Origin of the sequence: Mariniflexile ostreae, from assembly GCF_042427585.1 — a bacterium.
GTDB classification, from domain to species: domain Bacteria; phylum Bacteroidota; class Bacteroidia; order Flavobacteriales; family Flavobacteriaceae; genus Pseudalgibacter; species Pseudalgibacter ostreae.
The window spans coordinates 1-57366 of sequence record NZ_JBHMFC010000042.1; the positions used below are offsets into that span (position 1 = coordinate 1).

The 57366-nt window shown below is 35.5% G+C and carries 61 protein-coding genes (1 of these 61 only partly in view); 42 read left to right on the forward strand and 19 right to left on the reverse strand.

Features of this window, described 5'->3' with window-relative positions; translation table 11 throughout:
• Nucleotides 1–173: 173 nt before the first annotated feature.
• Nucleotides 174–2531 carry a GumC family protein gene (locus ACFFU9_RS09855; RefSeq protein ID WP_379861264.1) on the reverse strand — a complete coding sequence of 786 codons (2358 nt, stop codon included), beginning with the start codon at nt 2529–2531 and terminating at the stop codon, nt 174–176.
• Between the two features lie 2 nt (nt 2532–2533).
• Nucleotides 2534–3298: a polysaccharide biosynthesis/export family protein gene (locus ACFFU9_RS09860; protein WP_379861266.1), complete on the reverse strand. Its 765-nt coding sequence runs from the start codon at nt 3296–3298 to the stop codon at nt 2534–2536.
• A gap of 363 nt (nt 3299–3661) precedes the next feature.
• On the opposite strand from ACFFU9_RS09860, the gene ACFFU9_RS09865 reads away from it, so the two are divergent.
• Nucleotides 3662–4897, forward strand: a complete 1236-nt coding sequence (locus ACFFU9_RS09865) for an OmpA family protein (protein ID WP_379861267.1) — start codon at nt 3662–3664, stop codon at nt 4895–4897.
• A gap of 518 nt (nt 4898–5415) precedes the next feature.
• Here ACFFU9_RS09865 and ACFFU9_RS09870 read toward each other — a convergent pair.
• The 10 genes from ACFFU9_RS09870 to ACFFU9_RS09915 form a co-directional block, all read right to left on the reverse strand.
• Entirely contained in the window at nt 5416–5721 is a 306-nt protein-coding gene (locus ACFFU9_RS09870) for a GIY-YIG nuclease family protein (protein ID WP_379861268.1), read from the reverse strand.
• Nucleotides 5722–6772: 1051 nt separating this feature from the next.
• Nucleotides 6773–7861 (reverse strand): non-hydrolyzing UDP-N-acetylglucosamine 2-epimerase, encoded by a 1089-nt coding sequence (wecB, locus tag ACFFU9_RS09875; RefSeq protein ID WP_379861269.1) that lies wholly within the window; start codon nt 7859–7861, stop codon nt 6773–6775.
• A 659-nt stretch (nt 7862–8520) separates the two neighbouring features.
• A complete protein-coding gene (locus ACFFU9_RS09880; protein ID WP_379861270.1) occupies nt 8521–9729 on the reverse strand; it encodes a glycosyltransferase family 4 protein in 1209 nt (402 codons plus the stop codon).
• The gene (locus tag ACFFU9_RS09885; protein ID WP_379861271.1) at nt 9726–11300 is read right to left on the reverse strand and encodes a heparinase II/III domain-containing protein; all 1575 of its coding nucleotides are present in this window, start codon (nt 11298–11300) and stop codon (nt 9726–9728) included. Before ACFFU9_RS09885 ends, ACFFU9_RS09880 begins: the two co-directional genes overlap by 4 nt.
• Complete coding sequence (locus ACFFU9_RS09890; RefSeq protein WP_379861272.1) at nt 11290–12387, reverse strand: glycosyltransferase family 4 protein; 1098 nt, start codon at nt 12385–12387, stop codon at nt 11290–11292. The genes ACFFU9_RS09885 and ACFFU9_RS09890 overlap by 11 nt, the downstream gene beginning before the upstream one ends.
• A gap of 5 nt (nt 12388–12392) precedes the next feature.
• Nucleotides 12393–13475 (reverse strand): glycosyltransferase, encoded by a 1083-nt coding sequence (locus ACFFU9_RS09895; RefSeq protein WP_379861273.1) that lies wholly within the window; start codon nt 13473–13475, stop codon nt 12393–12395.
• Entirely contained in the window at nt 13472–14830 is a 1359-nt protein-coding gene (locus ACFFU9_RS09900; protein WP_379861274.1) for a hypothetical protein, read from the reverse strand. The genes ACFFU9_RS09895 and ACFFU9_RS09900 overlap by 4 nt, the downstream gene beginning before the upstream one ends.
• 279 nt (nt 14831–15109) lie before the next feature.
• Nucleotides 15110–16423: a phenylacetate--CoA ligase family protein gene (locus tag ACFFU9_RS09905; RefSeq protein WP_379861275.1), complete on the reverse strand. Its 1314-nt coding sequence runs from the start codon at nt 16421–16423 to the stop codon at nt 15110–15112.
• A 177-nt stretch (nt 16424–16600) separates the two neighbouring features.
• Entirely contained in the window at nt 16601–17386 is a 786-nt protein-coding gene (locus ACFFU9_RS09910; RefSeq protein WP_379861276.1) for a glycosyltransferase, read from the reverse strand.
• A gap of 1267 nt (nt 17387–18653) precedes the next feature.
• Nucleotides 18654–20348 (reverse strand): BamA/TamA family outer membrane protein, encoded by a 1695-nt coding sequence (locus ACFFU9_RS09915; protein WP_379861277.1) that lies wholly within the window; start codon nt 20346–20348, stop codon nt 18654–18656.
• 264 nt (nt 20349–20612) lie between these two features.
• Between ACFFU9_RS09915 and rpsL the strand changes: the two genes are divergently transcribed.
• The 37 genes from rpsL (at nt 20613) to ACFFU9_RS10100 (ending at nt 43984) form a co-directional block, all read left to right on the forward strand.
• The gene (gene rpsL / locus ACFFU9_RS09920) at nt 20613–20987 is read left to right on the forward strand and encodes a 30S ribosomal protein S12 (RefSeq protein WP_379861278.1); all 375 of its coding nucleotides are present in this window, start codon (nt 20613–20615) and stop codon (nt 20985–20987) included.
• A 22-nt stretch (nt 20988–21009) separates the two neighbouring features.
• Entirely contained in the window at nt 21010–21486 is a 477-nt protein-coding gene (rpsG, locus tag ACFFU9_RS09925; protein WP_379861279.1) for a 30S ribosomal protein S7, read from the forward strand.
• 6 nt (nt 21487–21492) lie between these two features.
• Entirely contained in the window at nt 21493–23619 is a 2127-nt protein-coding gene (gene fusA, locus ACFFU9_RS09930) for an elongation factor G (RefSeq protein WP_379861280.1), read from the forward strand.
• Nucleotides 23620–23630: 11 nt separating this feature from the next.
• The gene (rpsJ, locus tag ACFFU9_RS09935) at nt 23631–23936 is read left to right on the forward strand and encodes a 30S ribosomal protein S10 (RefSeq protein WP_106461997.1); all 306 of its coding nucleotides are present in this window, start codon (nt 23631–23633) and stop codon (nt 23934–23936) included.
• A gap of 223 nt (nt 23937–24159) precedes the next feature.
• Nucleotides 24160–24777 (forward strand): 50S ribosomal protein L3, encoded by a 618-nt coding sequence (gene rplC, locus ACFFU9_RS09940; RefSeq protein ID WP_379861281.1) that lies wholly within the window; start codon nt 24160–24162, stop codon nt 24775–24777.
• The gene (gene rplD, locus ACFFU9_RS09945; protein WP_379861282.1) at nt 24777–25406 is read left to right on the forward strand and encodes a 50S ribosomal protein L4; all 630 of its coding nucleotides are present in this window, start codon (nt 24777–24779) and stop codon (nt 25404–25406) included. Before rplC ends, rplD begins: the two co-directional genes overlap by 1 nt.
• A gap of 6 nt (nt 25407–25412) precedes the next feature.
• Complete coding sequence (gene rplW / locus ACFFU9_RS09950; protein ID WP_379861283.1) at nt 25413–25703, forward strand: 50S ribosomal protein L23; 291 nt, start codon at nt 25413–25415, stop codon at nt 25701–25703.
• Between the two features lie 10 nt (nt 25704–25713).
• Nucleotides 25714–26541, forward strand: a complete 828-nt coding sequence (rplB, locus tag ACFFU9_RS09955) for a 50S ribosomal protein L2 (RefSeq protein ID WP_379861284.1) — start codon at nt 25714–25716, stop codon at nt 26539–26541.
• A 3-nt stretch (nt 26542–26544) separates the two neighbouring features.
• Nucleotides 26545–26823, forward strand: coding sequence for a 30S ribosomal protein S19 (gene rpsS / locus ACFFU9_RS09960; RefSeq protein ID WP_379861285.1), 279 nt, complete (start codon nt 26545–26547; stop codon nt 26821–26823).
• A 6-nt stretch (nt 26824–26829) separates the two neighbouring features.
• Nucleotides 26830–27237, forward strand: a complete 408-nt coding sequence (gene rplV / locus ACFFU9_RS09965; RefSeq protein ID WP_379861287.1) for a 50S ribosomal protein L22 — start codon at nt 26830–26832, stop codon at nt 27235–27237.
• Nucleotides 27238–27246: 9 nt separating this feature from the next.
• The gene (gene rpsC / locus ACFFU9_RS09970; RefSeq protein ID WP_379861288.1) at nt 27247–27966 is read left to right on the forward strand and encodes a 30S ribosomal protein S3; all 720 of its coding nucleotides are present in this window, start codon (nt 27247–27249) and stop codon (nt 27964–27966) included.
• 22 nt (nt 27967–27988) lie between these two features.
• The gene (gene rplP / locus ACFFU9_RS09975; protein WP_379861289.1) at nt 27989–28408 is read left to right on the forward strand and encodes a 50S ribosomal protein L16; all 420 of its coding nucleotides are present in this window, start codon (nt 27989–27991) and stop codon (nt 28406–28408) included.
• A gap of 13 nt (nt 28409–28421) precedes the next feature.
• On the forward strand, nt 28422–28613 hold the full coding sequence (gene rpmC, locus ACFFU9_RS09980) for a 50S ribosomal protein L29 (RefSeq protein WP_379861290.1): 192 nt from the start codon (nt 28422–28424) through the stop codon (nt 28611–28613).
• 13 nt (nt 28614–28626) lie between these two features.
• Nucleotides 28627–28884, forward strand: coding sequence for a 30S ribosomal protein S17 (gene rpsQ / locus ACFFU9_RS09985; protein ID WP_379861341.1), 258 nt, complete (start codon nt 28627–28629; stop codon nt 28882–28884).
• 2 nt (nt 28885–28886) lie between these two features.
• A complete protein-coding gene (gene rplN, locus ACFFU9_RS09990; RefSeq protein ID WP_027126041.1) occupies nt 28887–29255 on the forward strand; it encodes a 50S ribosomal protein L14 in 369 nt (122 codons plus the stop codon).
• Between the two features lie 14 nt (nt 29256–29269).
• A complete protein-coding gene (gene rplX / locus ACFFU9_RS09995; RefSeq protein WP_379861291.1) occupies nt 29270–29581 on the forward strand; it encodes a 50S ribosomal protein L24 in 312 nt (103 codons plus the stop codon).
• Between the two features lie 2 nt (nt 29582–29583).
• Nucleotides 29584–30135 (forward strand): 50S ribosomal protein L5, encoded by a 552-nt coding sequence (gene rplE, locus ACFFU9_RS10000; protein ID WP_379861292.1) that lies wholly within the window; start codon nt 29584–29586, stop codon nt 30133–30135.
• 3 nt (nt 30136–30138) lie between these two features.
• Nucleotides 30139–30408: a 30S ribosomal protein S14 gene (rpsN, locus tag ACFFU9_RS10005; protein WP_379861294.1), complete on the forward strand. Its 270-nt coding sequence runs from the start codon at nt 30139–30141 to the stop codon at nt 30406–30408.
• Between the two features lie 79 nt (nt 30409–30487).
• Nucleotides 30488–30886, forward strand: coding sequence for a 30S ribosomal protein S8 (gene rpsH / locus ACFFU9_RS10010; RefSeq protein ID WP_379861295.1), 399 nt, complete (start codon nt 30488–30490; stop codon nt 30884–30886).
• 18 nt (nt 30887–30904) lie between these two features.
• Nucleotides 30905–31447: a 50S ribosomal protein L6 gene (rplF, locus tag ACFFU9_RS10015; RefSeq protein ID WP_379861296.1), complete on the forward strand. Its 543-nt coding sequence runs from the start codon at nt 30905–30907 to the stop codon at nt 31445–31447.
• A gap of 92 nt (nt 31448–31539) precedes the next feature.
• Nucleotides 31540–31896, forward strand: a complete 357-nt coding sequence (gene rplR / locus ACFFU9_RS10020; RefSeq protein WP_379861297.1) for a 50S ribosomal protein L18 — start codon at nt 31540–31542, stop codon at nt 31894–31896.
• Between the two features lie 6 nt (nt 31897–31902).
• Complete coding sequence (rpsE, locus tag ACFFU9_RS10025; protein ID WP_379861298.1) at nt 31903–32427, forward strand: 30S ribosomal protein S5; 525 nt, start codon at nt 31903–31905, stop codon at nt 32425–32427.
• A 13-nt stretch (nt 32428–32440) separates the two neighbouring features.
• The gene (gene rpmD, locus ACFFU9_RS10030) at nt 32441–32623 is read left to right on the forward strand and encodes a 50S ribosomal protein L30 (protein ID WP_379861299.1); all 183 of its coding nucleotides are present in this window, start codon (nt 32441–32443) and stop codon (nt 32621–32623) included.
• A 13-nt stretch (nt 32624–32636) separates the two neighbouring features.
• Nucleotides 32637–33089: a 50S ribosomal protein L15 gene (gene rplO / locus ACFFU9_RS10035; protein WP_379861300.1), complete on the forward strand. Its 453-nt coding sequence runs from the start codon at nt 32637–32639 to the stop codon at nt 33087–33089.
• 14 nt (nt 33090–33103) lie between these two features.
• Nucleotides 33104–34450: a preprotein translocase subunit SecY gene (gene secY, locus ACFFU9_RS10040; protein ID WP_379861301.1), complete on the forward strand. Its 1347-nt coding sequence runs from the start codon at nt 33104–33106 to the stop codon at nt 34448–34450.
• A gap of 10 nt (nt 34451–34460) precedes the next feature.
• Nucleotides 34461–34676, forward strand: coding sequence for a translation initiation factor IF-1 (gene infA / locus ACFFU9_RS10045; protein WP_028289261.1), 216 nt, complete (start codon nt 34461–34463; stop codon nt 34674–34676).
• Nucleotides 34677–34682: 6 nt separating this feature from the next.
• Entirely contained in the window at nt 34683–34799 is a 117-nt protein-coding gene (gene ykgO, locus ACFFU9_RS10050) for a type B 50S ribosomal protein L36 (RefSeq protein ID WP_013305171.1), read from the forward strand.
• 2 nt (nt 34800–34801) lie between these two features.
• A complete protein-coding gene (gene rpsM, locus ACFFU9_RS10055; RefSeq protein WP_379861302.1) occupies nt 34802–35176 on the forward strand; it encodes a 30S ribosomal protein S13 in 375 nt (124 codons plus the stop codon).
• A gap of 101 nt (nt 35177–35277) precedes the next feature.
• Nucleotides 35278–35670, forward strand: coding sequence for a 30S ribosomal protein S11 (gene rpsK / locus ACFFU9_RS10060; protein ID WP_379861303.1), 393 nt, complete (start codon nt 35278–35280; stop codon nt 35668–35670).
• 172 nt (nt 35671–35842) lie between these two features.
• Entirely contained in the window at nt 35843–36448 is a 606-nt protein-coding gene (gene rpsD, locus ACFFU9_RS10065; protein WP_379861304.1) for a 30S ribosomal protein S4, read from the forward strand.
• Nucleotides 36449–36469: 21 nt separating this feature from the next.
• On the forward strand, nt 36470–37462 hold the full coding sequence (locus ACFFU9_RS10070) for a DNA-directed RNA polymerase subunit alpha (RefSeq protein ID WP_379861305.1): 993 nt from the start codon (nt 36470–36472) through the stop codon (nt 37460–37462).
• Between the two features lie 110 nt (nt 37463–37572).
• Nucleotides 37573–38049, forward strand: a complete 477-nt coding sequence (rplQ, locus tag ACFFU9_RS10075) for a 50S ribosomal protein L17 (RefSeq protein ID WP_379861306.1) — start codon at nt 37573–37575, stop codon at nt 38047–38049.
• A 129-nt stretch (nt 38050–38178) separates the two neighbouring features.
• Nucleotides 38179–39285 (forward strand): glutamine-hydrolyzing carbamoyl-phosphate synthase small subunit, encoded by a 1107-nt coding sequence (gene carA / locus ACFFU9_RS10080; protein WP_379861307.1) that lies wholly within the window; start codon nt 38179–38181, stop codon nt 39283–39285.
• A gap of 154 nt (nt 39286–39439) precedes the next feature.
• On the forward strand, nt 39440–40732 hold the full coding sequence (gene eno / locus ACFFU9_RS10085) for a phosphopyruvate hydratase (protein WP_379861308.1): 1293 nt from the start codon (nt 39440–39442) through the stop codon (nt 40730–40732).
• A 172-nt stretch (nt 40733–40904) separates the two neighbouring features.
• Complete coding sequence (locus ACFFU9_RS10090) at nt 40905–42197, forward strand: citrate synthase (RefSeq protein WP_379861309.1); 1293 nt, start codon at nt 40905–40907, stop codon at nt 42195–42197.
• A gap of 65 nt (nt 42198–42262) precedes the next feature.
• Nucleotides 42263–43180, forward strand: coding sequence for a dimethylarginine dimethylaminohydrolase family protein (locus ACFFU9_RS10095; protein WP_379861310.1), 918 nt, complete (start codon nt 42263–42265; stop codon nt 43178–43180).
• A 54-nt stretch (nt 43181–43234) separates the two neighbouring features.
• Nucleotides 43235–43984, forward strand: a complete 750-nt coding sequence (locus ACFFU9_RS10100) for a head GIN domain-containing protein (protein WP_379861311.1) — start codon at nt 43235–43237, stop codon at nt 43982–43984.
• Here the strand turns inward: ACFFU9_RS10100 and ACFFU9_RS10105 are convergent.
• The 3 genes from ACFFU9_RS10105 to gldA all read right to left on the reverse strand — a co-directional run bounded on the left by ACFFU9_RS10105 (nt 43970) and on the right by gldA (nt 48315).
• Nucleotides 43970–45157 carry an acetate/propionate family kinase gene (locus ACFFU9_RS10105; RefSeq protein ID WP_379861312.1) on the reverse strand — a complete coding sequence of 396 codons (1188 nt, stop codon included), beginning with the start codon at nt 45155–45157 and terminating at the stop codon, nt 43970–43972. The two genes, ACFFU9_RS10100 and ACFFU9_RS10105, sit on opposite strands and share 15 nt — an antisense overlap.
• Nucleotides 45158–45159: 2 nt before the next feature.
• Nucleotides 45160–47250, reverse strand: a complete 2091-nt coding sequence (gene pta, locus ACFFU9_RS10110) for a phosphate acetyltransferase (RefSeq protein ID WP_379861313.1) — start codon at nt 47248–47250, stop codon at nt 45160–45162.
• 168 nt (nt 47251–47418) lie between these two features.
• A complete protein-coding gene (gene gldA / locus ACFFU9_RS10115) occupies nt 47419–48315 on the reverse strand; it encodes a gliding motility-associated ABC transporter ATP-binding subunit GldA (RefSeq protein ID WP_379861314.1) in 897 nt (298 codons plus the stop codon).
• 395 nt (nt 48316–48710) lie between these two features.
• Here gldA and ACFFU9_RS10120 point away from each other — a divergent pair, with 395 nt between their 5' ends.
• From ACFFU9_RS10120 to ACFFU9_RS10135, 4 genes are all read left to right on the forward strand, one after another.
• Nucleotides 48711–49538, forward strand: coding sequence for a prephenate dehydratase (locus tag ACFFU9_RS10120; RefSeq protein WP_379861342.1), 828 nt, complete (start codon nt 48711–48713; stop codon nt 49536–49538).
• Complete coding sequence (locus ACFFU9_RS10125; RefSeq protein WP_379861315.1) at nt 49535–50680, forward strand: pyridoxal phosphate-dependent aminotransferase; 1146 nt, start codon at nt 49535–49537, stop codon at nt 50678–50680. The genes ACFFU9_RS10120 and ACFFU9_RS10125 overlap by 4 nt, the downstream gene beginning before the upstream one ends.
• 86 nt (nt 50681–50766) lie before the next feature.
• On the forward strand, nt 50767–51618 hold the full coding sequence (locus tag ACFFU9_RS10130; protein WP_379861316.1) for a prephenate dehydrogenase: 852 nt from the start codon (nt 50767–50769) through the stop codon (nt 51616–51618).
• A 78-nt stretch (nt 51619–51696) separates the two neighbouring features.
• The gene (locus ACFFU9_RS10135) at nt 51697–52779 is read left to right on the forward strand and encodes a chorismate mutase (protein WP_379861317.1); all 1083 of its coding nucleotides are present in this window, start codon (nt 51697–51699) and stop codon (nt 52777–52779) included.
• Between the two features lie 177 nt (nt 52780–52956).
• Here the strand turns inward: ACFFU9_RS10135 and ACFFU9_RS10140 are convergent, their stop codons facing one another.
• The 4 genes from ACFFU9_RS10140 to ACFFU9_RS10155 form a co-directional block, all read right to left on the reverse strand.
• Entirely contained in the window at nt 52957–53148 is a 192-nt protein-coding gene (locus ACFFU9_RS10140) for a cold-shock protein (protein WP_379861318.1), read from the reverse strand.
• A gap of 641 nt (nt 53149–53789) precedes the next feature.
• Complete coding sequence (locus ACFFU9_RS10145; protein ID WP_379861319.1) at nt 53790–55889, reverse strand: cellulase family glycosylhydrolase; 2100 nt, start codon at nt 55887–55889, stop codon at nt 53790–53792.
• Between the two features lie 928 nt (nt 55890–56817).
• The gene (locus tag ACFFU9_RS10150) at nt 56818–57009 is read right to left on the reverse strand and encodes a cold-shock protein (RefSeq protein ID WP_379861320.1); all 192 of its coding nucleotides are present in this window, start codon (nt 57007–57009) and stop codon (nt 56818–56820) included.
• 167 nt (nt 57010–57176) lie between these two features.
• Nucleotides 57177–57366, reverse strand: the 3' portion of a protein-coding gene (locus tag ACFFU9_RS10155) for a cold-shock protein (RefSeq protein WP_042242688.1). Its footprint extends 2 nt past the window's final position; the window shows 190 of its 192 coding nt (coding positions 3–192); the start codon is cut by the window's right edge — 1 of its three bases falls inside, at nt 57366; it ends in the stop codon at nt 57177–57179.

Consider the following 57366-nt stretch of genomic DNA (forward strand, 5'->3'; position numbering starts at 1 on the left):
AAACCCCGTTTTTTGAGTGTTCGGCTCGTTATCGGGGTTTTGTTTTATCTAAAATACAACTTATTTGATTGATATGCAAGTGATTATTTACTTCTGAAAGTGCCGATTTAAAAAAAATAGGCTGCAATTACTTGCAACCCATTTTTATAAATAAACACTTAAAAATAGTTTAACTAAGATTTTAAAAATCGCTTATACCAAGGTTTTTTTACTGTGGTGTCCTCGTTATAGCCATAACCATAATTATAATTATAACTATAATGCTTGCTTTGGCCAGCATTATTTATAACGAAAACAATGTTGCGTAATTTTTTTTCGTCATGAAAATTCTTTGGTATTTCCAGTAAGTTCTTATCGGTATAATTCGCTTTAGCGACATATACCGTGGCGTCTGCGTGTTTGGAAATTAAAAGCGTATCTGTTACTAAAACTGTGGGTGCGGTATCAACAACAATAACATCATACTCAGATTCTAATTCCTTTAAAAGGGTTCCAAATCGGCCGTTACTTAATAAACTGGCAGGATTTGGAGGAATTGAACCGCCTAGCATAAGGTGTAAGTTACCTTGAACCGATTCATTTTTTATAATACAATCTTTTGCTGTAATACTAGGGTTAAACAAGTAGGATGTTAAACCTTTTTTGTCTTTTTCTAATTGAAAATACGTGTGAACTTGGGGGTTGCGGATATCTGCTCCTATAAGCAATACGCGTTTATTTAAACTAGAATAGGCTAGAGAAAGGTTTATAGCTGTAAAAGTTTTGCCTTCGCCTTTAATACTAGAGGTAACATATACGACCCTAGCTTTTTGTGTTTCGGTAGGGGGAAGGGTGTAGTTTATGTTGGTCATAAGCATACGAAAGGCTTCCGCAACCGTTGTTCTGGCGTCGGGATTTATAAAGAGTTCTCCGCCTTCAATAAAAGGGATTTCTGCCACTACGGGTATAGGTCTAATAATGGCTTCCACCTCTTGTCTGTTATGGATTTTGGTGTCGAGCATAAAAATCACATATAAGATTCCAAAAGGAATCAATAGACCTAGAATGATAGCGCCCAATAAAATAATTTTAGACTTAGGAGCCACCGGAATCGACGAGGTTAGGGCGTAATCTACTACTTTTATCGATGGGGCCGTTACGGCTAAGCTAATCGCCGCTTCTTCACGTTTTTGCAGTAAGATAAGATATAGGTTTTCTTTAATGCTTTGTTGACGTTCAATAGCGCGCAGTAATTGCTCTTTCTCTGGTAAGCTGGAAAATTGTGCGCCCACACGGCCTTTTTCACGTTGTAACTGCTGCAGTCCCATCTTTAATTGTTGGGCATATACGGTTACTGTCTGTTCTATATTCGCTTTGGCACTTGCAATTTGCACGTTTAATACCTTAACCGTTGGATTATTGGCTCCTGCACTGGAAAGTAGCTTTTCGCGTTCTAATAAGGTTTGATTGTATTCGGAAACCAAATCGTTGATAGCAGAGCTCTCCAAGCCTATATTGGCAGGTAGCAAATTATAGGGTGCATCATTCGTTAAGGTCTTTTTTAATAAATTTGAGAGTTCGATTTGGGTCTCTATACGAAATAGTTCTGCTTCAGAATCTGATTTTTTCTGTAAACTTATGCCTGCATCAGCTTCTATGTAGGAGAGGTTGTTATCTTGTTTAAAGCTCTTTTTGTTGCCTTCGATAGAATCGAGTTCTTCTGATAAGTAAATAAAACGCTCGTCGATAAAGTTTAAGGTACGTTTAGATACTAATTGACGGTCTTGAATCCCGTCGTTATTAAACTTATCGATAATTTCGTTAATAATAGCTTCCGATCGGGCTACACTTGCGCCTTTAAGGGAAATGGCTAAAATTTCGCTATTTTTATTAGTAGACTGTACTTCAATGTTTTTAGCCAAATCCATCACCGTTTGCTTAAAGGGCTTGATGTTTACCTTATACTTTTTAGTGTTGTCGTTGTTTTGGCTGGGATTGGTAATAACATAAAAAGGCAAGCCCGTAGTAGGCGTTGCCGTTACTTTACTTTGATTAAAGGTGTGGCCTTCGGCGTCGGTAATGTAAAACTGCGAGGCATCCCAACGTATGGCGTAGGTTTGGGCTTCGCTAAGCGTGTCTGCCGTTGCAGTATGGATTATTTTAAAAGGCGCTTCCCAAACAGGGGTTGTTTTAATATTGCCCTCCACTAGGTAGTCTACTTGTAAATCCAATGTTTCTACAACCTGACTAAGTAAGCGGTAAGATTTTAGAACTTCTATTTCGTTATCTAAATTTATTTTAGGTTTACCACTCAGCATGGACAAGGCATCTGCTCCAATGTTCAATTCTTTAGAGTCGTCGATGATTTTAATTTTAGCTTCGGTACTGTAAACCGTTGGCGTGTATTTCAAATACAGAAAAGCCATTAATACGGTTACCGTTACGGCCGCAATAAACCAAGGCCAAAACCGAAAATACTTTAATAAGATTTCTTTTATGTTTACATCCTCCTCATTAGGATCAAAAGATGTATTATGGTGTGCGTCTTGCATGTTTATTTCGAAATTAAAACAATAGAGGTTAAAATAACAGAGATTACTGAAATTAAGGTACCGGTATTTCCAACAAAGCCAGAACTCTTGACTTTAGGGCCATTCGGGTTTACCACAATAAAATCATTGGGCTGTATGTAATAATAGGGGCTATCAAACCAATCGCTTTTTGTTAGGTCGATGCGATGGGTATAGCGTTTTCCATCGGTTTCTCTAATAATAAGAATGTCTTGTCGCTTTCCGTTTATGGTTAAATCTCCCGCATAACCCAAAGCTTGGGGCAAACTAATTTGTTGCTCAGTAAAATTATAGGTGCCAGGCCGCTGTACTTCTCCTAAAATGGTGACTTTAGCATTTAATAAGCGCACGCTTACTTTAGGCAAGATAAGGTGTCCTCCATCCTCAAGTTGGCTTTGTAGGGTTTCCTCTAGCTCTGCTGTGGTTTGTTTTCCAACCTGTAAGCGCCCGAGTACGGGAAAGGTTATTGTGCCATCAGCATCTACTAAATAGCCTTGAAGCTTTAATAATTCAATACTGGAAGTAGAATTGGTCGTTACAATCTGGACATTATATGGAAGTGCAGTTTCAGGCACTAATGCAGATACTTTAATATCTAAAACATCATTGGGTTGGATTCTAGGGGCGTGATACTGAACGTCTGTTTGTTTAAGGGCGTCTGCATCTTGAAAATACAAGACGTCTTTTTTATTGGCACACGACTGTAAGAGTACAAGTACTAGTGTTATATATATAATGGATTTTTTCATAATAGGTTATACATCAATAAAAGGATTAGGGTTTTATTTTGTTAAGCCTGCAAATTTAAGTTTTATGTAGGTATACAGCAACTTAACTTTCCATTTATTATAAAAAAAAGAATTTTCAAGGGACTGGTTAGTGTTTTTTCTCTCATAAAGCCTAAAGTTTTCATAAATATACCTGTCTGTATTTGGTTTTTAAGCGTTTTTGTTGTCTAGTAAGTATCTTGCTATGAGTGTATTGTGTATTATTTTGTGTTATAGAGCTAATTATTTGTGTAATAAGGCGCATAGTTGTTTTTTTTTATTTAAATTAAGAGCTTTATCTTTGTGGCATTATAAAAGTTGTTTAACTACATAATATAAAGAAAGATGAAAAAGATTACATTAGCAGCACTAAGTCTATTATTTACAACAGCACTTATTGCTCAAGAAAATTACAACCGTTGGTCTGTAGAAGCAGGTGCCAACATGACAAAGCCTTTTAAAGGCTACTCCAATGGGGCTTATGACGTTGCCATGGACGAATCTATAGGGGGAGAGTTTACAGCCCGTTATATGATAAACAGTAAGTTTGGTTTTCAGTTAGGCGGTTTTTATAGTGAGCTTAAACCTACTAATAGTTCATTGCCTTTCCAAACAGAATATTATGGTGCTCAAATTGAAGCCGTTGCGAACTTAGGAACACTTTTAGGTTTTAGAGAATGGACCCAACGTTTTAACGTTTTGGCTCATGCCGGTGGAGGTGTAAGTATTGTTAACCCCGTAAGTGGCTCTGTAAATGCATCGCCAAGTCCGTTATATGGTAATGGAAAAGCAGATTATACGCCAACTTTGGTGGTTGGTATTACCCCACAATTGCGCTTAAGCGACCGTGTAGCTTTATTTGCAGACGCCAGCTTCCAAGGAAACTGGAAACAAGATTACGCCTGGGATACCAATTCTAAAATTGGAAGCCGTTTTATTGAATCAGGTTTAGTTACTGTTTCTGCTGGTATTCAAGTGTATTTAGGTAAAAGTAAAAAACATGCCGACTGGGTAGATACCAATGTATACCTTCAAGATTTAGTAACTTTAGATAACCGTATCAAAGTAGTAGAAGCACAACAAAACGATTTTAATGACGATCTTGAGGTTACAAAAAGGACTTTAGCCGAAAACCAAGGTAAAGCGTTTGTAGACAACAACAATAATGGTGTTGACGATGCTACCGAGCAGTATATCGATGCACGCTTAGCAGACAATGAAAATGCAGCTGCAACAGCTAGAGGCTTGTTAAATAATGGTTACGTAAATGTGTACTTTAAATTTAACAGTGCAGAACCACAAACCTATTCATTAGGAGCGGTTAACTATTTAGTTAAGTATATGAGAGAAAATCCGTCGGCTAAAGCAGATTTAGTAGGCTATAGTGATGCGATTGGAAACGAGAGCTACAACAAGACATTATCAGAGCGTAGAGCTAAAAAAGTATATGATATTATTGTTGCTGCTGGTATCGCTTCAGACCGTCTATCTTATGAAGGTGGTGGTGTAGATAGTTCAGTAGAAAAGAGTTCAAAAGACGCCCGTCAATTGGTACGTCGTGTAACTTTCAAATTGAAATAATAAAATAATACCTCCATATTCTTTTTTAGAATACGTTGGGTATCATATAAACGGTCTTCTTTTAAAAAGGAGGCCGTTTTTTATTTAATATTTATACTGATTTTATAGCCTCTTTATTGTCATTCAAAAAAAGAATGATAAAGCACAAATAGAATGCGTTTGTCATTCCGACGTTAGGAGGAATCTCATGTTTATTTTGTTATTATTAAGATGCTTCGCTTTGCTCTGAATGGCACCTTGCTTTGCATGACATCGTGTTCTTCATTATAAAAAGAAATGCTTTTGTCATTCCGACGTTAGGAGGAATCTCATGTTTGTTTTGTTATTATTAAGATGCTTCGCTTTGCTCTGAATGACACCTTGCTTTGGATGACATCGTGTTCTTCATTATAAAAAGAAATGAGTTTGTCATTCAGAAGGAGGTACGACTGAAGAATCTAAGCTTGATTTAATGAGTTTTGTTATTATCGAGATTCTTCGCTTTGCTCTGAATGACATCGTTGTTCTGCATGACACCGTTATACTTCTTCATTTAAAAAACGCCATGATGGATTAAAGTCAGAAATCAATGTCTCTTTTTTGAGCCTACTCCATCCTTTTATTTGTTTTTCTCTTAAGATAGCATCATCGATGTTAAAAAAATGCTCATGATAAATGAGGTAAAAGCACCTGTATTTTGCGGTAAACGCTTTCGAAAAGGGAAGAGGATTGGCGTGGTAATAAAGCCTTTCCTTAAGATTATTGGTAACGCCAGTGTAAATAACAGATTTGGTTTTATTCGTTATAATATAAACGTAATAATTATGAGTGCCAATTGTTTTCATATTATAAAACTAGTAAAAAACTTACAATATAAACATTTTTTATTAGCGGAATATTACGAAGTGTTGTTGAAAGTTGAGATGCTTCAACTCCGATTATCATCGGAATGTTCTGCATGGCATCGTGCTTTGGATGACATCGTGTATTGATTGATATCGTTACTTTTATAAAATGCTTTTGTCATTCCGACGCTAGGAGGAATCTTATGTTTGTTCTGTTATTATTGAGATGCTTCGCTTTGCTCTGAATGACATCGTGCTTTGGATGACATCGTGTATTGATTGATATCGTTACTCTTATAGAATGCTTTTGTCATTCCGACGTTAGGAGGAATCTCATGTTTGTTTTGCTATTATTGAGATTCTTCGCTTTGCTCTGAATGACATCGTGCTCTGAATGACATCGTTGCTCTGCATGACACCTTGGTCTTAATGATAAACTGTTAAAGCACAAATAGAATGCTTCTGTCATTCAGAAGGAGGTACGACTGAAGAATCTAAGCTTGATTTAATGAGTTTTGTTATTATCGAGATTCTTCGCTTTGCTCTGAATGACATCGTGCTTTGGATGACATCGTGTATTGATTGATATCGTTACTCTTATAGAATGCTTTTGTCATTCCGACGCTAGGAGGAATCTAAGGTTTGTTTTTGTTATTATTGAGATGCTTCGCTTTGCTCTGAATGACATCGTGTACTGAATGACATCGTGTACTGAATGATATCGTTACTCTTATAGAATGCTTTTGTCATTCCGACGTTAGGAGGAATCTCATGTTTGTTTTGTTATTATTGAGATGCTTCGCTTTGCTCTGAATGACACCGTTGCTCTGAATGACATCGTTACTCTGAATGACATCGTTACTCTGAATGACATCGTTGTTCTGCATGGCATCGTGCTTTGAATGACACCGTTACTCTACACGACATTACGTTTAGCATGATAACGATGCGCTTTATTATATAAAAAATCGACCATTCATAACTATAAAAAAAGCGTCATGAAATTTCCCTAAATTTCATGACGCTTCCAGTATAACATTAAGCGTGTTATTTACCCATAAATGTTGAGTAAACGCTCCACAATACGTTCTGATGTTTTTCCGTCCCACATCGGTATCTGGCCGCCTTTTTTCCATTGGCCAGACAGTAAAATGTCTAGATATTTGCGGATGCTATCAGGATTGGTTCCTACCAATTCATTGGTGCCAAGCGTAATGGTTTCAGGACGTTCGGTGTTTTTACGTAAGGTTAAGCACGGAATTCCCATAACCGTGGTTTCTTCGGTAATGCCACCAGAGTCGGTTACTACCGCTTTAGCATGTTTAACTAAGTAATTAAATTCAAGATAGGAGAGGGGTTCTACATAGTGCAATCTAGCATCCGAAATTCCTAAATCCTGTAATACTTTGGCTGTTCTGGGGTGTACAGGAAATAAAACTGGATAATCGCCAGAACCTTCCATAATGGCTTGCATCATGGCTTTTAATTGTTCCGCTTCATCCACATTAGAGGGACGGTGCAGGGTTAAAACCAAGTATTTCCCAGACTCTAAATTAAAGTCAAATGTAGGAGCGATAAATTTATCTATATTAGAGAGCAACGTATCAATCATGGTGTTGCCCACAAAGTGGATGCGGTTATCAGCAACCCCTGCTTGTCGTAAATTGGTGTTAGCCAATTCAGATGTTGTAAAGAAATGATCGGAAATGGCATCGGTTAACATACGGTTAATTTCTTCGGGCATCGATAAATCGCCCGAACGGATTCCCGCTTCCACATGTACCACTTGGATGTTTAATTTTTTTGCTGTAATACTGCAGGCCATTGTAGAGGTTACGTCGCCTACTACTAATACCACATCACAGGGATGTGCGATTAATTCCTGTTCAAAACGCACCATAATATTGGCTGTTTGTTCGGCTTGGGTACCGCCACCAGCTTCTAAATTCGCATGGGGTTCAGGAATGCCCAATTGCTCAAAGAAAGACCCCGACATTTTTTTGTCGTAATGCTGCCCCGTGTGGACCAAACGGAAATCGATAGCTTTTCCATCCGTTTTAGCAGCGTTAATGGCTTTTATAATAGGAGCTATTTTTACAAAATTGGGACGTGCCCCAGCGATGATTGTGATTTTTAACATAATATCGTATTTAATTTGGGTTATACCTGTCATTTACATGACGTGTTATTTTATATATTCTGAAATGTATACTGATCGTTTTATAATGCTACTTGCTTTTTAATTCTTAGCAATAAAATATACTTAATACTTGTTACTCTTAACGCTAGTTATAATGTTTTTATTTTTGTCCATCAGAAGGAGGGGGTATCATGAAGCCTCTATTGATATTTGGGTCTTGTCATTCGGACCTTAGGAGGAATCTCATGTTTGTCCTGTTATTATCGAGATTCTTCGCTTTGTTCTGAATGACATCGTGCTTTGAATGACACCTTGCTTTGGATGACATCGTGTATTGATTGATATCGTTACTCTTATAGAATGCTTTTGTCATTCCGACGTTAGGAGGAATCTCATGTTTGTTCTGTTATTATTAAGATTCTTCGCTTTGCTCTGGATAACATCGTTGCTCTGAATGACATCGTGTTCTTATGAGTTTGTCATTCCGACGCTAGGAGGAATCTAAGGTTTGTTTTTGTTATTATCGAGATTCTTCGCTTTGCTCTGAATGACACCGTGCTCTGAATGACACTTTGCTCTGAATGACACCGTGCTCTGAATGACACCGTTACTCTGAATGACAACTCGCTTTCAATGACATCTTGCTCTAAATACCAACGCTATACCTTTCTTAAACAAGCTAACATTTTAGAAGCGATATTTTTACGATTAAAATCGATTAAAAGCGCTTTAGTGCCTTCTAGCTTTTCTTGATATACCTCTGGTCTAATGATTTTTAAAACGGCTTTTTGAAAATCTTCGGCATTCTCGGGTTCGTAGCATAAACCTGCATCATATTTTTCTATAATGCCTTTTGTTTCGCCTTCCAAGCCTAATAAAATCGGTTTTTCCATGGCGGCAGCTTCAAATATTTTAGACGGTATCACGGTTTTAAACGTATCACTTTTCTTTAAGTTTACCAAAGCCACATCCATTAAGCTTAAGTATTCTACAACTTCTTTTTTAGAAACCGAATCTACAAATACGGCATTTTGTAATTGCAAGTTTTTAGCCTGTTGCAAAAGATTTTTCTTTTCGGCACCATCCCCTATAAATAGAAAGCGAAGATCGGGATGAGAGGTTTCAAAGCTTTTAATAGCGTTTAACACAAAGTTTAAACCATGTGCCATGCCATGCGTACCAATATAAGCGAATACGAATTTACCTTGTAACCCGAGTCGATGTTCTAGAATGTGATGTCGCTTTTGAGGTACAAAAAGATCTAAATTCGCCCCATTTTTAAAAACCGATATTTTTAAAGGGTCGATACCTCTAGCAGTAATTTTTTCTTTAAAGGTATCTGTAACCACAACAATATGGTCGGCAGATAGATATAGTTTTTTTTCTAACCACTCAAAAACCCTTATGGCTCTATTGCGTTTCATCGCACCTACCGCAATAATCGATTCTGGCCACAAGTCGCGTACCTCAAACACCCATTTTGTTCTTTTAAAAAAGGACAGCATACGTCCAGAAACCGCCGTAAAAAATTGAGGTGAAGTGGCTACAATTAAATCGGTTTTGATAAACAAGCCGGCAAAAAATGCCATAACCGCAAAACTTATATAATCGAGTATGCGTTTTACAAAACCTTCATTGGCCGTAATATAACTCCATACACGAATTACCTTAATACCATCCATCGTTTCTGTCTGGTACAGTTTATTTTTGTAACCCTCATAAACTTTGCCTTTAGGGAAATTGGGTGCGCAGGTAATCACGGTTACGTTTACACCTTCTTTAACCCATTCTTTACAATGTTCATAGGTTCTGTTAGCAGGGGCATTTACTTCTGGTGGGAAGTTATCGGTAAGGAATAATAATTTCATAAAGGGCTTATTGTAAAGGTGTTTTGATGCTTAAATGTATATTTAATTTTTTGTGCGGAAACTAAGTTATTAAAGCCTTGGCTATATAAATAGTCTTGAGTGTCTAATACTGTTTCTTTTGGAAAGCGTATTTCAATGCTGTTGTTTAAAATAATAACCGTGTCTTTTATCTCATATGTTACTTCAGGATGCAAGTGCAAATGGCCTTGAACGACATCTTCTTTTTTGCCTCCCGTAAGGGTGTCGGATACCTGAATTGTCTGGTCTAAAACGCGTACTTCTCTTTTATGTGCAATACCCAAGCTTCTATAACCGTTATGTACGGCTAAAACCCGATCTTTAAAATCCTCTAGGATAGTTGTTTTTGCACGTTTGGCAACCCGAAAGCCACTCCATACTTGCGAGGAGTTTAAGTGGTTAACGGTAATTGTATTATGAGAGCACGTGGAACGTTCCAACTGGCGACGCTCATTTTTCTCATAAGTTGAAATGCCAGTATCTACAATGAGCGGTGTACCTTGGTTATAAACTAAAATCTGTAAGCTATCGGCGTGCGCATGGCCGGGTTGGTAGGCGGGGGCAATTTGCCCCACATCAAACAAGACTTCTAAAGGCGGGGTTTTTAATTTGCGATAACCCGATTCCTTTAAAGGTTGTGGTACGCTGCTTATCGCAAGACGTTTTGCGTAAGCATATATCGCTTCTGGGCTTGGAGTAATGTGTATGGTCGTGTCGTTAACCATGGGCAAAGCGCCGCCTTCAAACTGCATGGTTTGTAGCCAACCCAGCATGAGCGATGCTTTCTTTTTTAAAAGTGGGGCTAAGGCCTTATCTTTCCACGCCGCATTGGAAACCAAGTTGTAGCTATCTAAAACACGATGCAAGATGATGCTGTGGTACATGGGCGATAACTCATAATGCGCTCCATCGGGCAAAATTTGTTCCTCCAGCTGTTGTTTTAATAAGCGTTGGGCTTTCGCATACCACGTATCCTCTTGGAAATAATAGGCACCAAATAATAAACTAAAGGCATTTTCTAGTAAATGATTGGCTAGTAAATGGTATTCTAAAGTCTTGCTTAAACGGTTATAATCATCAAATAGCTGCTGATTAATGCGTGAATCGTTAATGGTATGCAGACTTAAAAATTTCACCCAATTAATCCCTCGTAACGAAATAGGGTAGGGTTCATACCCATCGCAATGGCTGTCTTTTTGGTCGCAAAAATTATTAATAAGCTGTAAACCCCTCTCTTTTGATATGCTTTCTTGATGCAGATAATCAAAATAGTTTAGGTTATAGGTCCATAATTTGCCATAGGTATTAAAATTCCAATCTATCTTATCGAACTGTTTTTCTAGATTTAGAAAATTAAATGTATGGGGTTCGGTAAAACTGTCCTGATACAGCAGGCCTTCTTTTAGTGTTAAAAAATTAGAGACACGGGCAGCTGTCTCTAATTTTGGTTTTAAAAAACGACCAAACAGCCTGTAGTATAATTGGTAGTATAACTGGATGAGTTTTACATGAACTAGGGTGTGATAATATGTGTTAAGTTTCTTAAGGTTCATTATTTTGAATTTTATCTAATTCACTAAATGCCATATCAATATTGTTATTTTTATATTTTTCTTTGAAAGCTCTCTTAGCATTATCAGCAACTTCATGATAATTGTTATATGAAAACTGAATATTATGAGAAAGATGATCTATATTGTCATAATAGAGTATGTTCTCTTTACCTACTGCTACAACAGCAGGAATTCGATATGCAAGAATAGGGATTTTCGAAAATATAAAATCAAGTAAAGAGTTAGGGTAACCTTCCACTCTTGAAGTAAAAAGTGCTAAATGGTATTTGTTTAAAATTTCTTGCATATTATCTTTAGCAAGCCAACCTTTATAAAAAATTAATTCATTAAGTTTTTCTCTGTTAATCAATTCTAAAAATTCATCTTTAAAAGCGCCAGTACCATATACATCTATTTTAAAATTCATTTCCTTAGGCAGTAGTTTGGCTACTTCAATTAAATCCGCTATACCCTTAGACTTTTCTATTCTAGAAACAAAAACTATGCGAAATACTTCACCAGCATTTGGTTTAAAGTAATGAAAAGTAAGTTTTTCGCTTTTTATTATGGTTTCGTTAGGTACCCAATTTTCTATTGTTTTTAATTTTTCAGCAGGAACACCTTTGGAAATAAAGAAATCTTTCCAATACTCACTTTGGCATATAACTTCTGAGGAGAAGCGTAAAGCATTTTTAATAAAGTATTTGTAAAAGGGATTTTCAAAATCATGGATTAAGTGTCCTGAGCGAGCGAATAATAATATCTTTTTTCTAAGGATTTTAGATAGAATAATAGAAGGTAATTTATCCAAATAAGAGTTTCCACCACTTAAAAATATAAATATAGTTTTTGCATTTTGAGATTTTAGTATTTTATATATGAAATAAAAGTTCCTACTTATAATGGTTGGTAATCGCTTGGAAACCTTAGTGACTGCGATATCTTTTAAGGTTGTGTCCAATTCAATAGCTTCAATACCTTCACTTACCATTTTATCTCTGAGACTCGTACTCGCGAAATAAACACCTCCATAATGACCGTTTTTTGGAAGTAAAAAAGAACCGATAAATAAAATTTGTTTTGACATAGCTGCTATTTCAATAAGGTAAGGTAAGCATTCACAATTTTATCCTTATCAAAAAGGGTTTTGGCTTTCTCTAGATTATTAAGTCCCATAATATTTCTTTCCTTTTCCGTTGTTTCTATGGCCTTTTCAAATGCGTTTTTAATGGATAGAGTGTTTGTAGAATCGCATAGAAAGCCATTCTCATTTTCTTTTACGAATATGGGGATATCCGAAACCTTTGTTACAATTACAGGTCTTCCTATCGTCATAGCTTCGGAAATTACATTTGGAAATCCTTCAAAATGACTTAAAAGTGCAATAAAGTCTGAGTTCTTGTATATATTCGCAATATCTGTAGAAGCCTCGTTTAAATGAATGACATCTTCTAGTTTGTATTCTTTTATTTTTTTAGAAACTTTGTTGTAATACGCTTTGCCTCCTTTAGTCTCTATACTGCCATACCAGTTAATAATAAGTTTTTTTTTGTGATTTTCGGTTAATAGGTTTATTCCTTCAACTAAGCCTTCTGTGTTTTTAACATTTCTATAGCTTGCAGGTACCGTTATTACTAATTTTTGGTTTTTAGGGATTGTAAGTGCCACCTCTCCCATAGTAGTGAAATTATAAATAACTGCACATTTTTTATTTCTTAACAGTGGGTTAGCTTTTTTTACCATATCTAAGTTTGCTTGAGAATTAGCAACAACATGATCGGAAAAGACATGAAACCATCTATAAAATCTAAGCTTAAATGAGGTTAGAATTTTGGGATTGGCACTTCTTTCTCCTACTACGAGTTTCCATTTTTTAAAGGGAAAACCCGCTACTGTACTGATAAAGTTGGCGCCCTCTAAAAATGAAATAATACCATTAAAATCACCGTCTCTGATAAAACGTCTCATTTTTATTAAACGTTTAAAGTAATTTGATTCAGGAATAAGTGTTATGCTTATTTGGGATTTAATTAAGTCCTGTTCGAAAAAATTATAATCATGATAAACAAGAAACTGAACTTCATGTCCTTTTTCCTTAAAACCCTTTGCCAGCTCTACCAACTGTCGCTGCGCTCCACCTGACCCTAAACTATCTATTACGCAAAGTATTTTCATAAAAATTTAATAAAAAAATAAACAACCAAAAGTCCCGAATAAATCATTGTATAAGTGCTAATGTTTTTTCGTATTTGTTTTTTAGAAAGTTTAGAAATTACATAGACAAAAAACATATAAATAATGGGATATACTGGTATCAAACGTCGTACAAGCATGTTAGCCGAACTTAAGAAAAGGAATATAATTGCAAAAAGCACCAAAGACTTTGTGAGAAAAGATAAGGTTTTATAATACTTATAATATTTTACCGATGTAAAAAATACAAACCCCCAAAACAATGGCGCTAATCCGGAAATAAACCCGATAACCCCTTGAATAAAAGTTTCAGACTTATTAATATCATTCCATGGTGGGAAAGGGCTTATTTGTGATATGACGACACTAGCTATTTGTTTAGCACCAATGGGGAGTTTGAAAATCATTTTCCCTACGCCTCCAGATTCATCGGCACTTGTGCTAGAGAGCTCATTATACCGTTCAAGAGTATCAGTTGAGTGTAGTATGTTTGCAATAAGTGAGGTAGAATATTTAGCGACACCTGCTAGCAACACTAAGCAAATTAGTGTGATATGGAGGCCTCGATACCTGCTTTTTTTTGCATTGTTATAAGTAAAAAGCAAAGGGAAGAATGAGAAAATCATACCATTTTCAAAACGAAATTCAAAAACTATTAATTGTAATATTAAAAGAATAAAAATTTTTTTAATAGAGAATTCTAGATGGACAATATATATGGCTATTGTAAACAATAGAGCTATATGTATGTCTCTCAGTATCCATGGTGAAAAAGATAAAATATATGCAAATAGTAAAAAATATAGTGTATATTTTAATGCAGTCTTCCTGTTTATATAAAACAATAATATTTTATATAAAAATAAATTAATAAGGATAGCAAAGAAAGATACATGAATACTTTGGAATAAAACTGAATTACCGTCTAAAAAGGAATTTGCAATAAGTGCCAGACTCCCAAAATAAAAATACGATGCTTCTTGTTCGTCATGAATTCTATCTATAAAACAGTCATAAAAGATTTCATATAAATTTGACTTCTTCCCTAGTTCATCTGCGACTTCATAAAAATGGAATTGGTCTGGATGTTTAAAAAACATCATATTACCATTTATGAAATCTAAATATGATAAAATTGCAATTAAAGTATAAATTAGAAATGCAGTATTAAATAGAGAGACTAAATTTTTCTTATCTTTTACGTCATTATTAGATAGCTGGTAAGAAATAGTAGTTCCTATTATATAAAAGAATAATAAAGAAATAACAATACCACTACTTCCTGTAAATAGAGCTGTTATTGCTATCAATAAAAAATTGAGTATTTTAATCATCATTTATTATAAATTCAGTGTCAAAATCGTTTTCTAAATTCGAGTTTGTTGATTAGTTTATTTATAACCAGCGTATTGCATATTAAAAATTCAAATCTAATATTAAGCAATTACTCAATAATATCAAATCTCTAATATATTTATTTAACACAACTTTGTATTAATTATCTAAACCTTAAATTGACCAAAGATTGTTGCTTTAGAGTAGAGATAATTAATAAGCAGTACAAGAAATAGGTGCTTAATTTTCAGCATTAATACTTACTATACTGATCCAGAATATTATGATTCTAGTTCAGAATAAGCGTACATAATCTTACCTGTACTCGTTAAATTTATCTTATCTAAAAAATTGATATTTAAATTTATATCACCTAACTCCGATTTAATTCTTTGAATAACAGCATCAAGTTCCAATTGATTGAAATTGTCTGATTTCACAATATTTAGTTGTAAATTTGATATTGTTTGTTGAATTAATTGAAAGTTTTTAATTCCTTTTTTATTAAAAAATAAAGTAGTGAAAAATTGACCATCTATTTTAGTTCCATCTTTTTTATGTATAACTCCTAAAGTTCTACCTGTAACAGAGTCTAATTTTAAAGAGCCAAACTCTAATTCGTCCCCTTTAATGGCTCGATCTCCTATCTTATATCGTAATAAAGGCATATAGAAATTATTAAGTGTTGTAACTACAATTTCTCCCTCTTCTCCTTTTTTTACGGGCTTATTATTTTCATCTAAAACCTCGATAAAAACATTGTCATATAGAACAAACATGCCCTTTTTATCTTTAATCTCACTTGCAATAGCAGAAACTTCTCTTGACCCATAGAAATTATAAACATGGGCATTATTAAAAGCTTTCTTGATTTCTTTTTTCATTTCAGGATAAAGAGGGCCTGTGGTGCAGTGTATGGCTGGTATGAAATTAATTTTAATATTATGTTTATTTATAAATTTTGAAATTTCATAAACTGAATGTACATAAGCTTTAATAAATTTTGGCTTTATCTCATTAAGACGATTTATATAATCTTGTATTATTTCGTCGCTAAGTACAAAAGTATTAAGGGTGGTTTTATTATGAAGGAATGATCTTAAATTAAAGCGAGTAGTTGTTTTGTACATGTCTCTTTCTGCTCCCCATAAATCGACTGACTCATCATAAATATGAACTCCGTTTTGATTTAAGGCAAGAAGATAATTGACAATGCCATGAAGTTTCTGTTCTTTTGTTTGAAAAAATGTGACGGGCTCTCCAGTAGAACCTCCAGAGGTGTTTTTAAGAACATCCCTCAATTTAAAAAAAGCAGGGCTAACTAAATCGGAAGTTTGGTTTCTGATAATTTCTTTGGTTAAAATTGGAATTCCCATAAAATCTGAATATGAAAAATCTTTGGTACTAAATTTAAATTTTTTGTAGTAATCAATGTTTTCAAAAGCAACTTCTAGTACACAAGATAGCTTATCGATTTGATAGTTCAAATTTCTTTTATCATCTACAGCGTTCCTCTTTTTTAAATTATTAAACAATGCTATCCTTTTGCGATATCGTATATTGTTATAAGTAAAAGCAATAATTTTTTTTATCATAAAATATTTTATTAAGTTTAACAAATACAAAAAGAGAGAATGTATCAACTCTATAGTATTTGCTGAAATTAGACACAAAACCATGTTAAATCACAACCTCTTGATTTGTAGTTTTTTATTCTAGAATAATCACTGTTTTTGTGTTTTTCATATAACATTTAGAATGTAACTAATAAGTTATTTATCTTTTAAAATCTCATCAAACATATCTTTCCATTGTTTTGCTATGTTTTCTGGAATAAATTTCTCCACATCCTTAATGGCGTTACAAGAAAGTTCTAATCTTAATTTTTCATCCTCTATTAGTGAAACTAATGCTTCTTCAAGCTTATTTAGATTTTGATTTTCTACCAAAATACCACTTTCACCGTCAGTCATAATTTCTCTTGGACCAGAAATGCAGTCAAAGCTTATGCAAGCACATCCCTGAGACATAGCCTCAATTAGAGCCATTGGTAGGCCTTCAAATTTAGAAGATAAAACAAATATTGAAGATTCTCTCATAACTGTGTCTATGTTTGGTTGAAATCCGATAAAATGAACACGATTTTCAACATTATTTTTTTTACATAATTCTAAAAGATAATCATAACTACTTGTGCTACCTGTTCCTGCAATTTCTAGAATCCATGAGGGATATTGTGTTGCAATTTTTCCCCAAACAAAAATTAAATTATCAAAACCTTTGCCTTCCCACCTATCTAAACTTCCAACGGCAAGAATATTTTTTCTACGTAGGTTCTGCTCTTTATAAATTGGAAAAGATAGTGGATTTTGAATAACGACTTTATTAGATAGCAACTTTCCAAGAATGTTATAGTCGTGTTGAGTTAGGATAGTTATCTTAGTTGCCAAACGATTAATCCAGAACCTCTGAATATATTTCGCAAACGCATGTTTCTGAATGACATGGTGTTTTTGTTTGTCATTCAGAGCAACGCGAAGAATCTTGTATGTTTTCATGGGTTCTTCATTCCGTTCCACTTCATTCAGAATGACATGGTGCTTTTGATTGTCATTAAGTTATTTTGTCATTCCGACAGCGGAGGAATCTCATGCGTTTAATAGATTCTTCAGTCGTACCTCCTTCTGAATGACATCGTGCTCTTATTTGTCATTCAGAGCAACGCGAAGAATCTTGTATGTTTTCATAGATTCTTCATTCCGTTCCACTTCATTCTGAATGACATGGTGCTTTTGATTGTCATTAGGTTATTTTGTCATTCCAACAGCGGAGGAATCTCATGTTATTCATAGATTCTTCATTCCGTTCCACTTCATTCTGAATGACATCCGTGCTTTTTTATAACACTTTGGATATTGATTATTTTGTCATTCCAACAGCGGAATAATCTCATGTTTTTCATAGATTCTTCAGTCGTACCTCCTTCTGAATGACATGGTGCTTTTGATTGTCATTCAGAGCAAAGCGAAGAATCTTGTGTTTAATAGATTCTTCATTTCGTTTCACTTCATTCTGAATGACATCCGTGCTTTTGATTGTCATTAGGTTATTTTGTCATTCCAACAGCGGAGGAATCTCATGCTTTTCATAGATTCTTCAGTCGTACCTCCTTCTGAATGACATCGTGTTTTTATTTGTCATTCAGAGCAAAGCGAAGAATCTTGTGTGTTTTCATAGATTCTTCAGTCGTGCCTCCTTCTGAATGACATCGTGCTCTTATTTGTCATTCAGAGCAACGCGAAGAATCTTGTATGTTTTCATGGGTTCTTCATTCCGTTTCACTCCATTCTGAATGACATGGTACTTTTGATTGTCATTAGGTTATTTTGTCATTCCGACAACGGAGGAATCTCATGTTTTCATGGATTCTTCAGTCGTACCTCCTTCTGAATGACATCGTGTTTTTATTTGTCATTCAGAGCAAAGCGAAGAATTTTGTGTTTTCATAGATTCTTCATTCCGTTTCACTTCATTCTGAATGACATGGTGCTTTTGATTGTCATTAGGTTATTTTGTCATTCCAACAGCGGAGGAATCTCATGCGTTTAATAGATTCTTCATTCCGTTTCACTTCATTCTGAATGACATCGTATGTTTTCATAGATTCTTCAGTCGTGCCTCCTTCTGAATGACATCGTGCTCTTATTTGTCATTCAGAGCAACGCGAAGAATCTTGTATGTTTTCATGGGTTCTTCATTCCGTTTCACTTCCTTCTGAATGACATCCGTGCTTTTGAGTGACATCGTGCTTTTTAAAAGCTAAAATTAAAAACGCGCTACCAGACTAATGTGTATTTTGGAATTCGATAATTTAAATGGAGTGTGTTCACTTTTACCATTGGCATAATTAAATTTTAAAAGACCAGAACGTGTTAAAATGCCAAACCCTAAGCCGTAGCCATAAAGTTTTTCTTTTGCATCGGTTAAGACGTTTTCAAAAGAGGCTAAGTCTGTAATGGAGTGTATGTATATGGTGTTGCTAAGCTGGAGCCTGTATTCTACATTTAATACACCATAAAGAGAGGCCAATATGCTGTTTTCTTCAAAGCCTCTAATGGAGTTGATGCCTCCAAAACGCAGCAGTTCGTTTTCAAAATAAGTGTCGGATGCCATGCTGGCGGCATTTAGCTTTACAAAAACACTGTTTTTAGCGTTCAGATTAAAAATCTTAAACGTATTTAAAGTCCATTGGAACTGTTTTTCAGGATGTGTTGTTGTTTTTCGTTCTCCAGTACCGGCTTCCGCATAAACGAAATGGTGTACCGGGAATAATAAATGCTGCTGCTGGGGGACTGTATATTGATATGAAAGTTTTAAGAAAACCGACTTATAGTCTGCGATGGCTGCTGTGGAGGTTTCTGTTAATAAGGTATTGGAGCTTACAGAAAATATTCCTGCAGCCACCTTGTGTTTAGGGTTTAATTGGTAGTTTAGGTTTACGGCTTGATGGGTCGTGGTATATGAGCTGTCTTTTTTAAAAATATTCAGCTCCAGATCTACCCCGATAGGGCTTCCAAATAAATATGGTAAGCTTAAATCGACTTTAAAGTTTTTTTGCTGACTTTGATCGCTTTTGTATTGCAATCCAAAACGCTCGCCATAATTCAGGTTATTAACCAAACTTAGGTTTACATAGCCATCAAACTCCAGCGTGTTACTGTCTTCATTAGTGCCAAATCCTAAAAACCCATCAAACCCATTACTGGCCGATTTTTCGATATACATATATAAGGTTGTAGAATCTTTAGAAAATAAGACCTCGGGCGGTTTTATTTCGTGGGCAAAGGCTAAGGAATTTAATTGTTCGGTTTTTTTCTGAATGGCTTTTAAACTGAATGTTTTGTTAGGCTTTATTTTTAGATAATGCTTTAAATAAGATTTTGGAAAGCGCTCGTAACCTTTAATGATGATATGATCCAGGTATCTTTTTTGGGATTCTGCTGTTATGATGATATGTGCTTTTAAATGGCCGCTATCTTGGATTGAAATGTTAGACAAGCGTAGTTTTGAAAACGGGGCGCCCTTATCTACTAATTTTGAATTGATAAAGGCTAAGGCCTCTTCCACATCTTGAAGGTTTAAAACAAAATAATCGTCGTGGACCTCTTGGGAAACAGATGTTAAGGTGGAGGTCTCGATTTTGTTTTTGGGGTAGTATATAGATATGGTGTGGTATTGGGTTTTTAATTGGATCTTGGTCTGGTATAGTGAGTCGTTAATGCGGGAAATGCTGTCGCGTCTGTTTTCGATATAGCCTATGGAATAAAGTTGGTCTTGGAAGGTTTTAATTTCGGAATGCAAGCCTTCATAATCACTATGGTATGTCGTGTAGCCTAAAGCATCGATAATTCGATTTTCAATACTGTTTTCACCTTCAATGATAAGTTGCAACTGTTGCCCCTTTACTTTAGTAGAAAAAAAGACGCTTAAAAAGGCCAGTATAAAAGCTGTTTTTCGCACTTAATTGTATTAAAATTTATAAAATAAACTCCCGAATCCAGAAAAAAACGTAAAGGTATTCTTTAAATAGGGCAGAAGGCTTATGTCCTACGAGCTGCTTCATTTTCCCTGTAAATCTAAAGGAAAAAGAACACTTGTGATATAATGTGTGATTTTTTTTTGAAAACTCTTAAAAATTAATGGATTAGGATTTGAATTATTCATTTTATTTTCTACCTTTGCAGCCCTCTTAAAAGAGGATTTTAAAATTTATATATAATATATATGCCAACAATTTCACAATTAGTAAGAACAGGAAGAACCAAAATAACCAAGAAGAGTAAATCGGTTGCTTTAGATTCTTGTCCGCAAAGACGTGGTGTGTGTACTCGTGTTTACACGACGACTCCTAAAAAACCTAACTCAGCAATGCGTAAGGTAGCAAGGGTTCGTTTAACGAACGGTAACGAGGTGAATGCATACATTGGCGGCGAAGGGCACAATCTACAAGAGCACTCGATAGTATTGGTTAGAGGTGGAAGGGTAAAAGATTTACCAGGAGTTAGATATCACATTGTACGTGGTGCATTAGACACAGCAGGTGTTAACGGCAGAACGCAACGTAGATCTAAGTATGGTGCTAAACGCCCTAAGAAGTAATTTAAAACTTTAAGAAGAAGACATGAGAAAAAAAGCAGCAAAAAAGAGACCGCTTTTGCCGGATCCACGTTTTAACGATCAGTTAGTAACTCGTTTCGTTAATATGATGATGTGGGATGGGAAAAAGTCTGTAGCTTTTAAAGTATTCTATGATGCTATTGACATTGTAGAATCAAAAAAGAGTGATGAAGAGAAAACAGCTTTAGATACATGGAAAGATGCTTTATCTAATGTGATGCCTCACGTAGAAGTACGTAGCCGTCGTGTTGGAGGTGCAACCTTCCAAATTCCAATGCAAATACGTCCAGACCGTAAAGTTTCTACCGCAATGAAATGGCTAATTAGCTATTCACGTAAGAGAAACGAGAAATCTATGGCGCAACGTTTGGCTTCAGAAATTTTAGCAGCAGCTAAAGAAGAAGGAGCAGCGGTTAAGAAAAGAGTGGATACTCATAAAATGGCCGAAGCAAATAAAGCATTCTCTCACTTTAGATTTTAATAATATATGGCAAGAGACTTAAAATTAACAAGAAATATAGGTATTGCTGCACATATTGATGCAGGAAAGACCACAACTACAGAACGTATTCTTTTTTATACCGGTGTAAACCATAAGGTAGGTGAAACTCACGAAGGGTCATCAACAATGGACTGGATGGAGCAAGAAGCAGAAAGAGGTATTACTATTACTTCTGCAGCAACAACTTGTGACTGGGTATTCCCTAAAGAAAACGGAGAACCAACAGAAGACGCAAAAAGTTATCACTTTAATATTATAGACACCCCTGGCCACGTTGATTTTACGGTAGAAGTAAACCGTTCTTTACGTGTGCTTGATGGTTTAGTGTTTTTATTCAGTGCGGTAGATGGTGTGGAACCACAATCGGAAACAAACTGGAGATTAGCCGATAATTATAAAGTGCCTAGAATTGGATTTGTTAACAAAATGGACCGTCAAGGGTCTAACTTTTTAGAAGTTAACAAACAAGTAAAAGAAATGTTAGGTTCTAATGCAGTGCCAATTGTATTGCCTATTGGAGATGAAGCAGACTTTAGAGGTGTTGTGGATCTCGTTAAGAATAGGGCGATTGAGTGGCATGATGAGAACTTTGGTTCTACTTTTGATGTTATTCCTATTCCGGAAGACATGAAAGAAGAAGTGCGCCAATACAGAGCGTTACTAATTGAAGAGGTAGCGAGTTACGACGAAAACTTATTAGAGAAATTCATGGAAGATGAAGACTCTATTACAGAAGACGAAGTACACGCAGCGCTAAGAGCAGCAGTAATGGATATGGCCATTATACCTATGGTATGTGGATCATCTTTCAAAAATAAAGGCGTTCAGTTTTTATTAGATGCTGTTTGTAGATACTTACCTTCTCCAATGGATAGAGAAAGTGTTATCGGTACAAATCCAGATACAGATAAAGAAGAAAGACGTAGACCAGACGTTAAAGAACCTTTTTCTGCTTTAGCATTTAAAATTGCTACCGATCCTTTTGTTGGTCGTTTAGCGTTTTTCCGTGCATACTCAGGACATTTAGATGCAGGATCTTATGTGTTGAACAACCGCTCTGGAAAAAAAGAACGTATTTCACGTATCTACCAAATGCACGCCAACAAACAAATTGCTCTAGATTATCTAGAAGCAGGTGATATTGGAGCAGCAGTAGGATTTAAAGATATTAAAACAGGAGATACTTTATCTGATGAAAAACACCCTATCGTTTTAGAATCTATGGATTTCCCAGACCCAGTAATTGGTATCGCTGTGGAGCCTAAGACTAAAGCAGATGTTGATAAATTAGGGATGGCATTATCTAAACTTGCAGAAGAGGATCCAACCTTTACAGCAAGAACAGATGAGGCTTCAGGACAGACTATTATTTCTGGAATGGGTGAGCTTCACTTAGATATTATTGTAGATCGTTTACGTCGTGAGTTTAAGGTTGAAGTAAACCAAGGACAACCACAAGTAGAGTACAAAGAGGCTGTTACACAAGTTGCAGATCACAGAGAGGTTTATAAAAAGCAATCTGGTGGACGTGGTAAATTTGCCGATATTGTATTTACTTTAGGGCCTGCAGACGAAGGTGTAACAGGATTACAGTTTGAGTCTATTATTAAAGGTGGTAACGTACCTAAAGAATTTATCCCTTCTATTGAAAAAGGATTTAAACTAGCGATGGCGAATGGTCCTCTAGCAGGATATGAGATTGACTCTATGAAAGTAACCTTGAAAGATGGATCTTATCACGATGTGGATTCCGATCAACTATCTTTCGAATTGGCTGCTAAAATAGGATTTAAAGCTGCTGCAAAAGCTGCAAAAGCGGTTATCATGGAGCCTATTATGAAACTTGAGGTGATTACTCCTGAAGAGAATATGGGTGATATTGTAGGCGATTTAAACCGTCGTCGTGGTCAAATGAGCGATATGGGCGATAGAGCTGGAGCAAAAACTGTAAAAGCAACGGTTCCTTTATCTGAAATGTTCGGATATGTTACCACACTAAGAACATTATCATCAGGCCGTGCAACGTCAACAATGGAGTTTTCACACTATGCTGAAACCCCTTCAAACATATCAGAAGAAGTTATTAAGGCTGCTAAAGGCATCGAATCGTAAATCTTAAGAAAATGAGTCAGAAAATCAGAATAAAATTAAAGTCTTACGATCACAGTTTAGTAGATAAATCTGCTGATAAGATTGTAAAAACTGTAAAGAGCACAGGTGCTGTGGTTACAGGTCCAATTCCTTTACCAACGCACAAGAAAATTTTTACTGTATTACGTTCTCCACACGTAAACAAGAAATCAAGAGAACAATTTCAATTAAGCTCTTACAAGCGTTTACTTGATATTTATTCTTCATCATCAAAAACGATTGATGCCTTGATGAAACTGGAATTACCAAGTGGCGTAGAAGTAGAGATTAAAGTATAAGTAAACCTCTGCGAATCCCGATAATTATCGGAAGACCCCTTAAAGTCGTTTTTTACTAACGAAGAAAAGCCGGTTAGATTCGCTAGAATACATGTCCTTAACTACGGTTAAGGAAAAACGGTAAAATGCATTTCAGGGACGAAAGGTATTTTTGTCCCTGATTTTTTTTAAAGCAAGTTGGATTAGGTTCCAACATATTAGTAATAACAAATAAATAATAATTATGTCTGGGTTAATTGGAAGAAAAATCGGTATGACCAGCATCTTTGATGAAAAAGGAAAAAACATTCCTTGTACAGTAATCGAAGCTGGACCATGTATCGTTACCCAAGTCAGAACTGAAGAGGTGGATGGCTATAATGCTATTCAACTTGGTTTCGATGACGCGACAGAAAAAAGTGCTACTAAAGCGGACATAGGTCACGCTAAAAAAGCAGGAACTTCTGTAAAACGCAAAATCGTTGAATTCAAAAGTTTTGATAAGGAGTACAAGTTAGGTGATGCAATCACTGTAGAGCACTTTGTAGAAGGTGAATTTGTTGACATCTCTGGAACCTCGAAAGGAAAAGGTTTCCAAGGTGTTGTAAAACGTCACGGTTTTGGTGGTGTAGGTCAAGCGACCCACGGGCAACACAACCGTTTGAGAGCGCCAGGTTCTATTGGTGCGGCTTCATATCCTGGAAGAGTATTTAAGGGTATGAAAATGGCAGGTAGAATGGGTAATGACTCGGTAAAAATTGAAAATTTAAGAGTTTTAAAAATAGTAGCAGATAAAAACCTACTAGTGGTTAAAGGGTGTGTACCTGGACACAAGAATTCTTATGTAATTATTAGAAAATAATGGAAGTAGCAGTTTTAGATATAAACGGAAAAGATACAGGTAGAAAGGCAGACCTTTCTAAGGATGTATTTGCTATTGAGCCTAATAATCACGCGGTGTATTTGGATGTTAAGCAATATTTAGCAAACCAAAGACAAGGAACTCACAAATCGAAAGAGAGAGCTGAGATTTCTGGAAGTACACGTAAGATTAAGAAGCAAAAAGGAACAGGTACGGCAAGAGCAGGTAGTATTAAGTCTGGTGTTTTTAAAGGGGGTGGCCGTATGTTCGGACCAAGACCAAGAAACTACAGTTTTAAACTTAATAAGAACTTAAAACGCTTAGCACGTAAATCGGCTTTAAGTATTAAAGCAGGAGAACAATCCATCACGATTCTAGAAGATTTTAACTTCGATACGGTAAAGACAAAAAACTTTACAGCAGTATTGAAAGCGTTAAACCTAGAAAACAAAAAAACATTATTTGTGTTGGGTGCCTCAAATAATAATGTATATTTGTCCTCACGTAATTTAAAAGGCTCTGACGTTATAACGGCTTCAGAATTAAGCACTTACAAAATTTTAAATGCGAACCAAGTCGTTCTTTTAGAAGGCGCTTTAGCAGGAATTGAAACAAACTTAAGTAAATAGAAACTCATGAGTATCTTAATTAAACCTATAATCACAGAAAAAGCAACAGCTAATAGCGAGTTGAGAAACTGCTATACTTTCTCAGTGAAACCAAAGGCGAACAAGGTAGAAATCAAAAAAGCGGTGGAAGCTGCTTATGGTGTTTCTGTTGAAAAAGTTCGTACTATAAATGTCCGTCCAGATAGAAAAACTAAGTTTACAAAAACTGGTATTCAACATGGTAAAACCAACGCCGTTAAGAAAGCGATGGTACAACTGGCGGAAGGTGAGATGATTGATTTATACAGTAACATGTAATTAAAGACAGATGTCAGTAAGAAAATTAAAACCAATCACACCAGGACAGCGATTTAGAGTAGTTAATGGATTTGACGCCATTACTACTGATAAGCCGGAGAAAAGTTTAATAGCTCCGATTAAAAAGTCTGGTGGTAGAAACAGTCAAGGAAAAATGACCATGCGCCATATTGGTGGTGGTCATAAAAAGAGGTATCGTGTTATCGACTTCAAAAGAGATAAAGCAGGAATCCCTGCTGAAGTAAAATCTATTGAGTACGATCCAAACAGAACCGCTTTTATAGCTTTATTAAATTATCAAGACGGCGAAAAAAGATACATCATTGCCCAAAATGGTTTACAAGTTGGACAAAATGTAGTATCAAGCAAAGAGAGTATTGCTCCAGAAGTTGGAAATGCTATGCCGCTTAGTCTTATTCCATTAGGAACTATTATATCTTGCGTAGAGTTACGTCCAGGACAAGGGGCTATTATGGCTCGTAGTGCTGGGTCTTTTGCTCAATTAATGGCAAGAGACGGTAAGTTTGCATCTATCAAGTTACCTTCAGGGGAAACACGATTGATACTTGTTACCTGTATGGCCACTATTGGTGTTGTATCTAACTCCGATCATCAGTTGTTAGTTGGAGGTAAAGCTGGTAGAACACGATGGTTAGGTAGACGTTCAAGAACGAGACCAGTTGCAATGAACCCTGTCGATCACCCAATGGGTGGTGGTGAAGGACGCGCTTCAGGTGGTCATCCACGTTCTAGAAACGGAATTCCAGCTAAAGGTTATAGAACCCGTTCTAAAAAGAATCCAACAAATAAATATATCGTAGAACGTAGAAAGAAATAAGACATGGCAAGATCATTAAAAAAGGGACCTTACGTTCATTATAAATTAGAGAAAAAAGTTGCTGTTAATGTTGAAACCAACAAAAAAAGCGTTATCAAAACCTGGTCTAGAGCCAGTATGATTACACCTGATTTTGTAGGACAAACCATAGCAGTGCACAATGGCCGTCAATTTGTGCCAGTATACGTTACTGAGAACATGGTAGGCCATAAACTTGGAGAATTTTCACCAACACGTTCATTCCGTGGGCATGCAGGTGCTAAAAATAAAGGTAAAAAATAGTAAGCAATGGGAAGTCGTAAAAAACAAATGGCAGACGCTATTAAGGAAGCAAAAAAAGAAATTGCTTTTGCAAAACTTAATAACTGTCCTACATCACCAAGAAAAATGCGTTTAGTAGCCGATTTAGTAAGAGGCGAACGCGTAGAGAAAGCGCTTAATATTTTAAAATTCAACCAAAAAGAAGCTTCTGGAAAATTAGAGAAATTGCTTTTATCGGCAATTGCCAACTGGCAATCTAAAAATGAAGAAGCTAGTCTTGAAGACGCTGAATTGATTGTTAAAGAGATTAGAGTGGATGGCGGATCTATGTTAAAAAGATTACGTCCAGCACCTCAAGGTCGCGCACATAGAATAAGAAAACGTTCTAACCACGTTACAATAGTAGTTGGAGCTAACAATAACACACAAAGCTAGGATAGAAGTATGGGACAAAAAACAAATCCAATCGGAAATCGCTTAGGAATTATCAGAGGATGGGAATCTAACTGGTATGGAGGAAATGATTATGGAGACAAGCTTGCCGAAGACGATAAAATTAGAAAATACGTTCACGCACGTTTATCTAAAGCCAGTGTTAGTAGAGTAATAATTGAAAGAACTTTAAAACTTGTAACCGTTACTATCACGACGGCTCGCCCAGGTATCATTATTGGTAAAGGTGGCCAAGAGGTAGACAAGTTAAAAGAAGAGCTTAAAAATATTACTGATAAAGAAGTTCAGATCAATATTTTTGAAATCAAAAGACCTGAACTAGATGCCTTTTTAGTAGGATCGAGTGTTGCTCGTCAAATTGAAAATAGAATTTCATACAGACGTGCCATTAAAATGGCAATTGCAGCTACGATGCGAATGAATGCAGAAGGGATCAAGATCCAGATTAGTGGTCGTTTAAACGGTGCTGAAATGGCACGTAGTGAACACTACAAAGAAGGACGTATTCCTTTATCAACCTTTAGAGCCGATATCGATTATGCACTTGTTGAGGCGCACACTACTTACGGTAGATTAGGTGTGAAAGTGTGGATCATGAAAGGTGAAGTGTATGGTAAAAGAGAACTTTCTCCACTTGTTGGATTGTCCAAGAAGCAAGGAAAAGGTGGACCGTCGAGAGATGGCAATTCCAAACCTCGTCGTAGAAAGTAATTTTTTATAAAGTAAGAAAAAAATGTTACAGCCTAGAAGAACAAAATTTCGTAAGCAGCAAAAAGGACGTATGAAAGGGATCTCTCAGAGAGGTCACCAACTTTCAAACGGTACTTTTGGAATAAAAGCGCTAGATTCAAATTTTTTAACGTCACGTCAGATAGAGGCAGCTCGTATCGCCGCGACCCGTTATATGAAAAGAGAAGGTCAACTTTGGATTAAAATATTTCCAGACAAGCCTATTACAAAAAAGCCTCTTGAAGTACGTATGGGTAAAGGTAAAGGAGCCGTTGAGTATTGGGTAGCCGTTGTAAAACCAGGAAGAGTATTATTTGAAATAGGAGGCGTGCCATTGGACGTTGCAAAAGAAGCATTGCGTCTAGCAGCACAAAAGCTACCTGTTAAAACTAAGTTTTTAATCGCTAGAGATTACGAAGCATAATTTATTTGATATTATGAAACAATCAGAAATTAAAGAATTATCTGTAGCTGAGTTACAAGAGAAACTTGGTGAGACAAAAAAGAGTTATTCAGATCTAAAATTAGCGCATGCAATATCTCCTTTAGAAAATCCAATCCAATTACGTTCTGCAAGAAGAAACGTAGCTAGAATTGCGACCGAATTAACTAAAAGAGAATTACAATAATTCTGCTGAAATGATGGAAACAAGAAATTTAAGAAAAGAACGTGTAGGAGTTGTTACTAGTAACAAAATGCAAAAATCGATAGTGGTTGCAGAGGTTAAAAAAGTAAAACACCCTATGTATGGTAAGTTCGTGTTGAAAACAAAAAAATATGTTGCACACGACGAAACGAACGACTGTAATGTTGGAGATACCGTAAAGATCATGGAAACAAGACCTTTAAGTAAATCTAAATGTTGGAGATTAGTTGAAATAATTGAAAGAGCTAAATAATTATGTTACAGCAAGAATCAAGATTAAAAGTCGCAGATAACACTGGAGCCAAGGAAGTTTTAACAATCCGGGTTCTAGGTGGTACTAAAAGAAGATATGCTTCTGTAGGAGACAAAATTGTTGTTTCAGTTAAAGATGCAACCCCTAATGGAAACATTAAAAAGGGTGCTGTTTCAACTGCAGTTGTAGTTCGTACAAAAAAAGAAGTGAGACGACCAGACGGATCCTATATCCGATTTGACGATAACGCTTGTGTCCTTTTAAATCCGCAAGGAGAAATGAGAGGAACACGTGTTTTTGGTCCTGTTGCTAGAGAACTTCGTGATAAACAATTCATGAAGATTGTATCATTAGCACCTGAAGTGCTTTAATACATTAATTTAAGATGACAAAGCTTAAAATAAAAACTGGAGATACCGTTAAAGTTATTGCCGGAGACCATAAAGGAGCCGAAGGTAAAGTACAAAAGGTGTTGAAAGAAAAGAATAAAGCGATTGTTGAGGGTGTAAACTTGGTTAAGAAACATACGAAACCAAGTGCGCAAAGTCCTCAAGGTGGAATCGTGGAAAAAGAAGCCGCTATTCATATATCTAACTTATCATTGTTAACTTCAAAAGGAGAAACAACACGTGTAGGATATAGAGTGGAAGGCGATAAGAAAGTAAGATTTTCAATAAAATCTAATGAAGTAATATAGTTATGGCATATACACCTAGACTTAAAGAAGAGTACAAAAGCAGAGTAATTGCAGCTCTTACAGACGAATTTGGTTATACTAACGTAATGCAAGTACCAAAACTAACTAAGATAGTAATATCTAAAGGGGTTGGAGCAGCAGTAGCAGACAAGAAACTTATCGACTATGCAGTGGAGGAGTTGGCAACTATATCCGGTCAAAAGGCTATATCTACCATATCTAAAAAAGACGTAGCATCATTCAAATTGCGTAAAGGCATGCCAATTGGGGCAAAAGTAACATTACGTGGAGAGAAAATGTACGATTTCTTAGATCGCTTAGTAACATCTGCATTACCACGTGTAAGAGATTTTAACGGGATAAAAGCGAAAGGATTTGACGGAAGAGGTAACTACAACTTAGGGGTTACCGAACAAATTATCTTTCCAGAGATAAATATTGATCAAGTTAATAAAATCTCAGGAATGGATATTACATTTGTAACATCTGCAGATACGGATAAAGAAGCAAAATCATTATTAACCGAATTAGGGTTACCTTTTCAAAAGAACTAAGATATGGCTAAAGAATCAATGAAAGCCCGTGAGGTGAAAAGATCTAAAACAGTAGCAAAATATGCTGAAAAACGCAAAGCTTTAAAAGAAGCTGGCGATTATGAAGCATTACAAAAGTTACCAAAAAACGCATCTCCAGTTCGTCAACACAACAGATGTAAATTAACAGGTAGACCTAGAGGATATATGAGAACGTTTGGACTTTCTCGTGTAACATTTAGAGAAATGGCTAATCAAGGTCTTATACCTGGAGTTAGAAAAGCAAGTTGGTAATATTATTTTAATAATCAGATTTAAGGTTCTATCCCGATAGTTTTCGGGATTGAAAACCAAAATCGCAAATCAATTCATTATGTACACAGATCCAATCGCGGATTATTTGACAAGAATTAGAAACGCAGTGCGTGCCAACCATAGAGTGGTTGAGATCCCTGCTTCTAATCTTAAAAAAGGAATCACTAAAATATTATTCGAACAAGGATATATTTTAAGTTACAAATTTGATGATTCTACAGTACAAGGCACTATCAAAATAGCGCTTAAGTACAATAAAGAAACCAAAGAACCAGTAATTAAGAAACTTCAAAGAATAAGTAAACCGGGCTTACGTAAGTATGCGGGTTCTACAGAATTACCAAGAATTCTTAATGGTTTAGGGATTGCTATCGTTTCAACTTCTCATGGAGTAATGACGGGCAAACAAGCCAAAAGAGACAACGTAGGTGGTGAAGTTTTATGTTACGTTTACTAATTTAAAAGCCGAAAAGAAATGTCAAGAATAGGAAATAGTCCAGTAGCCATTCCAGAAGGTGTAACAGTTAACGTTAAAGATAACGAAGTAACTGTAAAAGGAAAATTAGGAGAGTTAACACAAAATTTTAGCTCTATAGATATAAAGATTGAAGATGGCCAGGTGATTTTAGCACGTGCAGCTGATACAAAAGACCTGAAAGCAAAGCACGGACTTTATCGATCTCTTATAGATAACATGATACATGGTGTGTCTAAAGGATGGACAAAAGAGTTGGAGTTTGTTGGTGTAGGTTATAGAGCTTCGCACCAAGGACAAAAATTAGAATTAGCTTTAGGTTTTTCACATAATATCATTCTAGATGTCGCTCCTGAAGTGACTGTAGAAACCATATCTGAAAAAGGAAAGAACCCGATAGTAAAACTAACATCATTTGATAAACAACTTGTTGGTCAAATAGCGGCAAAAATCCGTGATTTTAGAAGACCAGAACCTTACAAAGGAAAAGGGATTAAGTTTGTTGGTGAGGTATTAAGAAGAAAAGCAGGTAAATCAGCTTAAAAGTATTTACGATTGTAAGTTTTTTTAGAACTACGAATTTTAATTGGTAAATCTATAAATCTTAAATCGTTAATCATAAATCGTAAATCGAAATGGCATTAACAAAAAATCAAAGAAGAACAAGAATAAAAAACAGAATTCGTAAGATAGTTTCTGGCACAGAAGCTAGACCTAGATTATCTGTTTTTAGAAGTAATAAAGAAATCTATGCTCAACTTGTAGATGATGTAACGGGTAAAACACTTGCTGCAGCATCTTCAAGAGACAAAGATATTAACACTGCAAAAGTTACTAAAGTTGAAGCAGCTGCACTAGTAGGGAAAGCCCTAGCGGAAAAAGCTTTAAAAGTAGGTGTGGAAACCATCTCTTTTGACAGAGGCGGCTATTTATATCACGGTAGAGTAAAATCATTAGCTGAAGGAGCTAGAGAAGCAGGACTAAAATTCTAAGAAATTATGTATCGAAAATATAAAAGCGCAGAGTTAGTTAAACCAAGTGGATTAGATCTTAAAGATCGTTTAGTTGGTGTACAAAGAGTTACCAAAGTAACTAAAGGTGGTAGAGCATTTGGTTTTTCGGCAATCGTAGTGGTTGGTGACGAAGCAGGTGTTGTAGGACAAGGTTTAGGGAAATCTAAAGACGTGGCCAGTGCCATTGCAAAAGGAATAGAAGATGCTAAGAAAAATTTAGTACGTATTCCTTTAAAAGGAAAAACAATACCTCACGAACAAAAGGGTAAATATGCAGGTGCACGAGTAAATATTATTCCTGCAGCTCCAGGTACCGGTGTTATCGCTGGTGGTGCTGTAAGAACTGTATTAGAGGCTGTTGGTGTACACGACGTATTATCAAAATCTCAAGGGTCTTCAAATCCTCATAACGTTGTAAAAGCAACATTCGATGCTTTACTTCAATTGAGAGATGCGAACGCTATTGCAAGAGATAGAGGTATTTCACTTGAACAAGTTTTTAACGCTTAATCATAAGACAGAAATGGCAAAAATTAAAGTAACAAAGGTTAAAAGCGCAATTAATCGTACGCTAAGACAAAAAAGAACTTTAGAAGCTCTTGGTCTTAAAAAGATTGGTCAAGTAAAAGAGCATGATGCTACACCAAATATTCTTGGTATGGTTGCTAAAGTTTCACATTTAGTTTCTGTTGAAGAAACAAAATAATATAAAACTGAAAATGGATTTAAGTAATTTAAAACCTGCAGAAGGTTCAGTAAAAAATCAAGGAAAAAGAGTAGGTAGAGGACAAGGTTCTGGAAAAGGTGGTACCGCAACACGTGGTCACAAAGGAGCTAAATCACGTTCTGGTTATTCTAAGAAACTAGGATTTGAAGGAGGGCAAATGCCACTTCAAAGACGTGTTCCTAAATTTGGTTTTACGAATATCAACCGTGTAGAATATCAAGGCATCAACCTAGATACTTTACAAGAATTGGTAGACGACAAGAAAATTGAAGATACAGTAAATTTTGAAACCTTATTTGCTCACCGTTTGGCTGGAAAAAACGATCTAATCAAAATATTAGGTAGAGGCGAATTAAAAGCAAAATTAAAAGTATCAGCTCATAAGTTTACTGCTTCAGCAAAAGCTGCTATAGAAGCTGCTGGAGGAGAAGCTGTAACGTTATAAGCCATATTATAAGTATGAAATTTATAGAATCGTTAAAGAATGTTTGGAAAATTGAGGAACTAAGAAACAGGATCATAGTTACTTTGGGGCTGCTTTTAGTGTATCGTTTTGGAGCACAAGTTACATTGCCAGGAATCGATGCCGCTCAATTAGGAGGTTTAGCTAGTAGTGCAGATGGAGGTTTATTAGGTCTTCTTAATGCCTTTACAGGTGGAGCCTTCGCTAAAGCATCAGTATTTGCTTTAGGTATTATGCCTTACATTTCTGCTTCTATTGTAGTACAGTTAATGGGAATAGCAATTCCTTATTTGCAAAAACTACAAAAAGAAGGGGCCAGCGGACAAAAGAAAATTAATCAAATAACACGCTGGTTAACTATAGCGATCTGTTTATTGCAGGCTCCTGGTTATTTAGCAAGTTTGCCTGCTTTAGGTATTCCGCAAAGTGCCTTTTTATTGGGCACAGGGGGTTTGTTTTATTTCTCTTCTGTAGTAATACTTGTAACAGGGTGTATTTTCGCCATGTGGTTAGGAGAAAAAATTACCGATAAAGGTATTGGTAATGGGATATCCTTATTAATTATGGTGGGTATTATTGCTACATTGCCTTTGGCATTTGTGCAAAATGCAGCGACTAGACTAGAAGGAAACAATGTTATGTTGATTCTTTTTGAACTGATTATTTGGTTTGTAATCATTCTTGCCGCTATCATGTTAGTGATGGGGGTTAGAAAAATTGCAGTTCAGTATGCAAGACGTACCGCTTCTGGCGGATATGAAAAAAGTGCAGCAGCAGGTTCAAGGCAATACATCCCTTTAAAACTTAATGCATCGGGTGTAATGCCTATCATCTTTGCTCAAGCAATCATGTTTGTTCCAGGCTTAATTGGAGGGTCTTCTTTTATGAAAGAGACTACCGCAGGAGCTTGGATGCAAACCAATTTCTCTGACATGTTTGGGTTTTGGTACAATCTTGTATTTGCTCTGTTAATTATTGTATTTACCTATTTTTATACAGCAATTACGGTGCCTACCAATAAAATGGCAGATGACTTAAAACGTAGTGGTGGCTTTATACCTGGTATTCGTCCAGGCTCTGAAACCTCAGAGTATTTAGATAAAATCATGTCTCAAATTACCTTACCAGGTTCTATATTTTTAGCGCTTTTGGCTGTGTTCCCAGCTTTTATTGTGAAACTTATGGATGTCCAACAAGGCTGGGCATTATTCTTCGGAGGTACCTCACTACTTATTATGGTTGGAGTTGCAATTGATACTATGCAACAGGTAAATTCATACTTGTTAAATAGACACTATGATGGTTTGATGAAGACTGGTAAAAATAGAAAAGCATTAGCTTAAATATTATACTATGGCAAAACAAGCAGCAATAGAGCAGGACGGAACAATTATTGAAGCATTATCAAATGCTATGTTTCGTGTTGAATTAGAAAACGGTCACATAGTGACAGCGCATATCTCTGGTAAAATGCGTATGCATTACATTAAATTGTTACCAGGGGATAAAGTGAAATTAGAAATGAGTCCTTATGATTTATCTAAGGCTAGAATAACTTATAGATACTAATATACGATGAAAGTTAGAGCATCCGTTAAAAAAAGAAGTGCAGATTGTAAAATCGTGCGTAGAAAAGGTAGACTTTACGTGATAAACAAAAAGAATCCTAGATTTAAACAAAGACAAGGGTAATTATGGCAAGAATTGCAGGTGTAGACATACCAAAAAACAAAAGAGGGGTTATTTCCTTAACTTATATCTATGGAATAGGTAAAAGTAGAGCAAAAGATATTTTAGCTGAAGCTAAAGTTGATGATAGTAAAAAAGTTCAAGATTGGACAGATGACGAAATTGGAAACATTCGTGAAGCTGTTGGAACTTTTAAAATCGAAGGTGAATTACGTTCTGAAACACAATTGAACATTAAGCGATTAATGGATATTGGATGTTACAGAGGTATTCGTCATAGATCGGGGCTTCCATTAAGAGGGCAACGTACTAAGAACAACTCTAGAACAAGAAAAGGTAGAAGAAAAACAGTTGCTAATAAGAAAAAGGTAACTAAATAATAATTAGTTTTTTAGTAATTAGACGTTGGAAGGAATCTGTTTGAAATTATAATGGTTTAGGATTCTAGCGACTATCACTAACAACTAAAAACTATAATACTATGGCAAAATCAAATACAAAAAGCGTCAAAAAACGTAAAGTTATTATTGACGCTGTTGGAGAGGCACATGTTACCGCTTCATTCAACAACATCATTATTTCATTAACCAACAAAAAAGGAGACGTTATTTCTTGGTCTTCTGCTGGTAAAATGGGATTTAGAGGTTCTAAGAAAAACACACCTTATGCTGCACAATTAGCCGCAGAAGATGCTGCAGGAGTAGCCTCAGAAGCTGGATTAAAAAAAGTAAAGGTTTATGTGAAAGGACCTGGAAATGGTAGAGAGTCTGCTATCCGCTCTATACATAATGCAGGTATTGAAGTAACAGAGATTATCGATGTTACCCCATTACCACATAATGGCTGTAGACCTCCAAAAAGAAGAAGAGTTTAGTAACATATATGTATTAAAAATTAATATCAACTGTTTTTACAGTTGATATTAATTTTTATGCGTAAATTTGCAAACTGAAAAAATAATTAACAAGTATCACAAAGAGAACAACGAGCATCGAAGGATAAGATTAAGACCTTAATTCATGATCACTCTTAAAAACAACAATTAAATGGCAAGATATACTGGTCCTAAAACTAAAATAGCCCGAAAATTCGGTGAAGCTATTTTTGGAGAAGATAAATCTTTTGAAAAAAGAAACTATCCTCCAGGTCAACACGGAGCGAACAAGCGTCGTGGAAAAAAATCTGAATATGCTATCCAATTAATGGAAAAGCAAAAAGCGAAATATACCTATGGTATCTTAGAGCGTCAATTCAGAACAATGTTTAAACGTGCAAGAACGGCTCCAGGTATTACTGGTGAAGTTTTATTACAACTTTGTGAGTCTAGACTAGACAACGTTGTATACCGTATGGGGATTTCACCATCTCGTAGCGGTGCAAGACAATTAGTATCGCACAGACACATTACCGTAAATGGCGAGTTGGTTAACATACCTTCTTACCAATTGCAAGCAGGTGATGTAGTAGCAGTAAGAGAAAAGTCAAAATCACTTGAGGCTATCAACAACTCTTTGTCAAACTCAAGTAAAGTGTATGAGTGGATCACTTGGAATGATGGAAGTAAGCAAGGAACTTTCGTTTCTGTTCCTGCAAGAATTCAAATTCCAGAAAACATAAACGAGCAATTCATCGTTGAATTATATTCTAAATAATAACTGATACAAATCACAAATATGGCAGTATTTAATTTTCAAAAGCCCGACAAGGTAATCATGATTGATTCTACCGATTTTGAAGGGAAATTCGAATTTAGACCTTTAGAACCAGGTTATGGTTTAACAGTAGGAAATGCTTTAAGAAGAGTTTTATTGTCTTCTTTGGAAGGATTCGCCATTACGTCAGTTAGAATTGAAGGTGTAGACCATGAGTTTTCTGCTATTGCAGGCGTCGTAGAAGATGTCACAGAAATTATCCTTAACTTAAAACAAGTTCGTTTTAAAAGACAAATTGAAGATATTGATAATGAATCTATTTCTATTTCAATATCTGGACAGGAAACGATTACTGCTGGCGATTTCCAAAAATTTATTTCAGGTTTCCAAGTGTTGAATACAGAAATGATTATCTGTAACTTAGACCCTAAAGTGAGTTTTAATATGGAAATTACCATTGAAAAAGGTAGAGGCTATGTTCCTGCAGAGGAAAATAAAAAAGCAGCTGCACCAATTGGTACTATTTTTACAGACTCTATTTATACGCCTATAAAAAACGTTAAATATAGTGTTGAGAATTATCGTGTTGAACAAAAAACAGATTATGAAAAACTGGTTTTTGAAATAATTACAGACGGTTCTATTACACCACAAGACGCTTTAACAGAAGCTGCTAAAACCTTAATTCACCACTTCATGCTATTCTCCGACGAGCGTATCACTTTAGAAGCTGATGAAATTGCACAAACTGAAACGTATGATGAGGAATCTCTACATATGCGCCAGTTGCTTAAAACAAAGCTCATCGATATGGATTTATCTGTTCGTGCGCTTAACTGTTTAAAAGCTGCAGAGGTAGATACATTAGGAGATTTAGTGTCTTTTAATAAAAATGATTTGATGAAATTTAGAAACTTCGGAAAAAAATCCCTTACAGAGCTAGAAGAGCTTGTACAGGTTAAAGGTTTAAATTTCGGAATGGATCTAAGCAAATACAAATTAGATAAAGACTAAGCTATTTAAACTTAAATAGAATAGGCTTATCAAAACAAATAAATATTAACGACTCATATTTTGCTCTCCGAATGGATCTGGTAGCAAGATGATGTCAAATTTAAAATGTCATGAGACACGGAAAAAAAGTAAACCATTTAGGTAGGCAAACTGCTCACAGAAAAGCAATGTTGGCAAATATGGCATGTTCATTAATTGAGCATAAACGTATAAACACTACTGTTGCAAAAGCAAAAGCTTTAAAACAATTTGTAGAGCCTATGATCACAAAGTCTAAAGTAGATACAACACATAGCAGAAGAATTGTGATGTCTCGTCTTAGACAAAAGGATGCCGTAATTGAATTGTTTAGAGATGTAGCACCAAAGGTTGGAGATCGACCAGGCGGTTACACTAGAATCATTAAACTTGGAAATCGTCTTGGTGATAATGCTGATATGGCTATGATAGAGCTTGTAGATTATAACGAAATCTATAATGCTAACAAACCAGAGAAGAAAACAACTAGAAGAAGTAGAAGAGCTGGTGCAAAACCAGCTGCTGCTCCAGTTGTAGATTCTAAAGAAGCAAAAGACGAAGAAGAATAAATGTTAATAAGCATTTAAAATATAAGGGATAAACTATTTTAGTTTATCCTTTTTTTTATGCAATTTTGTAAAACTTTATTTCTGTAACCCCTTAGCAAAGGTCTATACAGAAATCTCTTAAACTTATACATGAAATATCAAAAAAGACAAAAGGCCATTATTCTTTTAGCAGATGGCACTATTTTTCACGGTAAAGCTGTAGGCAATAAACAAGGGACAGCATTTGGCGAAGTATGTTTTAATACGGGCATGACGGGTTATCAGGAAATCCTTACAGATCCTTCGTATTATGGACAGTTAATGGTGGCTACCAATGCACATATAGGAAACTACGGAGTTAATCCAGATGAAATGGAATCGGATTCTATTAAGATTGCTGGACTTATTGTAAAAAACTTTAGTTACGAGTATTCTAGAGACGATTCAGATGGTTCTTTACAAGAATTTTTGGATAAATATAATATATTGGCCATTTCCGATGTAGATACGAGAGCTTTGGTAACCTATATTAGAGATCATGGAGCCATGAATGCTGTTATCTCAACCGATGTTGATCAGGTTGAGGAATTAAAAAAGCAGCTTGCACAAGTTCCTAAAATGGAAGGTTTAGAGTTGGCCTCTCAAGTGTCGACTAAAGAACCTTATTATTTCGGTAATGAAAACGCAACGTATAAAGTAGCTGCTTTAGACCTTGGAATAAAGAGAAATATTCTTAGAAATATCGCTAGTCGGGATGTGTATGTAAAAGTATTTCCATATAATGCTACATTTGAAGAATTGGAAGCGTTTAAACCAGATGGCTATTTTCTATCGAATGGTCCTGGAGATCCAGAGCCTCTAATGGATGCACAAGCTGTCGCTAAAGCGATATTAAAAAGAAACTTACCTTTGTTTGGTATTTGTTTAGGACACCAAATCATAGCTCTTGCGCATGGTGTATCAACTTATAAGATGCACAATGGACATAGAGGGATTAACCACCCTGTAAAAAACCTGATTACAGGAAAAGGAGAAATTACGTCTCAAAACCACGGGTTTGCTATTAATCGTGAAGAAACGGAAGCGCATCCAGATTTAGAAATCTCGCACGTGCATTTAAACGATAATACTGTTGCTGGATTAGTGGTTAAAGATAAAAATTGTTTTTCTGTACAATACCACCCAGAAGCCAGTCCTGGACCACACGATGCATCCTATCTTTTTGATCAATTTATTGAAAACTTAAAGAAAAGCTAATACGAGTATATCTAGTGCAATTCTTAGTGTTTTAAAGAAAAATGCTCACTAAAACGATGTAGGTAATATTTTGCTACTTTCTTCAAAAAAAGAGAGGAAAATAGGGGATTAAACCGTAAATTTGAAATAATAAAAGTTTAAAAATAAAGCCATTATGAGTATAATAATTAATGTCCATGCCAGACAAATTTTGGATTCAAGAGGAAATCCAACAGTAGAAGTAGATGTTATTACAGAAAACAACGTTTTAGGAAGAGCAGCAGTGCCTTCTGGAGCTTCTACAGGGGAACACGAAGCCGTTGAGTTACGAGATGGTGGAAAAGCATATATGGGCAAAGGCGTTTTAAAAGCCGTTGAAAATGTAAACAACATTATTGCAGAAGAATTATTAGGTGTTTCAATTTTCGAGCAAGGCTTGATTGATAAAATCATGATTGATTTAGATGGAACTCCAAATAAATCAAAATTGGGTGCTAACGCCATTTTAGGTGTGTCTTTAGCAGTGGCTAAAGCAGCAGCAAATGAATTGGGCTTGCCCTTGTACCGATATGTTGGTGGAGTATCTGCAAACACATTGCCTGTACCTATGATGAATATCATCAATGGTGGGTCGCATAGTGATGCACCTATTGCATTCCAAGAGTTCATGATTATGCCAGTAAAGGCTAAAAACTTTTCACATGCTATGCAAATGGGAACAGAGATTTTCCATAATCTTAAAAAAGTATTACATGATAGAGGTTTAAGCACAGCTGTAGGTGATGAAGGTGGTTTTGCACCAAATCTAGCAGGAGGAACAGAAGATGCTTTAGATTCTATTAAAGTAGCTGTTGAAAATGCAGGATATACGTTTGGAGATGAAATTATGGTGGCCTTGGATTGTGCTGCGGCAGAATTTTATGTCGATGGCAAATATGATTATAAAAAGTTTGAAGGCGATTCTGGTGTTATCAGAACAAGTGAAGAGCAAGCAGAATATTTAGCAGAATTAGCAGCCAAATACCCAATCATTTCTATTGAAGATGGTATGGATGAAAACGACTGGGATGGCTGGAAAGTATTAACCGAAAAAATTGGTGATAAAGTGCAATTAGTTGGAGATGACTTATTTGTTACTAATGTAGAGCGTTTATCACGTGGTATAGACACTAATATAGCAAACTCTATTCTTATTAAAGTTAATCAAATAGGAACTTTAACAGAAACGATTGCTGCTGTAAATATGGCGAAAAATGCTGGTTATACTTCGGTTATGTCACACCGCTCTGGTGAAACAGAAGATAATACCATTGCAGATTTAGCTGTTGCATTAAACTGTGGACAGATTAAAACGGGTTCTGCTTCACGTAGTGATCGTATGGCTAAATACAATCAATTGCTTCGTATAGAAGAAGAGTTAGGGGACACAGCTTACTACCCACAAGAAAAAGCATTCAAAATAAAATAGAAATTTCTGTTTTATTTTGAAAAAGGGACAATTAAATTTTTAATTGTCCTTTTTTTTATACCTTATTTTGTCAATACTTCAATTGTAGAATCCTTTTGATAGAATTATGTAAAAAATAAAGGTATATTTCGTAATTTAGCGTTCCGCATAATTTAAATAAAATTCAACACCTATGTCAAAAACAGCCACATTAGAAATTAATGGTCAAAAATATGAGTTTCCTTTAGTTAAAGGAACCGAAAATGAAGTAGCAATAGATATTTCTAACTTAAGAACTGTCACAGATGGAGTGATTACAATCGATCCTGGTTATAAAAATACGGGATCTTGTGAAAGTGCTATAACTTTTCTGGAAGGAGACAAAGGTATTTTAAGATACAGAGGGTATTCTATTGAAGAACTGGCGGAAAAAGCAGACTTTTTAGAAGTTGCTTATCTTTTAATATTTGGAGAACTTCCTACGAAAGTGCAGAATGATAAATTTCATGACGATATTAAAGCACAGTCTGTTGTAGATGAGGATATTAAAAAAATATTAGACGCCTTTCCAAGATCAGCTCATCCTATGGGCGTTATCGCATCTTTAACAAGTGCCTTAACAGCTTTTAATCCTTCCAGCGTTAATGTTAATTCGGAAGAAGAGATGTATAAGTCTGTGGTTAAAATTTTAGGGAAATTCCCTGTTTTAGTTGCTTGGACACTTCGTAAAAAACAAGGGTTACCATTGGATTATGGAGATGATTCTTTGGGATATGTGGAAAACATATTAAAAATGATGTTTAGACAGCCCAATTCATGCTATATTCAAAGTAAGATATTAGTTAATGCATTAGACAAGTTACTGATTTTACATGCCGATCATGAGCAAAATTGTTCAACTTCTACGGTTAGAATTGTAGGGTCATCACACGCTGGTTTATTTGCTTCTATCTCTTCCGGAATTTCTGCTTTATGGGGGCCACTTCATGGAGGTGCTAATCAAGCCGTTCTAGAAATGCTTGAAGCAATAAAAGAAGATGGTGGTGATACTAAAAAATATATGGAAAAAGCTAAGGACAAAGAAGATCCTTTCCGCTTAATGGGCTTTGGGCATCGTGTGTACAAGAACTTTGATCCACGTGCTAAAATTATTAAAAAGGCGGCCGATGAAGTTCTAGAAAGTTTGGGTATCAAGGACCCGGTTTTGGATATCGCAAAAGGGCTTGAAAAAGAAGCTTTGGAGGATCCGTACTTTGTAGATAGAAAATTATATCCAAATGTCGATTTTTATTCCGGAATTATTTATAGAGGCATGGGGATTCCAACAGATATGTTTACCGTAATGTTTGCTTTAGGGCGCTTACCAGGTTGGATAGCACAATGGAGAGAAATGCGCTTAAGAAAGGAGCCTATTGGAAGGCCAAGACAAATTTATATCGGTGCAACAGAAAGAAAGTTTGTAGATATTGAAGACAGAAAAGCTTAACATTTAATAAGAATAAAAAAAAGGCTTCATAATTAAAATTATGAAGCCTTTTTTACATTTAAACCATGACACTTCAACTTCATATTACCAGTGAAACAGCGCAATTAAAAGCTGTTGTTTTAGGAACAGCAGAAAGCAATGTTCCGATTCCTGAAATAAAGGACTGTTACGATCCCAAAAGTATAGAGCATCTTATTGCTGGTACTTACCCAAAAGAATCGGATATGGTTAAAGAGTTGGATGCTTTTGCTTCTGTACTAGAAAAATATGCTGTGGTGGTTTATAGACCAAAGGTGATAGAAGGCTGTAATCAGATTTTTTCTCGTGATATGGCTTTTGTGATTGAAGACAAGATAATTAGAGCTAATATTTTGCCCAATCGTATTAAAGAGGTTAAGGCCATCGATTATGTATGGAACCAGATAGATAAAGAAAACACGATTATTTTACCTGAAGCATGCCATGTTGAAGGAGGAGACGTGATAATATGGCATGATTATATTTTTGTTGGAACTTATTCGGGAGAAGATTACTCGCAATATATTACTGCTAGAACTAATATGGATGCGGTTATCGCATTACAAGAATTGTTTCCTAATAAAACAGTAAAGGCTTTCGAGTTACGAAAATCGAATACAGATCCTAAAGAAAATGCTTTACATCTAGACTGTTGCTTTCAGCCCATTGGAACTGATAAAGCAATTATTCATAAAGAAGGGTTTTTGATTACTCATGAATACGAATGGTTGGTCAATTTTTTTGGAAAAGACAATGTTTTTGAAATCACAAAGGAAGAAATGAGTGCAATGACTTGCAATGTATTCTCTATTTCAGAACAGGTTGTGGTATCCGAACAGCATTTTAAAAGATTAAACACATGGTTACGCAAACAAGGGTTTACCGTTGAAGAAGTGCCTTATGCAGAAATAGGAAAGCAAGGTGGTTTGTTACGCTGTACTACGATGCCCTTGGTTAGAGCGTGAGTTTAAATAAACTTTCACCTAAAAAAATAATGGTGGTTTGAAAAAAATAGAAACATGAAAAAAATAATTTATATCTTTTTTTTAACTTTATTATGGGGATGCGATAGTGAGCATGCTGGAGATTGTTTTCAAAAAGCGGGACATTTGGTGCAAAGCGAGGTTGATGTAGATTTTTTTGATAAAATAGTAGTTAACAGGAATGTGGAATTGGTTCTAAAGGAAGGTGCGAACCAAAAAGTAAGTATCGAAACAGGAAAAAACCTTTTTAATGATGTTGAAGTAAAGGTTGTTAATGGCGTCTTGGAACTAACGGATAATAATACCTGTAATTATGTTCGTGATTATAGTGCCACTAAAGTATATGTAACAGCTCCAAATATTACAGAAATAAGGAGCTCTTCTCAATATGATGTGAGCTCAGACGGCGTATTAACTTACCCGAACTTAAAGATATTGTCAGAAGATTTTTTTGCTCCAGGTTTTTTTACTATCGGCGATTTTAAATTGCAAATAGATAATACGAATTTTGATATTATATTTAACAACATCTCTGCTTGTTATGTCTCAGGCAAAACAGAGAATCTAAATATTGGTTTTTATGCGGGTACACCATCGCGTTTTGAAGGTGCAGATTTAATCGCTCAACATGTTACTATTTATACGCGAGCTTCCAATGATATTATAGTAAACCCACAATCAGAATTAAAAGGCACCATAACAGGAACTGGTGATGTGTTTTCTGTTACGATGCCTCCATTAGTAGATGTTGAAGTTCTTTATAAAGGACAATTAATTTTCAAGTAGCGCCATGGCTTGTTTTGCGATTTCAAGCTCTTCATTGGTTGGAATCACTAAAATTCCAACTTTAGCATTGTCTTTCTGTACCGCTTGTAGTGTGCTTGATCGTATCTTGTTTTTTTCTGAATCCATTTGAATACCTAAAAAATCCATGTCTTCGCAAACCATTTGACGGATTAGAGCAGCATTTTCTCCAATTCCAGCGGTAAACACAATAGCGTCCAATCCATTTAAAACAGCAGCGTAGCTACCAATATATTTTTTTATTCGGTAGGTATTCATTAAAAGTGCCAGCTCACATTCTTTATTTCCTTTTTCTGCCGCATCTATGATGTCTCTTAAATCACTAAAACCGGTAAGTCCCAACATACCACTCTTTTTTAACAGTAGGGTATTGATGTCGTTTACCTTATAATTTAATTTATCGGCTAGGTAGAAGATAACCGCGGGGTCTATATTACCAGAACGCGTACCCATTATTAAGCCGTCTAAGGGAGTGAAACCCATGGAGTGGTCTATGCTTTTTCCGTCTTTTACAGCGGTCATGCTGCAACCGTTTCCTAAATGAATGGTTATGATCTTCGAATCTTTTTTGCCTAAAAATTTAATAGCTTCTTGGGAAACGTATTTATGACTAATCCCATGAAAACCATAAACGCGAATATCATAAGTATCTAAAAACTCATTCGGAATGGCATATTTATAGGCATATTCCGGTATGGATTGATGGAAAGCAGTATCACAAACTATAACTTGTTTTGCGCTTTTAAAAACATCTTCTGCCACTTCAATACCTTCTAAATGTGCAGGATTATGTAAAGGCGCTAATTTAGATAAGTCGCGTATTCTTTCCTTAACCTCTTTAGTGATTTCGGTGGCTTTGCTAAAATATTTTCCACCATGAACTACCCGATGCCCTACAACAGCAATGTCGTCGGGAGAGTCTAAAACACCAGTGTTTTTATCGAACAATTGTTTTGCTAAAAGGTTTAGGCCTACTTTATGGTTTAAAATCTCAGATTGGAATTCAATAGTGTCTTTTTGGGACTTGAATTTGAAAAATGCATCTTTATAACCAATGCGCTCGATAAGCCCTGAGCATAAAATGCTGGCTTCTGGCATGGAAAATAATTGAAACTTTATAGAAGAGCTTCCTGAATTTAAAATTAATACTTGCATACTTATAATTCTTGTGCTTGAATAGCGGTTATAATTACCGTGCTGTAAATATCATCTGCAGTACAACCTCGGCTTAAATCGTTTACTGGCTTATTTAGTCCTTGTAAAACAGGGCCAATAGCCAAGGCACCTGTTTCTCTTTGTACGGCTTTGTAGGTGTTGTTTCCTGTATTTAAATCGGGGAAAATTAAAACACTTGCACGACCTGCAACTTCAGAATCTGGTAGTTTGCTTTTTCCGATACGCATATCTACTGCAGCATCATATTGGATAGGCCCTTCAATTTTAATATCTGGTGCTAATCTTTTTACAATCTGGGTCGCTTCCCTTACTTTTTCAACATCAGCACCTTTTCCAGAGGCTCCAGATGAATAAGATAGCATGGCTACTTTAGGCTCAATCCCAAAGTTGACTGTGGTTTGGGCTGAAGAAATAGCTATTTCTGCTAACTCTTCGGCATTTGGGTTAGGGTTAATGGCACAATCGCCAAACACCGATACTCTATCTTCCAAGCACATAAAGAATATAGACGACACAATGTTCACTCCTGGTTTTGTTTTTATAAACTGAAGAGCCGGCCTTAAAGTATGTTGTGTGGTATGAATAGCTCCAGACACCATGCCGTCTGCATGTCCTTTATAAATCATCATGGTTCCAAAATAGGAAACATCTTCCATCATATCTTTGGCCATTTGTAAGTTCACATCTTTATGTTTTCTTAATTCATAAAGGGTGTTGGCATAATCTTCAAAATAAGGAGATTCTTTTGGCGATACAATATTGACGTCTTCGATGTTTAAAGGAATGTCTAGGGTTTCAATACGTTCGGCAATCGTCTCTTTTTCACCAATAAGCGTAAGCTCTACAACCTGTGCACTTATTAATCGTGCAGCAGCACGTAAAACACGTTCGTCGTAACCTTCAGGCAGTACAATGTGTTTTTTGTTTTTTAACGCACGTTGCAGTAAGTTATACTGGAACATTCGAGGTGTGAAGCTTAAAGATTCAAAAGTGATTAAACGTTCTGATAGCTTGTCTGTGTCAACATGTTTTTCAAAAGTAGCGATAGATGTGGCAATTTTTTCAGTGTTTTCAGCGTAAATTTTCGATCTGATCTTACCAATATAATTGGTTACAAAATAGGTGCCTCCTTTTACACTAATAATGGGAACAATACTTGAAAGGCCTTCAATAAGCTTTAAAATAGGTTCTTCAGGGATAAGACCTCCAGTTAAAATAATACCAGAAATCTTGGGGTAATTTTTTGATATATTGGCTTGTAGTGCCCCAAGTATAATGTCGGCTCTATCTCCAGGCGTAATGACCAGTGAATTCTCTTTTAAATGAATAAGGTAGTTTCGAAGCTGCATGGCGCCCACACTAAAGTTCTCGGTTAGGTTATTTAGCATATCCTTACCAAATAATACAGTGCCATCTAGTAAATCGGTGATTTCCTTTACGGTTGGACTTGCTAAGCTCACAATTTTAGGAATAACAGTAATATCTGTTCCGTCTGTGATGCGCGCACTAAGCAGTTCTTTTAATTTGTCTACATCATCTGGATTTACTTTATTGGTCATAATAGAAAGGACGTCTACATCTTGTTTAAAAGTATCATGTGCCAATTGCACTCCTTCTACTATTTCTTTGAAACATTTTCGGTCTCCTTGTGTTACAATAATAACAGGTAAACCTAAGTTTTTTGAAATTAAGATATTAAGATCAAGCTCAATACTTGAATTATCATGAGAGAAATCGGTTCCTTCTAATAAAACAATGTCAAAACGTTCTTCTAAATATTTGTATTTTTTAATAATTTCATCAATAACCTCCCCAGACTTCCCTTTATTGTATAAGTCTAAAACTTCGTTTCTGGTAAACGCATAGGTGTTTTTATATTCAATATCTATCTCAAAATGTGAAAGTACCGTTCTAATATGGTTGTCCATTTCGCCAACTTCCAAATCATCAATAATGGGTCTGAAATAACCCACTTTAGCGGTTTTACCTAATAACATGCGCATTAAACCAAGGACCACAACAGATTTTCCACTATTGGGTTCGATGGTTGCAACATAAATTCCTTTACTCATTTTTGTTTGTTTTATAGAATTATAAAGATAGTTATTGAAAATTTTAAACCGAAATAACTAACTCATTTAATAAATTGATGTCACAAAATTAGTATGTTGCAGTTTATCTAAAGATGATTTTTGTCATGATTTTCGTTTAAAGTTGATACAACAAAATAGGTGGTTTAATTAGGAGGAAGTCAGTGTTCTAAACAAGGACTCCAAACTCGTGTTCTTTTGGTTAAGTTGAAGGATCTTCAATTGATTGTCATGAGCAAAATCAAAGACATAAGATCGCATGTCTTCTGCGGTTGAAAACGTGATTTCATAAACAAAACCATAGGTGTTTTTTACATTTTTAACTTTGGGTAATTTTAATAAAAAAGCATCTTCTACACGGTAATCAAATTCTACAACGACTATTTGCTCTTTTTCGTCCCGAAGATCTTTTAGATTTTTATCTGCAACAATCTCTCCTTTGTTGATAATGATCACACGGTCGCACATGGCTTCTACTTCTTGCATGATATGTGTTGATAAAAAAACAGTTTTGGTTTTTCCAAGGGATTTTATAAGTGTTCTAATATCCACTAATTGATTCGGATCCAATCCTGTTGTGGGTTCATCTAGAATTAAAACATCCGGATCGTGCAACAGTGCATTCGCCAAGCCTACACGTTGGCGATAGCCTTTAGAGAGTTGCTCTATTTTTTTATGGCACTCTGGTGTTAAGCCTGTAAGGGCGATAACCTCGTTTAAACGTGCTGTACTTATTTTGTAAATGGAGGCATTAAAAGCTAAGTACTCTTTAACATACATATCTAAATATAACGGATTATGTTCAGGCAGGTATCCAATACTTTTTTGAACTTCTTTTGTATGTGTTGCTATGTTGTGTCCATTAACTAGGGCAGAACCGCTGGAGGCAGGAATGTAAGTTGTTAGGATTTTCATCATAGTAGACTTCCCCGCACCATTTGGCCCTAGAAAACCAACAATCTCTGGGCGTTCAATTTTAAATGACACCTTATTTAAAGCGTTTTGCTTTCCGTAAAGTTTAGAAACACCCGTTACCTCTATTGACATGTTTAAAAATATTTGTTCAAAAATAATGATAATTTAATATAATGGAAGTTTTGCTGTAAATTCTTTATTTTTTTTAAATAATACGTAAATAACTTAATATACTATTTTGATTTGTTCAAATATTAACTACTTTAGCAGCCTGATAATGAAACATCGGTAATTTAAAGTTTTTGTTATACAAAAATAATACTATTTCAGCTGTTATATTGTTTGTCCCAAAAAAAGGATTAACTTTTTAAAAAAAAATCAGAGCACACATGAAAGTAACATTGAATAATACATATTTTAGCAACTTTTTTTATTTCTTTTTTAGCAAAGGAATCGAGACGTTGTATGTATAATTTATAAACATAAATTTTAATATGAGTCTCGATGAAAATCGGGACTTTTTTTATATGATCAAAACAGTAGCCATACAGGGAATTAAAGGGTCTTTTCATCATATTGTATCTTTGCAATATTTCGAAAACGATGTTGAAACGATTGAATGTTTAACGTTTGATGCCGTTGTAGAGTCATTGCTCTCGGGGGAAAGTGATGCCGTTATTATGGCATTGGAGAATTCTATTGCGGGTTCTATAATCCCTAATTATGCATTGCTTGATAAAAACAATTTGCATATTGTGGGCGAGCATTATCTCGATATCCAACATAATTTTATGGCCTTGCCAGGCCAAGGTATTGAGGATATTAAAGAGGTGTACTCGCATCCCATGGCGTTGTTGCAGTGTAAGGCCTTCTTTAAGCAGTATCCGCAAATTAAACTGGTTGAAGATAAGGATACAGCAGAAGTGTCGCAGCGTATCCAAGAAGGTCAGCTTAAAGGTGTTGGTGCGATTGCCAGTGTGATGGCAGCCGAAATATTTGAACTCGATATTTTAGCACATAGTATCCAAACCATTAAAAATAACGAAACCCGTTTTGTTATTGTAAAGAGAACAAAAACAGAGGGATTAGATAATGATATAAATAAAGCTTCGATAAAATTTGAGGCCAACCATAAGCGTGGGAGTTTGGCAGCTATATTGAATGTGCTGAGCGACTGTAAATTGAATTTAACTAAAATACAATCTTTACCCATTATCGAAACCCCATGGAAATATGCCTTTTTTGTGGACGTTACTTTCGAGTCGTATTCAGATTTTAAAAAAGCAAAGTCCCTTATAGAAATAATGGCCACGGGTCTAAAAGTTTTAGGTGAATATAAAAATGCCAAGTTATGATTGAAGTAGCAAATAGATTGCATACGGTGGAAGAGTATTATTTCTCAAAAAAACTGAGAGAAGTAAATTTGCTTATTGCTAATGGAAAACCCATTATTAATTTAGGCATTGGAAGTCCAGATTTGCCTCCACCACAGGAGGTGGTAGACGCTATTTCTAAGAGTTTGCTTGAAACGAATGCACATAAATATCAAAGTTATCAAGGCTTGCCAGCACTACGGGAGGCTATGGCCGCTTTTTATAATACGTACTTTCAGGTTACTTTAAATTCGGCTACAGATATTTTACCCTTAATGGGAAGCAAGGAAGGGATTATGCACATTTCTATGGCATACTTAAATGAAGGCGATAAAGTTTTAATTCCAAATCCAGGCTATCCCACGTATCAATCGGTAACGCGACTGTTAGGTGCAGAGCCCGTTTTTTATGAGTTGGACGAAAGTGAGAATTGGTTGCCAGATTTAGAGGCTTTAGAGAAATTGGACCTTAGCAAGGTGAAATTGATGTGGGTAAACTACCCCCATATGCCTACTGGAGCAAAAGCCACCAAAACGTTGTTTGAAGATTTAGTTGCTTTTGCTAAAAGACATCATATTTTAATAGTAAACGACAACCCTTATAGTTTTATACTTAATGATAGTCAAATAAGTATCTTAAGCATTGCAGGTGCAAAAGATGTGTGTTTGGAATTAAACTCCTTAAGTAAAACTTTTAACATGGCGGGATGGCGTGTCGGAATGGTCGTGGGAAGCAGTGCGCATATCGATAATATTTTAAAAGTAAAGAGTAATATGGATTCGGGTATGTTTTACGGGATCCAAAAAGGGGCAATTGAAGCTTTAAAGTGTTCGAAGTCGTGGTTTGAAAGCCTTAACGAAGTTTATAAAGAGCGTCGCGATTTGGTTTGGCAATTGGCAGAAGCTTTAAACTGTACTTATGACAAAAATGCATGTGGGCTTTTTGTTTGGGCAAAATTACCTCCTTCTATAGAAGCAGAAGCATTTATAGATACGGTGCTTAAAAACAATGATATTTTTATTACCCCTGGAACTATTTTTGGTAGTCAGGGAGAAGGGTTTATTCGCTTTTCTTTATGTGCAACAAGCGAAAGCTTAAGAGAAGCCATTTCTAGGGTGAAATAAATACAGATTGCAGTTGTAACACAGTAAACTGAAAAAATAAATACTAATTTAAAAGGCCTTTTTTTTTGGAGAGGGGCTAAAACGGAATGAAAAACATATATATTATAGGTGTTGGCTTAATAGGGGGCAGTCTTGCAATCGATATCAAAAAGCATAATCCAGAAGCGATTATACACGGTATTAGTAGGAAAGAGGCAACATTAGATCAAGCGTTGGCACTTAATTTAATTGATAAAAAAGCAACCCTGGAGGATCTCGTGCATGCCGATTTGGTTATTGTATCCATCCCAGTAGATGCTACCGTAAAATTATTACCTACTATCTTGGATAAAGTTCCAGACTCAGGACTCGTTATAGATGCAGGATCTACCAAAGAAGCCATTTGCAAAGTGGTAGAAAACCATCCAAAACGCAGAAACTTTCTAGCCATGCATCCTATTGCAGGTACAGAGTATTCTGGACCAAGTGCGGCAATAGCGGGTTTGTTTGTAGGTAAAACAAATATTATTTGTGAAGTTGAAAAAACGGCTTTTAAACTTCAGGAGCAAGCATTGAACCTATTTGCAGCTATTGGAATGCGCATTAGGTACATGAATCCGGAGTCTCACGATAAACATATTGCTTATGTGTCGCATTTATCACACATCAGTTCCTTTATGTTAGGTAAAACGGTTGTGGATAAGGAAAGAAATGAACGCGATATTTTCGATATGGCGGGTAGTGGCTTTGCTTCTACGGTTCGGTTGGCGAAAAGTTCACCAGAGATGTGGACACCTATTTTCCAACAAAATAAAACCAATGTTATTGAAACATTAAATGAATATATTAATAATCTTACACATTTTAAAACACTTATGGAGTCTGATGATTTCGAGGCTATTTTTAATGAGATGAGAAACACCAATCATATAAAAGAGATTTTAAACGGAATAAATTAATTATTAAACACCAAATTCTAAAAGCGTATGTTTGGAATTTGGTCCCGATAATTATCGGGATGAAATTTTATTAAAATTATGGAAAACAAGAAAGAAATGAGAACTTGGTTAGATGATTTAAACTTAAGTCATCCATTGGTTATTGCAGGTCCTTGCAGTGCAGAAACAGAAGAGCAAGTTTTAAAAATAGCGCACGAGCTAAAAGGCACAGATGTTAGTTATTTTAGAGCAGGTATTTGGAAACCAAGAACACGACCAGGTATGTTTGAAGGGGTTGGAGCTCTAGGTTTAAAATGGTTGCAAAAGGTTAAGGAAGAGACCGGAATGAAAATTTGTACGGAAGTTGCAAATGCAGCACATGTAAAATTAGCTTTAGAGCATGATGTTGATATGTTATGGATTGGTGCACGTTCTACAGTTAGTCCTTTTATCATGCAAGAAATTGCAGATGCTTTAGAAGGTACCGATAAACCCGTGTTAGTTAAAAACCCAGTAAACCCAGATTTATCCCTATGGTTAGGAGGTATTGAGCGGATTTATAAATCAGGTGTAAAAAACATAGGAGCTATCCATAGAGGGTTTTCAACTTATGAAAAAACAAAATACCGTAATATTCCAGAGTGGCAATTGGCTATTGAATTTCAAAATAGATTTCCAGACATTCCTTTAATTAATGACCCATCTCATATTACAGGGAATAGAGATATGATTTTCGATGTGTCGCAAACTGCGTTAGATTTGAATTTCGATGGCTTGATGATTGAAACCCATTACGATCCAGAAAATGCTTGGAGTGATGCTGCACAACAGGTAACCCCATCTAGTTTGATAGAAATCATGAAGGATTTGAAAATTAGAAAAGAATCTGATACTGAAGAGGAGTATAATAGAACATTGAATAACCTAAGAACTCAAATTGATGTGATAGACAATCAAATCATTGAGCTTTTAGGGAAACGAATGAAATCGGCCGATGGCATCGGATTGCTTAAAAAACAAAAGAATGTATCTGTTTTACAATCTAAGCGTTGGAATGAAATTTTAGGTAAAATGGTATGGGAAGGTGAGCAGCGCGGTTTAAGTGAAGAATTTATTTTGAAAATGTTCAAAGCTATTCATCAAGAATCCATTAATCATCAAGAAAAAATTATTAAAGGATAATAATTATAAAACAACATTATAAAAAGCCCTATGACAATAGGGCTTTTTTTATTGATTTGAAGCAGTAGGGGGTAATTTAATGTTCTAATCCCCTAATTTGTTTTAAGTGAATTTAGGGCATAAAAAAAGCTGTCTTAAAAGACAGCCTATTTTGTTTAAAATGCTAAAAGATGTAAATTAAACAACTTTTACATTTACCGCATTCAGTCCTTTTTTGCCTTCTTGTAAGTCAAATTCAACGATATCGCCTTCACGAACTTCGTCGATCAATCCAGAAATGTGAACAAAATGTTCTTTGTTGGAGCCTTCTTCAACAATGAATCCAAAACCTTTGGCATCATTGAAGAATTTTACTGTTCCTTTACTCATACTTAATAAATATTAAATTAATTTTAGTTACACCAAATCGTGGTGCGCAACAAATTTAAGTATTTTTTTGGTTTGTAGGTAAGAGTTTCGTGTAAAAATTGAAAATAAAAAAAACCTATTAAATTGATTTTGAAATACTTTAACCTTTTGGAAGCTATAGCATGGTCTTTGGATTGCTTTTCCGTTTTTGGTATTTACATAGGTGCTTTCAAAAATATCAAGTAATTTGTTGGAGCAGGAATAGGATATCTGATAGAAACGTTCACTTCTTCAGCAATCTAGAGCATCTTCAGTGCGGGTAACAGGCAAGGTAAACAAAACTGACTATGACATACTGATCCGAATAATAAACTCGTTCTACTTAAAACACTAATTCAAGTATTTTCAAACGGTTCAAAAACCATAATATGGGGTCTCGAACATATTCAATGAATGGTATGTTAAAAACCTGCTATGAAATAAAATCTTCCAGAACAGTTGTGGTCTAACTAAAAAAAGTTGATAACTTGCTACAATCACAAGCTTATACGTGTTCATAATATAACGTTGTTCATCTTGAATTTAATATTCCTTAATAAATTTTATTCTATTAAGGAATATTAAATTGAGAAATGCATTGCCGTGCCTGGTATTTGCACTCCTTATTGTTTTACTAATTTAAAAGTTTTGGTTTCTCCATTACTGGTTACTTTGGCATAATAAATACCGGTAATAAACTCGCTTATATCTAATTGAGTTTGTTTATTGTTCAGTACTACTGTTTTAATTTTTCTGCCAAGACTATTGTAAAATTCAATTTCTGTGTTTTTTGAAGGCTTTTGGGCTAAATCAATAGTAATACTGTTTTTGGCAGGATTAGGAAACAGCTTAACTTCATTGTTTTCTTTTGGAAATGAAGCCGTTAAAACTGCTTTTTTACTAGAAGTGCAGCTAGGTGCAGTAGCACTATTACTAAAATAAATAGAAAAATTTCCAGTTTTAGATACCATTACAAAATTGGCACCATCTTTAGTGACCCAATAATCGCCGTCCAGTCCAGTAATTCCCGAACCTGATATTGTAACTTCTGGTTGTGGCGTATTGAATTGCGCAGTACTTAAAGGTTTTAAATCGATATAATAAGAAGGATTGCCATTATTGGTATTCATTGCAAAAACGTACAAACCATTATGTTGAGACGACCAGTTGATGGTGAGTTTAGAGATATTGGACAGGTTCGGACCACTGGTTCCCAATACATGTGTATGGTTAAACTCTATGCCATCAAAAGCTGGCAATACATTTTCTAAAGGTGCACCAAAGGAACAGCTTTCGCCACTGCCATTGGCAGTGGCAGTTGTAAAGGTTATCTTGTTCAAATTAATATTACCGCCATTAATGGTGATACGCAAAACCTTATTGTTTCCTCCCGAAATAGCAACATTGTTAAGGGTTACCGTCTGCCAGTTTTGCCATCCATTGGTATTTGGAATACTTACCGTTCCCAAATTAGATTGGTTTAAAGAAACTCCTATAGATTTAGTAGAAGCAGAATTACTGGCCACTCTAAAATTAATGTTATAATACCCAGATGAAGTGGCGCCTATGGTGTACTCTAACCATTCCCCATTTTGAGTCCAGCCGATATTATAGCCACCTCCAGCGTCTGTTGTGCTTTGAATATCAACGCCATCATTTCTATATTGTCCGCCGTTATTAGTAGCGTCAGCATCATTATATGCAACACCTTGTCCTCCATTGTCATAATCTTCTGCTTCAATAACTCCTGGAATACTGAAGTTTTTAAACGGTGTTTGTGGGTTTCCGCCACCGTCGCTGTTGTCGTTCCAGTTTTTAATAATATCTTTGACAAATGTACCCGTAGCTGTTAAATTATTATTAATTAACCCCGTAACGCCCGTATTAGCTGCCACAACAGAGGCGCCTTCAGCTTTGTCACTTATAGACCAATTAGCATGACTTATCCCATTAGAACGTAAAAAATCCATCCAAATGTTTGTTTCGGCAATATCGGCATTACCATCACCAGAAGCTTCAACAGCTCCCCATTCCGTTACAAATAAAGCAATGCCATTATTCATTGCTGCACTTGCTTTATTCCTTAAGGACTGCTTATGTGTGCCTGCATAAAAATGAAGGGTGTATGCAATGTTAGGTTTATTTATAGGGTCATTTGAAGCCTCTTCTACTTCCTGAGAATAAAAGCGAGTTCCTACAACAATTAAGTTGTCTGGGTCTTTTAATCGAATTGCATCTATAACTGCTTCCGCATAAGATTTTATTACTGGCCAAGACGTGTTTATGGGTTCGTTATAAACTTCATAGATAATATTGTCATAGCTACCATACAAATCTGCCATTTCTGAAAAAAAGGTAATGGCTTGCGATTGGTACTGCTCGGCATTATGGGAATGAAAATCTATAATAACATAAATACCGGCTGCAATTGCTGCATCAACCACAGCTTTAACTTTGTTTTTTTCTTGTGTTGGATTAGATAAGTAGCCCCCATAATTTTCTACACCCATAGAGGCTCTTATTATATCCGTTTTCCAATCTGTTGCCAAATGGCTTACGGTCTGTGCATTGTAGAACTTTGCACCTTCACTATAATTGCTCCAGAACAATACGTTTCCGGCAAGACTTATAGATAGATTGTTTTTGTTAACTACTTTGTTGCCCTGAACCCGTAACCTTCCATGCTCCTGAACAATAGATTGTGCATAGGACGTAGTGAACATTAAGAGCGCTAAAACTAAAAATAAGTTTTTAGTAAATTTGAAATAGAAATAAGGTTTTCTCTGATTATTTTTTGTTTGTTTCATAATGAGTGGATGAAATAAATAATTGTTTTAAATATATTCTTTAAAATTACTTAAAAAATTCAACAGGCATAGTATTAAACCTACATTATTTGTAATTAATTTCGTCGCTTGGGGTTTGTTTCAAGTGAATATAAAAATTGAAATGGGTTTGTGTTAGCTTGAATTTTTATAATGTAAAATGGAGGCTTTTACAAGTTTTAAATGAAATGAAAGATGGTTTATGATGAAAGAGAAAGCCAGTATTTAGTAGATATCATAAAACATCAACCTACATCCACTAGATTTTTAAGGATTGATATTTAATGAATTACAGCTTATGATGGTGCGTTTTTAATTCGGAAAGTTAAAGCGTACTAATACGTAGTGAGCAACCAAGCTGTACATGTTAAAAGTTGAGACATAATTAATAATCAAGGGGCCTTAATCGGCATTTTGGGCAGAAAGTCTACACCGTATTTAGCGATAAAAATAGTGTAAATTAAAATAGTCAGTCTGGCATTAAATGGCATTGGTTTTCTAATAAAACCGCATTAGAACATTCGTGTAGCGATTCGCGTGTAAAACTTTAAAGGTTTTTGCAGTCGAGAATCAAATTAATAAGTTAGAACTAAAAGCTATTCGATCACATCATGTAAACTTTACTCATAATAAAGCTAGGAAATGGATGTCGATAAAATCCGCGCAGAATCTACAGGACATGTCCACGAAATTTGAATTTGTTTAGAAGTGTGTCAAATATTATCGCAAGCTCATATTATGGTTTATTTTAGAATGTAGCTCAAATTAAGAAGCCTATCAAATTAATTTGATAGGCTTTAATCTTGTAATTGTTAAAGTATAAAACTTAGATTACTTTTACGTTTACCGCATTCAGTCCTTTTTTGCCTTCTTGTAAGTCAAATTCAACGTTATCGCCTTCACGAACTTCGTCAATCAATCCAGAAATGTGAACAAAATGTTCTTTGTTGGAGCCTTCTTCAACAATGAATCCAAAACCTTTGGCATCATTGAAGAACTTTACTGTTCCTTTACTCATACTTATAAATATTAAATTAATTTTAGCTTACATCAAATACGTGATGCATAACAAATCTAAGTGTTTTTTAGTTTATAAGCATAACTTTTAGTTAATTATTAAAAATAAAAAAAGCCTATCAAATTGATTTGATAGGCTTTAACTTTGTAATTGTTAAAGTATATATCTTAGATTACTTTTACGTTTACGGCGTTTAATCCTTTTCTACCTTCTTGTAGATCGAATTCAACAGCATCACCTTCACGAATTTCATCGATAAGTCCTGAAATGTGTACGAAATGTTCTTTGTTGTTGTCATCTTCAACGATGAATCCAAAACCTTTAGAGTCGTTGAAAAATTTTACTGTACCTTTACTC

Bases quoted from the DNA above. Each gene is read 5' to 3' on its own strand.
- ACFFU9_RS09900 (WP_379861274.1), bottom strand. From the start codon at position 14,830: ATGATGATTAAAATACTCAATTTTTTATTGATAGCAATAACAGCTCTA.
- rplE (WP_379861292.1), top strand. From the start codon at position 29,584: ATGGCATATACACCTAGACTTAAAGAAGAGTACAAAAGCAGAGTAATT.
- wecB (WP_379861269.1), bottom strand. From the start codon at position 7,861: ATGTTAAAAATCACAATCATCGCTGGGGCACGTCCCAATTTTGTAAAA.
- ACFFU9_RS09905 (WP_379861275.1), bottom strand. From the start codon at position 16,423: ATGATAAAAAAAATTATTGCTTTTACTTATAACAATATACGATATCGC.
- rplX (WP_379861291.1), top strand. From the start codon at position 29,270: ATGACAAAGCTTAAAATAAAAACTGGAGATACCGTTAAAGTTATTGCC.
- rplC (WP_379861281.1), top strand. From the start codon at position 24,160: ATGTCTGGGTTAATTGGAAGAAAAATCGGTATGACCAGCATCTTTGAT.
- rpsN (WP_379861294.1), top strand. From the start codon at position 30,139: ATGGCTAAAGAATCAATGAAAGCCCGTGAGGTGAAAAGATCTAAAACA.
- rpmD (WP_379861299.1), top strand. From the start codon at position 32,441: ATGGCAAAAATTAAAGTAACAAAGGTTAAAAGCGCAATTAATCGTACG.
- ACFFU9_RS10125 (WP_379861315.1), top strand. From the start codon at position 49,535: ATGATTGAAGTAGCAAATAGATTGCATACGGTGGAAGAGTATTATTTC.
- eno (WP_379861308.1), top strand. From the start codon at position 39,440: ATGAGTATAATAATTAATGTCCATGCCAGACAAATTTTGGATTCAAGA.
- fusA (WP_379861280.1), top strand. From the start codon at position 21,493: ATGGCAAGAGACTTAAAATTAACAAGAAATATAGGTATTGCTGCACAT.
- rpsH (WP_379861295.1), top strand. From the start codon at position 30,488: ATGTACACAGATCCAATCGCGGATTATTTGACAAGAATTAGAAACGCA.
- secY (WP_379861301.1), top strand. From the start codon at position 33,104: ATGAAATTTATAGAATCGTTAAAGAATGTTTGGAAAATTGAGGAACTA.
- ACFFU9_RS10145 (WP_379861319.1), bottom strand. From the start codon at position 55,889: ATGTTCACTACGTCCTATGCACAATCTATTGTTCAGGAGCATGGAAGG.
- ykgO (WP_013305171.1), top strand. From the start codon at position 34,683: ATGAAAGTTAGAGCATCCGTTAAAAAAAGAAGTGCAGATTGTAAAATC.
- ACFFU9_RS10130 (WP_379861316.1), top strand. From the start codon at position 50,767: ATGAAAAACATATATATTATAGGTGTTGGCTTAATAGGGGGCAGTCTT.
- ACFFU9_RS09855 (WP_379861264.1), bottom strand. From the start codon at position 2,531: ATGCAAGACGCACACCATAATACATCTTTTGATCCTAATGAGGAGGAT.
- pta (WP_379861313.1), bottom strand. From the start codon at position 47,250: ATGAGTAAAGGAATTTATGTTGCAACCATCGAACCCAATAGTGGAAAA.
- rpsE (WP_379861298.1), top strand. From the start codon at position 31,903: ATGTATCGAAAATATAAAAGCGCAGAGTTAGTTAAACCAAGTGGATTA.
- rpmC (WP_379861290.1), top strand. From the start codon at position 28,422: ATGAAACAATCAGAAATTAAAGAATTATCTGTAGCTGAGTTACAAGAG.
- rplP (WP_379861289.1), top strand. From the start codon at position 27,989: ATGTTACAGCCTAGAAGAACAAAATTTCGTAAGCAGCAAAAAGGACGT.
- rplB (WP_379861284.1), top strand. From the start codon at position 25,714: ATGTCAGTAAGAAAATTAAAACCAATCACACCAGGACAGCGATTTAGA.
- ACFFU9_RS10140 (WP_379861318.1), bottom strand. From the start codon at position 53,148: ATGAGTAAAGGAACAGTAAAATTCTTCAATGATGCCAAAGGTTTTGGA.
- ACFFU9_RS09890 (WP_379861272.1), bottom strand. From the start codon at position 12,387: ATGTCAAAACAAATTTTATTTATCGGTTCTTTTTTACTTCCAAAAAAC.
- rpsG (WP_379861279.1), top strand. From the start codon at position 21,010: ATGAGAAAAAAAGCAGCAAAAAAGAGACCGCTTTTGCCGGATCCACGT.
- rpsJ (WP_106461997.1), top strand. From the start codon at position 23,631: ATGAGTCAGAAAATCAGAATAAAATTAAAGTCTTACGATCACAGTTTA.
- ACFFU9_RS10135 (WP_379861317.1), top strand. From the start codon at position 51,697: ATGGAAAACAAGAAAGAAATGAGAACTTGGTTAGATGATTTAAACTTA.
- infA (WP_028289261.1), top strand. From the start codon at position 34,461: ATGGCAAAACAAGCAGCAATAGAGCAGGACGGAACAATTATTGAAGCA.
- carA (WP_379861307.1), top strand. From the start codon at position 38,179: ATGAAATATCAAAAAAGACAAAAGGCCATTATTCTTTTAGCAGATGGC.
- ACFFU9_RS10105 (WP_379861312.1), bottom strand. From the start codon at position 45,157: ATGCAAGTATTAATTTTAAATTCAGGAAGCTCTTCTATAAAGTTTCAA.
- rplV (WP_379861287.1), top strand. From the start codon at position 26,830: ATGGGAAGTCGTAAAAAACAAATGGCAGACGCTATTAAGGAAGCAAAA.
- rpsL (WP_379861278.1), top strand. From the start codon at position 20,613: ATGCCAACAATTTCACAATTAGTAAGAACAGGAAGAACCAAAATAACC.
- gldA (WP_379861314.1), bottom strand. From the start codon at position 48,315: ATGTCAATAGAGGTAACGGGTGTTTCTAAACTTTACGGAAAGCAAAAC.
- rplD (WP_379861282.1), top strand. From the start codon at position 24,777: ATGGAAGTAGCAGTTTTAGATATAAACGGAAAAGATACAGGTAGAAAG.
- ACFFU9_RS09885 (WP_379861271.1), bottom strand. From the start codon at position 11,300: ATGAACCTTAAGAAACTTAACACATATTATCACACCCTAGTTCATGTA.
- rplR (WP_379861297.1), top strand. From the start codon at position 31,540: ATGGCATTAACAAAAAATCAAAGAAGAACAAGAATAAAAAACAGAATT.
- ACFFU9_RS10095 (WP_379861310.1), top strand. From the start codon at position 42,263: ATGACACTTCAACTTCATATTACCAGTGAAACAGCGCAATTAAAAGCT.
- rplF (WP_379861296.1), top strand. From the start codon at position 30,905: ATGTCAAGAATAGGAAATAGTCCAGTAGCCATTCCAGAAGGTGTAACA.
- rpsQ (WP_379861341.1), top strand. From the start codon at position 28,627: ATGGAAACAAGAAATTTAAGAAAAGAACGTGTAGGAGTTGTTACTAGT.
- rpsS (WP_379861285.1), top strand. From the start codon at position 26,545: ATGGCAAGATCATTAAAAAAGGGACCTTACGTTCATTATAAATTAGAG.
- ACFFU9_RS09860 (WP_379861266.1), bottom strand. From the start codon at position 3,298: ATGAAAAAATCCATTATATATATAACACTAGTACTTGTACTCTTACAG.
- ACFFU9_RS09880 (WP_379861270.1), bottom strand. From the start codon at position 9,729: ATGAAATTATTATTCCTTACCGATAACTTCCCACCAGAAGTAAATGCC.
- rpsD (WP_379861304.1), top strand. From the start codon at position 35,843: ATGGCAAGATATACTGGTCCTAAAACTAAAATAGCCCGAAAATTCGGT.
- rplN (WP_027126041.1), top strand. From the start codon at position 28,887: ATGTTACAGCAAGAATCAAGATTAAAAGTCGCAGATAACACTGGAGCC.
- ACFFU9_RS10070 (WP_379861305.1), top strand. From the start codon at position 36,470: ATGGCAGTATTTAATTTTCAAAAGCCCGACAAGGTAATCATGATTGAT.
- ACFFU9_RS09895 (WP_379861273.1), bottom strand. From the start codon at position 13,475: ATGAAAATACTTTGCGTAATAGATAGTTTAGGGTCAGGTGGAGCGCAG.
- rplW (WP_379861283.1), top strand. From the start codon at position 25,413: ATGAGTATCTTAATTAAACCTATAATCACAGAAAAAGCAACAGCTAAT.
- ACFFU9_RS10120 (WP_379861342.1), top strand. From the start codon at position 48,711: ATGATCAAAACAGTAGCCATACAGGGAATTAAAGGGTCTTTTCATCAT.
- rplO (WP_379861300.1), top strand. From the start codon at position 32,637: ATGGATTTAAGTAATTTAAAACCTGCAGAAGGTTCAGTAAAAAATCAA.
- rplQ (WP_379861306.1), top strand. From the start codon at position 37,573: ATGAGACACGGAAAAAAAGTAAACCATTTAGGTAGGCAAACTGCTCAC.
- rpsC (WP_379861288.1), top strand. From the start codon at position 27,247: ATGGGACAAAAAACAAATCCAATCGGAAATCGCTTAGGAATTATCAGA.
- ACFFU9_RS09865 (WP_379861267.1), top strand. From the start codon at position 3,662: ATGAAAAAGATTACATTAGCAGCACTAAGTCTATTATTTACAACAGCA.
- ACFFU9_RS09910 (WP_379861276.1), bottom strand. From the start codon at position 17,386: ATGAAAACATACAAGATTCTTCGCGTTGCTCTGAATGACAAACAAAAA.
- ACFFU9_RS09870 (WP_379861268.1), bottom strand. From the start codon at position 5,721: ATGAAAACAATTGGCACTCATAATTATTACGTTTATATTATAACGAAT.
- rpsM (WP_379861302.1), top strand. From the start codon at position 34,802: ATGGCAAGAATTGCAGGTGTAGACATACCAAAAAACAAAAGAGGGGTT.
- rpsK (WP_379861303.1), top strand. From the start codon at position 35,278: ATGGCAAAATCAAATACAAAAAGCGTCAAAAAACGTAAAGTTATTATT.
- ACFFU9_RS10090 (WP_379861309.1), top strand. From the start codon at position 40,905: ATGTCAAAAACAGCCACATTAGAAATTAATGGTCAAAAATATGAGTTT.
- ACFFU9_RS10100 (WP_379861311.1), top strand. From the start codon at position 43,235: ATGAAAAAAATAATTTATATCTTTTTTTTAACTTTATTATGGGGATGC.
- ACFFU9_RS10150 (WP_379861320.1), bottom strand. From the start codon at position 57,009: ATGAGTAAAGGAACAGTAAAGTTCTTCAATGATGCCAAAGGTTTTGGA.